Consider the following 57,671-nt stretch of genomic DNA (forward strand, 5'->3'; position numbering starts at 1 on the left):
TTTGCTGGCATCATCATTAAATGATGTCCAAATTGTTTTGCTATCAGATTAATCAAGTTAATCTTTCAAGCTATATTTCTTAACGTTTTGCATGTGCAGTTTTCAATGTTCATGTTGTTTAAGTTGTCGTCTTGTTTCAGCGACCTTTGTATCTTAACACCCTTTTGACAACTTCGTCAACACCTTTTCATAAAAAATGTATGTAAAACATGATAACACTTTATTCTGACAAATGCAACAATTAAACAGAATTGATTCAACCCCCTTAAAACACTGGATTTCCAACAATGTAATGTACCTATCTCTTAACTTAAATCCATCTAAATTTCTTAATTTCATTTTATTTTATGAATCTAATTTTAACCACTATATAACTTACACTATACATTTCTCTCTCAATTTTCGAATTAGAACTCTGGATAAATTTCATAATTACTTTTTAAAGAATCGATTGGAGTCGAGATCAATGTTGTTTCGAATTACTTTTAAGAGGTTTGAAGAAATACTTCTATATAGAAGAAATAAAAAAGAGAGGCAAGATGCCCCTCTCTAGTGATAATTTTTATAGGAATATAAAGTAGCAAAGGAATACTACCCATAGACCGTACATGATCGGGTGAATTTCTTTTATTCTACCAGCTACGATCATTGTAATTGGGTAGAACAGGAATCCGATTGCGATACCTGTTGCAATTGAATACGTCAGTGGCATTGCTAGAATAACAAAGAACGCTGGAACAGCAACTTCGAATCTCTTCCAATCAATTTGCCCTAACGCAGATACCATCAACACCCCTACAATAATTAATGCTGGTGCTGTTACATAAGAAGTAATGACACTTAATACAGGATAGAAGAATAATGATAGTAGGAAAAGTACACCGGTAACGATTGCTGCAAATCCTGTGCGAGCACCTGCTGCAACACCTGCAGTAGACTCTACATAGGAAGTAGTAGTTGAAGTCCCGGATACTGCGCCTGCTACAGTTGCAATGGAATCTGCCAATAACGCTTTACCAGCGCGTGGTAATTTATCGTCTTTCATTAATCCTGCTTGGTTTGCGACAGAAATTAATGTTCCTGCTGTATCAAAGAAATCTACAAATAAGAAAGTTAATACGATTACTAAAAACTGAGTTGTAAGTAACGCTGTTGGATTATCGAAGAATACATCAAATGCAGCACCGAATGTTGGTCCCATGCTTGGAACACTTCCAACAACTGCATCAGGTAGCGCTACTAAGCTGAAGATCATTCCGACAATAGCAGTAATCAGCATACCGTAGAAAATTCCGCCTTTAATACCTTTTACCATCATAATAACTGTAATAACAAGTCCAAAGATAGTTAACAAAATATTAGGATCCGATAAATCACCTAATGCAACTACTGTTGCCGGATTAGAAACAATGATTTTAGAGTTTTGTAGACCAACAAACGTAATAAACAATCCGATCCCTGCTCCAACTGCATATTTTAACTCAGCTGGGATTGCGTTAATAATTGTTTCACGAATTCCGGACAATGAAAGAATAATAAAGATAATACCTGAGAAAAGTACGCCCGTTAAAGCGATTTGCCATGGAATTTCATAAGTTAATACTACTGTGTACGCAAAGAATGCATTAAGTCCCATACCTGGTGCTAGGGCAATTGGATATCTGGCGATTGCTCCCATAAGAATTGAACCGATTGCTGCTGCGATTGCTGTAGCTGTAAATATAGAACCTTTGTCCATATACATAAATTCCGGTAAGCCCTCTACCGTTTCTAGAGATAAGGTCATTGGATTAACGACTAAAATATACGCCATTGCCAAGAAAGTAGTTAAACCACCGATAATCTCGTTGCGATAATTTGTACCTAGCTCTTCAAATTGAAAATACTTTTTCATAATTTCCTCCAGTTATTGCCTGTATAACAGAAAAAAGCATACGACAGAATCAGTCGTATGCTTAAGTATCTCAAGTAAGAGAAGAATTATACTTCTTCCTCTTAATCGTAGTCGAATCATTTACGGTGATTCGGTAGAGACTTTTGGGCCTTATTCCCAACGTTATACGACAACATAATTAAATTATGTATGTAATATAACATCATTATTTTAGAAAATCAATACCAAATCCGAACAATTTTTAGTTATTTTAGATAATAGTTCGTTTTTTAAATTTTCATACTATATAATCCTTGCAATGGATTATATCCTCTTCCAACTCTATAGTAGCTGGTGGTTTACTCGTAATGTCATACAGTACGCGGTTAACCATTGATATATAATGGTTTAAGATTTTTATAAAAACAGAAAAATCCGTTCATATCTTGTAGTTATTGTCCTCAATTGTATCTAGTGAACCCCTGTTTCCAACGTTTTCAATTTGAATAATGGCTATTTCCTTTCAATGTCAAAATCAATTAGCGAGGAATGGATATATGATGACGAGTTTTTTGTCACCGAATCTGAAATTTAGGAGAGTAATAAACTCTATCAATTGAAAAAGAGAACTTCGAACTAGAAAAACATAGGCAGATCTTATTCTTCCTATGTTTTCATTCATGTTATTTATCTGTTTGTTTTTGCTTTTTTTTCAAATACTCCGCACGTATTTTTTCAAGTTGCTGCTTTTTATCAAATTGGGCAGGCTTGTGTATTTCATGATACTTTGCCACAGCCGCCTTACCTTTGGTATCTAATTGATATTTCCCCATTTTGTTCACCTACTTTTCTTGTCTTTAATGAGAATCTGACCACCAACTATAATATACTTTGGTGATTCGTGACAGACTAGGACACGAAGATATACAAACCACATTAGGAACTTACGGACACTTATACCCTAATATGAATTGAGAAGTTGCTAATAGATTGAAAAACATTATAAATGTACCAGTTAACTCCTCAGTTCGTCATAAACTTACTTCTAATCATTATATTAACCGAAAAAATTAACTTTTATAAAGTGTACAATTCACTTGTTTTGTGCACTTTATTATAAATTTACAATTATTGTATAATAAAGTAGAATCATTAATAACGTGTGGCTAGATTTTTGGCTTGTGTTTCGCAAGCATTACAATAATATTTGGGGCTTTCGCTTCTTATCTGTATAGATAAATTCAACTATTTCTTATGCCTTCGAAAGAGAAAAAAGTATACTTACGAACGCTCAAACACATCGAAATAAACGCTTTGTTTTAAATATTGATTTAGAAAACTTCTTTGAAAGTTTTCATTTCGGGAGAGTTAAAGGCTTTTTCGAGAAAAACAAATATTCCAGCTATCTCCCGTAGTTGCTCGTTTGCAATCGTAAGAAAAAAGAGCTTAGAACCCTTTTAATTCAAGGATTCTAAGCTTCTTTTAATTATTCCCACTCAATAGTTGCTGGTGGTTTACTCGTAATGTCGTACACTACGCGGTTAATGTGAGGTACTTCATTGACTAAGCGAACACTTACTTTTTCTAGAACATCCCATGGGATACGTGCCCAGTCAGAAGTCATCCCGTCGATAGAGGTTACTGCACGGATACCGATTGCGTAATCGTACGTGCGTGCATCGCCCATTACTCCTACGCTACGGATGTCTGGTAGCACGGTGAAGTACTGCCAAATATCACGGTCAAGTCCAGCTTTTGCAATTTCTTCACGAAGGATGAAATCAGATTCACGAACGATTTCTAATTTTTCTTCTGTAATTTCACCTAATACACGAATTCCTAGACCAGGACCTGGGAAAGGTTGACGCCAAACGATTTTTTCATCAAGACCAAGTTCTAATCCTAAAGCGCGCACTTCATCTTTGAACAAAGTTTTTAGCGGCTCAATTAGTTTAAACTGCATATCTTCAGGAAGTCCACCAACGTTATGGTGAGATTTAATCGTTTGAGCTGTGGCAGTTCCAGACTCAATGATATCTGTATAAAGAGTTCCTTGTGCCAGGAAATCCATTCCGTCTAACTTAGAAGCTTCTTCATCGAATACATAAATAAATTCATTCCCGATAATTTTACGTTTTTTCTCTGGATCTGAAACACCAGCTAATTTGTTCATGAAGCGTTCACGAGCATCGATTTTGATAACATTCATGTTAAAACCTTCTGTGAAAGTCTTCATAACTTGTTCCACTTCACCTTTACGGTTTAAGTTATGATCTACAAACATACAAGTTAGTTGGTCACCAATTGCTTTATGGATTAAAACCGCAACAACAGAAGAATCCACTCCACCACTTAATGCGCAAAGAACCTTTTTATCTCCGACTTCTTGGCGAATGTTTTGCAGCTGCATTTCTACAAAGCTTTCCATTGACCAGTCGCCTTTCGCATGGCAAACATCAAATACGAACTGACGGATTAACTCAATTCCGTAAATTGAATGTCTTACTTCAGGGTGGAATTGTACAGCATAGAAGTTTTTCGCTTCATTTGCCATTGCAGCCACTTCACAAGATGGACTCGTAGCTATTACTTCAAAGCCTTCAGGTGCCACTGTTACATGGTCTCCATGACTCATCCAAACAACTTGCTTTTCCGGAAGCTGCCCAAATAACGGCGTTGAATTTTTCACATTAATCTCCGCTTTACCATATTCTCTATGAGAAGCTTTTTCTACTTTCCCACCGAAATGTTGAGACATCAGTTGCATACCATAGCATATTCCTAATATTGGCACACCTAAGTCATAAATAGCAGAGTCTATATGAAATGCATTTTCATCATAAACGGAATTGGGTCCACCTGAGAAAATGATTCCTGTTGCATTCACTTTTTTCAATTCTTCAGCAGTTACTGTATGTGGAAGCAATTCGCTATATACGCCAAACTCACGAATACGACGGGTGATTAGTTGGTTGTATTGACTTCCGAAATCTAGAACGACAATTTTTTCTTGTTCTTTTAACAATGGTGTTAAAGACATTAGCTCCACCTCTTCTTTAAAGTAATCCAACTTGTATCCTCTATAACCTTAAAATGATAAAAAAAACGCGTCAGAAAGCATACCTCTTTCTACGCGTTTATGTTCTCTACATCAAAAAGGTGAATGCATATGTCTGAAAAAGACATGACTGCATCCACCTTCATAGTCAAGTTGTTAATGGCAACTTGGTAGAAACATCCGAACCATATCATCGGACATATACGAGGGCAACATTGGTCATTTTATTTGACTTTAGTTTACAGGTAGTTGCCCTCAAAATCAACCGCTAAGCTGATTGATTAAATTTTCCCAACTTTCTCTCATTGATACATAATTTATACCTTCTTTACTATTACCATATAAACCTTTTTCGTAGGCAGCCGTTAACTTGCTCATATGGGTTTCTCCAAAACCTGCATCTACATATTTTGCATATGCAGATAACGTCTGTCCCGGCTCTCTTGTTATTCCATATGCATCCAACTGTTTTAATAACTGAAGATACATTTTTTCAAACGTATCCCAATCATTTTTACGCATGCGGTTAATCGGTATTAATACTTTAACTAACCACTTTCTCCGATAATGATAAGCAAGCATAGAAATTAATGCCAAACCGACTATCGTCCAAAAAATAAGAGCTTTATGATCAGATAACCATTTAGCCATGTTGCTCATGATTTCTGTAAATCCTTTAGAAATTTCCTTCTCTTCTTTGTCCTCTTGAGGTTTTTCAGGTGTTTTCTCAGGAGTATTTTCAGGTGTTTCCAATTCATCTTTTTTAGTATCTACATCATAATTTAAATTGACAGCATTCGAAAATCCAATAGTTGGCTCAAACGTCATCCAACCGACATTCGGAAAATAGGCTTCTACCCATGAGTGAGCATTATTATTGGTTACCTCATAAACTGGCAGTCCATTTTCACGGTCCACTACTTCTCCTGGTGCAAAGCCCTTCACCCAACGCGCAGGAATTCCTTCTGAACGTAACAGCACAACCATCGATGTCGAGAAGTTATCACAATAACCTATCTTGGTATCAAATAAAAACTGATCCACGTAATCCGTATTACCTTCTGGAATCGCAGCCAGATCCTGATTATAACTGAAACCATTTAACTGGAAATACCGCTCAATTGATTTTGCTTTGTCATATAAGCTGTCACTATTTGAAGTGATAGAAGCTGCCAGCTCTTTTACTCTGGTTGGTAATGTTTCAGGAAGCTGTAAATAGCGATCGAAGTCACTGGATAATCCCTCTAAGTTTTTCGGTACTGCCTCTCTAAGTGCTTTTAAGCTATACACTGGCTCATTGTACGTTACATCATACATGGATATAGGCGTCTCATTGCCCCCATCGATGGTATATAGTTTTTGGGTACTTACGTCCATTGATAACGTAAATGGCACCCCTGAATTCACTTGTTCGATTCCATAGGGTTGCATGATAAAAGGATAAGATTGGGACATGTAAATGCTCGCTACTAATAGTTCACCTTCCATCCCAGGAAGTATGTCAGATTCAATCGGCTCTCCAAGCTCAAAACTCTTCCAAATCGGAGACTCTATTTCTGAATTCACCCACCCTTTGGAAGTGTACGTATCCTTTGTTTCAATCTTCCAATATTGCTTTGTTGGTGTAGCAGCATAAAATACAGGGGTATTATCGTTCGCAAATGCCCCCCCTAAGCGCTCATCATTTTCTCCATAACCTACTTTTTGTGTAGCTCCACCCACACCTCTTCCAGCATCGCCGTTCGATGCATTTGGGCTAGATGACAATAGAAAAGGCACTGGATCTGGCCAACTTGGACCTGCTTTAGGTAATACATAGGCAAGCGCACTGCTAATAACAATTACAGTTAACAAGCTTCCAATACTAACTGCTAAAAATGCACCATGAAGCCTACCCTCTTGCTCATGCATCATTTTTTGAGCATATAACAGTCCTAATATGATAAATCCAGCCGTTAGTACAATAATGATACTTTTCTCTCCACTATATGGACTAAACGTATCCAAAATCGTTATAAATAAAACCGTGAAAAGAAAGAATAGCATTAAGTTTTTACGAACTCGGATCCAATAGTTTAGTAAATAAGTAGTCATCCATAACAAAATAAAAAACAAAAATGTTCGGAAGGGGTCCGTTACATCAGACCAGTTTCTTCCTAACATAGAAGTAATATTATCTATGAACATCTCCACTAGTAATCTAAAACTCTCTAACGATAAGAAAGAAAAATCTGTATAGATATGTACGATTACCCAACACATATATACTACCTTAATAGGAAATACGTATAGCCATTTCAATTTCAAAAGATAAAACACAAAGGAGATAACTAAAAACCAACCAAATAAACTTAAATAATCGGTATCAGTGAGTACAATGACTGGCTTTAACCACTCCAACATTAGGATAAAAACGAACAAATAAATAAATCCAGATAGGAAGTATTCCTTTGTTTTTTTACTCATGTGCGTTTCACCTCCAGAAAGGCTTGGGCAAAACGATCCTTCGTAATGGTTTGTACCTGAAATCCTCTACTTGCCGCATACTTGTACATAGCATTTTGCTCTTTTGTCGCTTTTTCCGTTTTGGTTTTGACAACAAAACAAGTACATGCACGGAGGTTTGTTGCACTTTTTTGTACACTATCCATCCATTCATACGTTAGGTTACTAGTAACATATAAAAGTGTTGTTGCATTAGACAGAGATTGGTCATGCAAAAAGACCTGATCCAGTGGTTTTGTTAAGTCATCTCGAACTTTTGTTAAATGGTATAGCACCCTCTGCAGATGCTGGTCCGTCTGAACCTCTGGTAAAAACATTCGCTCTGAACCGACTGAGAGAAATGCAGAGGATGCTTGGTGTCTGACAATCGCTTGCATAATTGATGCCGTTAAATCGACCACTTCTTCAAACAATGGGGAAGGAGTTCGGTCAATCACAACGAACATATCCTGTGATTGGCGATCTTCAAATTCCTTTGTTTTTAATGTTTGTGTTCTCGCAAAGGACTTCCAGTGAATCCATGATACTCGGTCGCCTGGCTGGTAGGATCTAACGCCAGTCGCCATCGATGTATCTTTCATCGCTTGAATTCTAGAAGCAGCTGCTCCTTGGTCATATCTCGTCTCAATAGGAATATAAACCATCTCCGTTAAATTAGGAAACACCAGAATTGTTTTAGGATTGGTAATGAATACTTCCTTTTTCACCCATCCAAACATATCACTTACTTGCATGCTCGTCCCTACTAAAACATGCTCCCCTCGTGGAATATGTTCTATTTCATAGGTCCATGAAAACTCTTTTCTCATACCCCAAAAAATAAGCTGTTTCCAAGACGCTTGTGAGGCAAGGGAAGGACTCACCTTCTCCTCCAGCTGAACGTACATTAACGGAAAACGACTTTTTCTAGTTACCTGAATAGTCGCAGAGAATCTTCCACCGCTTTGCACTTTACGTGTTTCAATTATTCGCTCAACAGAAATATCGGTTAAAGAATTCATATATAATAGCAGCGAATACAAAGAAATTGGGATGATTAAATAAAACAAAAACCAGCTAACAAATCCTCCTTGAAACATGGCGTATATAAATGCTACTACTAGCAGAAATAGTACGCCTACTACTCCTCGAATCCTCCTCCACCGACTAAACAATAGCTTCATTGACTTACAGCCCTCTTAATCGGGACCGGTGTACGTTTCACAATTCGAGCAAGCACCTCTTCCGATGAAATCCCATCGTATCGTGCTTCTGGGCGTAAAATGACCCGGTGTCCAAATACATAAGGCATCAAATACTGTATATCATCTGGAGTAACATAATCTCTGCCGTGAAGCATGGCAAGTCCCTGTGATGCACGCATCAATGCAATAGATGCACGTGGGCTAACCCCTAGATAAATATAAGTATCCTGTCTTGTACGATTGGCCAAATCTACAATATAGCCCTTCATCGTTCCATCTACTTTTACTTGCTTCACTTGTTTTTGTAGCTCAATTAATTCCTTGAGGGAGATGACTGGCAATAATGTATCAATCGGTGATGCGTGCTCTAATCTATTTAACACTTCAATTTCTTCGCTCGGATGCGGATAACCCATCTTTAATTTCAATAAAAAACGGTCTAGCTGTGCTTCTGGTAGCGGATAGGTTCCTTCATGTTCAATCGGATTTTGCGTTGCCATAACGAAAAATGGCTTCGGAATTGGGATCGTGACTCCATCAATTGTAACGGATGCCTCTTCCATCCCTTCTAGCAGCGCTGATTGCGTTTTAGGAGATGTTCGATTGATTTCGTCCGCTAGTACAATATTTCCTAATATAGGTCCAGGTCTAAACTCAAATTCCATTTCCTTTGGGTTGTAAATAGATACACCCAATACATCAGAAGGCAACAAATCCGGTGTGAACTGAATTCTTTTGAAATCAGCTCCAATTGATTTCGCAAGCGCACGCACCATCATCGTTTTCCCTACCCCTGGTACATCCTCTAACAACACATGCCCCTGTGCCAATAATGCAACAACGGCAAGCTGTGCTATATCCTTTTTACCAATCATTACCTTTTCTATATTTTCAATGATTGATTCTATCTGTTCTCTTTCTCTCATCCATTTTCCCCCTCAGATCCCCTATAAATAGATTTGTGTGAAAATTTATACAATACAATATAAGCATACCCAAAATTTGCCTTAAGTACAAATAGAAAACAAAAAATCGAGCTGTCTTTTTAATCGACAGCTCGACTTATCGTTAGTATGATGTTATTTCCAAAAGTCATCAAAAACTGTGACTGGTAAATGACGCTTATGCATAGATCTATTATAAAAACCTTCAATTTTTTCTTGTGCTTCCGTCGAGACCGTTTTTCCCTCTAGATAATCATCAATAACTTCATATGTTACTCCTAGCGCTACTTCATCTGGTAAAGCAGGTCTATTTTCTTCTAAATCCGCTGTAGGAATTTTCGTATACAGATGCTCAGGACAGCCTAATTCCTTTAATAACTGCTTGCCTTGGCGCTTGTTTAAGCGAAAGATTGGGGCGATATCTACCCCTCCATCTCCGTATTTTGTATAAAAACCAGTGACAGCCTCTGCTGCGTGATCCGTACCAAGAACAATCCCATTAAACATTGCAGCGACAGAGTATTGAGCTTTCATCCGCTCACGAGCCTTTTCATTGCCTTTAGCAAAATCAGATAGTGTTATTCCTGCTTCATCTAAAGCTTTTTTACTTGCGTCCACCGCACCTTTAATATTAATCGTCAAACGTTTACTCGGCTTTATAAAAGCTAGTGCATCCTGCCGATCCTTTTCATCAAATTGAACACCATATGGCAAACTTACTGCTATAAAGGAATATTTATCCTCACCTAACTCTTTGTTTAATTCGTCAACGGAAAGCTGTGCAAGCTTCCCCACTAATGTAGAATCCTGCCCACCGGAAATGCCTAAAACCATACTTCTCAAAAAAGGATGTTTTTTTAAATACTCCTTCATAAAATCAATACTAATACGTATTTCTTGTTGAATATCAATGGTCGGCTTCACTTTTAAAGCGGCTATTATTTCTTGTTGTTTAGCTGACATTAATACCTACCTCCATTTTGTTCGATAAATTTATATTCCATCTCCTTAACCTCTTGAATATTACGCATTTTGTTATCCCAGCATTTTTGGCTTAAATCTACTGGATATTCCTCAGGGTTTAGAGAGCGTTTGTACTCATCCCATAACAAATCAAGATTTTCATGCGCATATTCACGAACCTTCGATAGCTCCGGAATTTCATAAATTACTTGACCATTTTCAATCACTTTTCGGTGTAAATCCTTTGCCTCAAAATTCGTCACAAATTTAGAGACAAATGTATGCACTGGGTGGAACATCTTCAAGCGTTCCTCATGCGTTGGATCTTCATCATGCATCGTAATATAGTCTCCTTCTGCCTTACCATTTTCTTTATCGATAATTCGATAAAGTTTTTTCTGGCCAGGAGTTGTAACTTTTTCAGTAGTAGAAGAAATCTTAATCGTATCCTCCATTACTCCAGCTTCATTTTCAATGGAAACAATTTTATAAACAGCTCCAAGTGCCGGTTGGTCATACGCTGTGATTAGCTTTGTTCCAATACCCCAGCTATCCACCTTCGCTCCCTGTGCTTTTAAGTTAAGAATCGTATATTCATCCAAGTCATTGGAAACAACTATTTTTGCATTAGGGAAACCAGCTTGATCCAACATTTTTCTTGCTTCCTTAGAAAGGAACGAAATATCACCTGAGTCTAGACGGATTCCGATAAAGTTAATCTTATCGCCAAGCTCTTTTGCTACTTTTATAGCAGTCGGCACTCCCGTTTTCAGCGTATTATATGTATCCACTAAAAATACGCAATCTTTATGACGCTTCGCATAGGAATGGAAAGCCTCATATTCATCTTTGTATGCTTGTACTAATGAGTGAGCATGTGTGCCAGAAACAGGAATACCGAACTTTTTCCCTGCTCTCACATTACTCGTTCCGTCAATACCGCCTATGTATGCAGCTCGCGTTCCCCATATTGCCGCATCCATCTCTTGTGCACGCCTAGAACCAAACTCCATCGCAATTTCATCTTTAATCACTTGTTTTATACGAGAACCTTTAGTTGCGATTAGCGTTTGATAATTGACTATATTAAGCAATGCTGTTTCTACTAGCTGCGCTTCTGCAAGTGTAGATTCAATCCGAATAATTGGTTCATTCGGAAACACTAGCTCCCCTTCAACCATCGAATATACATTTCCAGTAAAACGAACAGTACGCAAATACGCAATAAAGTCTTCTCTGTATCCAAGGTCTTCCTGCAAATATTCTAAATCACTATCGCTAAAGTGAAAATTTCGCAAATAATCTAGACATCTCTCGAGCCCTGCAAAAATTCCGTATCCATTACCAAATGGTAGCTTGCGGAAAAACAATTCAAACACAGCTTTGCGTTCATGCATATTATCGGCCCAATAGGCCTCTACCATATTTATTTGATACAAGTCTGTATGTAAGGCTAAACCGTCATCTGGATAATTTTTTTTCATAAAAATCCCCTTCTCCATAACTATTGAACTAAGTATACACTATTTACCCTTTTTCTTGGCAAGTAATCCTTTCCGTGAAGTTGTCGTAAATTCAGAAAAACAGTTACTTAAAAGAGCAATAAACTATCCTAAAGAAATTCGTGATTTAGATAAAAAAAAACCACTCACTAAGTTTGAATAACAACTTAATGAGTAGCTAGTAATCTTTTCCTGCTCTATTCTCCCTGTGGAGAAATTACATCCACCACATAGGCTGCAACAGCCTCTATCTCTTCTTTTGTCAATGTATCCTTAAAGGAAGGCATAGAAGAGCCACCTTCTGTTATGCGAGCCACTACTTGCTCTTTACTTTCAGAAACTTTACTATTTTGTAGGTTTGGACCATTATGACCATTTGCGCCTTGATTGCCATGACAAGCTAAACAGTTAGAGTCATAAACAGAGATACCTTTATCAGGTTTTGCACTCACTGTATCCCCTTCAGTTGATTCTTCTACTGGTTTTGTACTTTTAGATGGAAATTTAATTACTTGACCTACCGGTAAATTTCCACCAAGTTTAAATGTGTACACTTTATCTCCATGTTTGGTACCTGCAAGAGCATTCCCCGCAACATAAATACTGATGTATTGCTCTCCGTCAATTTCATATGTGATAGTCGGAGCATTTGCGCCAGCATCCATCATATATTCCCAAACTTGGTCACCTGTTTTCGCATCGAATGCGATTAAACGTCCATCATTATGTCCTACAAAAACAAGATTTCCTTTAGTAGTTAGAACTCCACTATACGGCTGAGAATCCCAGTTTTTCTGCCATGCAATTTTGTTTGTTTTGACATCTATTGCAGTAAGAGTCCCACGAACAGGAGCATCTTGAATTGGTCCAAAAATACTTCCAAAATATTGATCGCCTTCTTTAAATTCCTCTAATTCACTTCTTTCAAACGACATATATGTGTCATTACCTAATACATAAAAATATTCTGTTTCAGGATTGAAAGCTGAAGGCGGCCAATTCGCTCCTCCAGATGGTCCTGGCTTAAGTGTGACTGGGACATCCCAAAATGGTGTGAAAATACTTCCAATCTCCCCTGAGAAATCAGAGGATAAATCTTTCTTAATATCTTCCTCTGTTACAGCTTGAGGAACAAAAGAATCTCCAACAGGGAACGGTTGTGTTGCTGCTGTTTTTTGTCGCTCATCCTGTGGTACAGGTTTTTCTTCAATCCCAACCAGTGGTGTTCCATCCGTACGATCTAATAGATATACCCAACCAGTTTTACCAGCCTGACCAAGTCCTTTACGCATTTTTCCATCCATTTCTACATCATAAAGGATGACAGGGTTTGCAGGGTCCATATCCCATATATCGTGATGTACTTGTTGGAAATGCCATACATACTCTCCGTTTTCAGCATTTACAGCAACTACAGAGTTTGCGTATAAGTTATCTCCTTCACGGTTACTTCCATCTAAATCCGGAGCAGTATTACCAGTTGCAAAGTATATGTAGCCAAGCTCTGGATCTACTGATGGTGTATTCCATACTGGACCTCCACCCGTCAACCAAGCATCATTATCTGATGGCCATGTATCCCCGTTAATATCACCTGGACCAGGAATTGTATAGAAACGCCAAACTTCAAAACCTAAATCTGCATCATATGCCATTACGCGACCACGAATACCATATTCTCCTCCAGCTACCCCAGTATATACTTTTCCATTATAAAAAAGTGGTGCACTAGTTATCGTGTAGCCTTCTTCCCACTCACCTACTTTAGTTTCCCATAAAACTTCTCCTGTTTTTTGATCAAGAGCGATTAAGCGTGCATCGAGTAATCCGACAAACACTTTACCATCTCCGACTGCAACTCCACGAGTTGTCCATCCACAGCAGACCGTATCCATGTCTTGCGGAATATCAGGATTGTATGCCCAAATTTGTTCTCCGGTTTTTGCATCAATTGCAAAAACATCATTTGCTCCTGTAGCGATATACATAATACCATCTACTACAATTGGTGTAGCTTCTCCCGAATGTTTACCTTCCGCTCCCGATCCCAAACTTGAAACCCAAGTTGGTTTTAAATCACCAATATTTTCAGTCGTAATTTGGTTTAACATCGAGTATCTTCGATTGTAATAGTCTCCACCATGTGTAGCCCATTCAGTAGAAGCATACTCTACTTTTATATCGGACTGAGATGGATTTGGAGCTTCCTTCTCATCAGATTTTAAATCCTCTTTTTTATCCTCTACGACTTCTTCTACATTTGAAACGCCTTGGTCCGCTACTTCCTGTTCATCTTCATGAGCTAAAAAATATAAACCGAAGATTATTACAAGAGTAATAATAGAACCAATAAAAATTTGTTTCCAGACCGAACTTTCTCTCTTCATACTTTCTTCCCCCTTTTCTCACACTTTAGACACATTTTACATAACTATTATACCCCTACTAAATTCTCAATATCAAGATAAATAATACTAGTTTAAAAATCTGACGAATATATTTCTGAAGGGAAATAAAAGAGATTGGACAGAAGTAGCTTCAATCGATGAGTTATAAAACCAAAACAAAGCCCCGGAAATTTTACTGTCGTAAAATTTCCGGGGCTTTTCATTTTCTAGATAGGTTTTATGCCATTCTCTTTTGTTTTATTATTTAGCGCCCAAAGGGGATATGACAGTTGCTACGTATTCTGCTATTGCATCTATTTCTTCTGCTGAAAGTGTATCTTTGAATGATGGCATTGCACCTTTACCATTTGTAATGCGGTCAATTACTTCTTCTTTATTTTCTGCTATGGTGCTATTTTGTAAATTTGGACCGTTATGACCATTTGCACCTTGATCTCCATGACATGCTATACAGCTATTTTTATATTCAGTAAGCCCAGCATCGGAACTTACTGTTTCTCCTTTTTCTTCTTCAGGCGCTTTATCTTTAACTGAAGCATCAATAACTTGACCTTCAGGCAAATTTCCACCTAATTTAAACGTATATATTTTATCTCCGTGTTTACTACCTGCAAGTGCATTCCCTGCGGCATAAATAGAAATATACTGTTCACCATCGATTTCATAAGTGACCGATGGAGCATTTGCACCTGCATCCATCATATATTCCCACACTTGATCACCAGTTTTAGCATCGAATGCGATTAAGCGGCCGTCATTATGACCAACAAATACTAGATTTCCAGCGGTAGTTAATACACCACTATAAGCTAGAGTATCCCATTTTTGCTGCCAAGCAATTTTATTCGTTTTCACATCAATTGCAGTAACCGTTCCTCTTGTTGGCGCATTTTGAACCGGTCCAAAAACGCTCCCAAAATAAGCGTCACCTTCCTTAAATTCACTTAATTCATTTCTTTCAAATGACATATAGTGATCATTACCTAATACATAAAAATACTCCGTATCAGGGTTGTATGCGGAAGGTGGCCAGTTTGCCCCTCCAAATGGTCCAGGTTTAATTGTTATTGGTACATCCCAAAACGGTGTAAAAATACTCCCTATTTCACCTGTAAATGATGATTCTAAATCTCTTTTCACATCTTCTTCCGTTATACCTTGCGGAACAAATGCATCGCCGGCTGGAAACGGTTGAGTAGCTGCTGTTTTTTGACGGTCATCTTGTGGCACTGGTTTTTCTTCTATCCCAACTAATGGTGTTCCATCTCTGCGATCTAAAAGATAAACCCAACCAGTTTTACCCGCTTGCCCAAGACCTTTACGCATATCTCCGTCTATTTTTACATCAAATAAAATAACTGGGTTAGTAGGATCCATATCCCATATATCATGATGCACTTCCTGGAAATGCCATACATAATCCCCATTTTCCGCATTCACTGCAACGACCGAGTTGGCGTATAAGTTATCCCCTTCACGGCTGCTACCATCTAAGTCGGGTCCTGTATTTCCAGTGGCAAAATAAATATAGCCCAGCTCTGGATCTACTGCGGGTGTATTCCATACTGGTCCACCACCAGTTAACCAAGCATCATTATCAGATGGCCAAGTATCCCCATCAATATCTCCTGGACCTGGTATTGTATAAAAACGCCACACCTCAAATCCTAAATCAGAATCATATGCCATCACACGGCCACGAATTCCATACTCTCCTCCAGAAACCCCTGTGTAGACTTTACCATTATAATAAAGTGGGGCACTGGTAATGGTATAACCCTCTTCCCACTCCGCTACTTTAGTTTCCCATAAGACTTCTCCAGTTTTTTGATCAAGTGCTATTAAGCGAGCATCGAGTAATCCCACAAACACTTTACCATCACCGACTGCAACTCCACGAGTTGTCCACCCGCAGCATACTGTATCCATCTCTTGTGGAATATCTGGTTTATATTCCCAGATCTGTTCTCCCGTTTTTGCGTCTATTGCAAATACGTCATTTGCCCCAGTTGCAATATACATAACACCATTCACTACTAATGGAGTTGCTTCACCAGAGTATTTCGCCTCAGCCCCGGACCCTCCTAAGCTACTAACCCAAGTTGGTTTTAAATCCCCAATATTTTCTGTAGTAATTTGGTTTAGCATAGAATAACGTCTGTTAAAGTAATCTCCACCATGTGTTGTCCATTCAGTAGAAGCATACTCTACTTTTTCATCTAGATTTGATGGACTAGGTGCAACTTTTGTTTCTTTCACTGGTCCTTCTTCCTCTGATTTTTCTTTCTCTTCTTCTTTCTCTGGCTCTTCTTTTACTGTTATGCTGGCATAAGGAACTTCTTCGTTTCCTTTATCCGAGTTTTCAAAACTTACTACGAGATATATCATAAATAAAGCAACTAAAGTAATTAATGAACCTATAAAGATTAGTGCGGATACCGATAATCCTCTACTTCGCATCTGACTCCCCCTTCAAACTATTGAAATGCCCTTATTAAATAGTTTATGTTTTGAATTTGAAAGAAATGCCGTCACTTTCAAATTCGAAACAAATAAAAAAACTGTCCAAGAGTTTATACTCTTGAACAGTTTCTCCTACTATAATCTTATTTTGTTAAGTCTTTGCATCCTTCATAGATTAAATCGAATAGCTCTTGAATATCGTTTTCTTCTACACAGGAGAAAGCCACGCGGATGTCTGTTTTATTGCTTGCGATTACGCCTACTCCGTATTGATCGAGTAAATGTAGTCGTAATGTTTCAGCATCCACTGAATTTAACTTCAAGCACATGAAGTAACCAGAGTTAAATGGATAGTATGTCCAGTAAGGTGCATATTTTTCATCCGCTAGGACCTGCTTCGTTTTAATAGCTCGGCCTTGCATGATTTGGAACTTTTCTTCTTTTTCTTGTAAATACTCTTCCGATTGAAGGGATTCTAAAAGAATTGTCTGCGAAATATGAGATCCGCTTGAAACAGTTCCACGAATAATACCCTTAGTTTTTTGTTCTAAAGCATCCAGTGTATCTGGAGCAGCTGCATAGGTGATAAATCCAACGCGCAATCCCCACACATAGTTTTCTTTCGTCGCACCATCGATTTTCACAGGTAAAATATTATCATGGCTATCAGCTAATAAACCAAATAATGATTCTTTAATAGAGTCCTCATAGAATAAGCCGAAATATGCATCGTCTAATAGAACAACTAATTTCAACCCACTCTCAGCAGTGTCCTTCAACACCTGGACAATTGCTGCTGCTTCTTCTACTGAAGGAGTATAACCAGTAGGGTTATTAGGGAAGTTTAACAACACAATCGCTTTTTCCGTTTGCTTCGCAAGTGTTTCACGGAAAGCTTCCACATGGAAACTACCAGCTTCATTGAATAGAGGGAATGTTTCCACACGTCCGCCTCTTCTTACTTGGAATACAGTATTGTAATTACCCCAATATTGCACTGGTGTTATTAACACATCACCTTCGTCCATGAACAAATCAGCTGCGATGCTCAAACCATGTGTTAGGGCACTAGTTACAATCGGTGTACCAATCGATTTTCCTTTCATCGATGGGTTATCAACTAATAGCTTCTCTTTCCATACAGAACGTAAAGCTTCTTTACCTTGAGGAGCTGCATATGGATATATATCACTTGGTTTATAATCTAATTTTTCTTGAATATGACGGAAATGCATCGGCTCACCATTCTCCGTTGCTATTCCAATAGTAGCATTAAAACGATGTGCTTTTTTCCCTGCTTCTGCGCTTTGACTTAAAATTCCTTTTGGATAGTACAAGTTTTTACCTAAATCTGATAGCATATCGTAAATTGCTGGATTTTCTTTTTGAATTTTCTCGTTTAATTGCGTTGCTAAAGCATTCATCTATTGGTACCTCCATAATATAATTGATTTAAAAATATTGTACTCCATTTGACTAAAGTATTATACCCTTTCGTTAAATTAAGTCGTAACAACAATCCTTACTTTAACTCTAAAATAACAGGGCAATGATCACTTCCAAGTATATGAGAATCAATCGATGCATTCTTTAATAGTGGTACAAGTCTTTCAGAGGCGATAAAATAATCAATTCGCCAACCAATATTGCGCTCTCTTACCTTACTCATGTAGGACCACCAGCTATAGGCACCTTCCGTATCCGGATAAAAATAACGAAATGTATCGACAAATCCCTCTGCCAGTAAATCCGTCATTTTGCTGCGTTCTACATCTGTAAATCCAGAGTTTCCTCTATTAGACTTAGCATTTTTCAAGTCTATTTCCGCATGAGCAACATTTAAATCTCCGCACATAATGACGGGCTTAATAGCATCAAGTGCTTTTAAATAAGCACGCATTTCATCTTCCCATTCAAGTCGATAAGAAAGTCTCGTTAAATCGCGTTTTGCATTGGGCGTATAGACGTTTACCAAATAAAATTCTTCAAATTCAAGCGTAATTATTCTACCTTCATCCTCTGAATCCTGATCTCCAACACCATATTTTATGGTCAGTGGCTTTACCTTCGTAAATACCGCTGTTCCAGAATAACCTTTTTTCAAAGCATAATTCCAATATTGTTCATATCCTTCTAAAGCTAGCTCTATTTGACCTTCCTGTAACTTAGTTTCCTGCAAACAAAATATATCCGCGTTTACTTCCTTAAAATATTCTATAAATCCTTTTTTCGCGCAGGCTCTTATGCCATTCACATTCCATGAAACCAACTTCATTTTATTTCCTCCAAAATAGAAATCTATGTAACTTGTTTTATGTTAATCATATCAAATCCTTTGTTCAAATGAAAAGTTGTGGATAGAGCATTAAAAAAGTGCAGAATGAAGGGAGCAAATAGTGAGACATACTACTGTCTGTCAATCTAACAAATATTGGTTGACGCATAATGGTTTCTTTTGAATGAGATTGGGGAAGTTGAATTATAAGAGACTAGTAGAGGAAGTGTCGATATATGAATTCACCGTCAATCTCATCCGATGCAAAGAACAAAATGAAGGAAGCGAAACCCTGGGTTCGTCGCTTTGCTCGTTTTGGTTATATGACTAAAGGTATTGTGTATGGAATGATTGGCGTTCTCGCAGCTTTAGCGGCATTCGGACCTGGAGGCGAAATGACTGGAACATCTGGTGCTCTACAATCAATTGCCGAAATGCCATTCGGGGAAATTGCCTTATGGATAATAGGAATCGGACTATTTGGATATATCATATGGGATTTCATTAAAGCAATTAAAGATCCTGATAATGTAGGAACTGATGCGAAAGGTCTTATTAAAAGAACAGGTTATTTCATTAGTGGGGTCATTTATGCAAATTTAGCATATGTTGCTTTAAAACTAGCGAGCCATGCGGGAAGTGCTGGCGGTGGTAATTCGGAAAAAACAATTTCTGCTAAGTTAATGGAACAACCATTTGGCATTTGGGTAGTAGGATTAGTAGGCGTAATAATTATGGGTTATGGTGCTTACGAACTTTATAGTGGCATGAAAGAGAAATTCATGTCAGAATTCAAAACCTTTGAAATGAATGATACGGAACGAAAGGTAGCGAGAATAGCTGGGAAAATCGGTCTGATTTCTAGAGGGATTGTTCTAGGTATGATCGGATTTTTCTTTATCCGCACAGCATACACAAACAACCCCGATGAATCAAAAGGACTTGGCGGCGCTCTAACAGAGTTAGCAAGCCAGCCCTTCGGAAAGTTTTTACTAGCTATAGTAGCAATTGGACTAATTTTATATGGTGTCTACCAAATTATCCGCGGACGCTACCAACGTATGAATTTCGGTTAGAACGGATCTTATAAATGAAAATAGAACCTCAAAAAGGACTATCAAAAGCCCAGCGTTTGATAGTCCTTTTAGTTTTGTTATTTTTTAGTCATCTTCAACAATACGAATATGGCAATAGCTAATGCAAATAATCCAAACAAAATAACTAGTGAAATAGCTCCAAATGCAAGTAAGCTCATATGTATACCCCCTAAGTTACTACTATTCCTTTATTATATTTCTTTATAGGAATTACACAAGGAGGCCACAGCTTAAAGTACATAACGCAATAGCTACTAAGACAGTTTGTTGAACGCTCGATAGCTTGTTCTATCTGCCCATTCCTCTTCTTTATCCGCCAATCATCCTATGCTACACTTCCGCTCTTTCCTTTTATCAGCCCGACAACCATTACGAAATCCGCAATCATCCTTTAAATAAATCATTCAAAGATTCACTCATAGTTGGATGGGTAAATATCGTATCACGTAAAAATGTGTATGGTAATTTTGCCTCCATTGCCACTCTTACTACATTAATCATTTCACTGGATTCCGCACAAAAAAGTGTGCATCCTAATATTTCATTCGTTTTTGGGTCAATTAATGCCTTTAACAGTCCATCTGTTTTCTCCAATATTCGAGCTCGTGGAATTCCAGCTGCTGGCATTGATAATACCTTATATTCAATTTCTTTTTCCTTTGCCATTCTTTCATTAAGTCCCACATGAGACAATATAGGGTCGATGAAAACAGAATATGGTATGTTAGTCCGTTCTTTTTTAGTATAGGAGCCATCTCCAAAAACCTGATCTTTTACAATACGGAAGTCATCTAATGAAATGTATGTAAACTGTGGACCTCCATTGACGTCCCCTAACGCCCAAATATTTTTGGCTTTCGTTTTTAATGTATCATCCACTACTATTGCTCCGCGATCATTTACTTCTACAGAAGTATTTTCTAATCCGAGGTTCTCTGTATTTGGTTTTCTCCCAGTAGCAAGAAGTATTGCATTCCCATACAACTCACTTAGAGTATCGCCTTCTTTGTATGAGACTGTTACTCCTTCTTCTTGATTTCTCACTGATTCCACTTTGCTATTTTGTACAATCTTAATATTTTTAGCTTCTAGTACTTTTTTTACTTCATTGGCCATGTCCCTATCTTCATTCGGCAGAAACTCTTCATTGCTATCAATAACCGTAACCTCTGCTCCAAAATTTGCATACATGGAAGCAAACTCTAATCCGATATATCCTCCACCAATAATAGTTAGTTTATCCGGAAGCTGCTCTAACGCTTGTAAGGACGTGGAATTGTAGATGAGATCAGCAACCTCCAAGCCTTCGATTGGCGGCACAACTGGAGTGGCACCAGTGTTAATGAAAAACTGTTCCGCAGTAACTTCCAATTGTTCCTCGGCAGTTTTCACCTTTATTTTTTCATCACTCAAGAAAGTTGCTTCTCCAGTAATGACTGTAATGTGCTCTTGATCAGCTAACATATGAAAGTTTTTATCTCGCAATACAGAAGTCAATTCATCTTTTCGATGAATTGCATTTGTATAAAATTCCTCTTTAGATGTATTGGAATACTTTCTGTTGTCGGCAGAATGAACAAGCGATTTGGTGGGAATGCATGCAATATTTATACATGTTCCTCCGTACATTTCTGAGGACTTCTCAATCACCGCAACCTTCTTACCATTTTTTGCAAGCTCGGAAGCTAAAGTTTTCCCACCTTTACCAAAGCCAATAATAACTGCATCGAATTTTTTCATTGTAAAACCTCCCAACTAATCTATTTCCTTCTTCTGTTTTATATAAACTCCGTTAATAAAAAAAGGACTGCCTCCTTGGTCCATAAACCAACCAAAAAGACGATCCTTACTGTTAAACGCTTACTTTAGATTTTTCTAAAGCAGCCCCTAAAAACTTAGCAAGCTCTAGCATGCCGTATTTCTCTGCTTTAGCTTCTGCATCCGCATTGTAATTTGTATTTGTGTTCACATCATACGTATATACTTCACCATTTGTATCACGAATAAATTCAATGCCTGCCACATCAATTTTACTAGCTTTCAGAAAAGCTTCGTAACGCTCGATCCAATCTGCGCTTATATCTTCTTTGATTTCAAATTTCATAGCAGGTTCTTCTCCCACTGGGCAGAACGCATCTCCAATTTGACAAGAGTCAGCAGGACATAACTCGAACCCTTCCGAAGTATCGACTCTCACTGCATATAAATATTTTCCACCAATAAACTCCGCTCTCGTAATATAAGAATTTGGTGATTGAATATATTCTTGTATAAGCGTAATTCCATCAACCGGTTCTTCGAATAATGGTCCATTCACATAAGCTTCTAATGCTTCTACTGTTTGAAATAATTGTACACCAAGTCCTTTACCTGCACGATTATGTTTCGTGATAAATGGTGTCTTCCCTAGTTTTTGAGCAGCTAATATGATTTGTTCACTGCCCACAGCCGCAATCGTTTTTGGCGTTTTGATCCCACTTGCTTCTAATGCCGTGTATTGATTGATTTTACTTAGCTCTAAACTTAACGCTTTTGTTCCATTAAATACAGTTCTCCCATGAAACTCAAGCCAAGAAATTACTCCTCCAGCCAGTTCAGGTGCGTATCTATGACCACGTGTATGTGAAGAAGCACTCATTCTGTTATAAAAAACACCTTCTGGAGGGGCTGCTGTTAAATCTACAATTCCTTGATCTAGGTGCCACGATCCATAGGGAAGATTCAATTCTTCTAATCGTTTTGTTAAGTGTACCGTCCATTCATCGTTTTCATGGATTATATATATTTTTGACATACTATTCGCTCCTCCTCTTACTATTCCTATTAAACTAATTTGTATTATTATATACCAGTTAAGTTGGAGTCACCAATAGAAAACCCTGCTCCAAGTAGAGCAGGGCGATTATTATTAATAGGGATCGGATTCATGACTTTTATTGACTGCTTGTTCTGGTGCTTTGTTTCCGTCTTTATTTCCTAACGGTTTTTGAGAGGAACCATTACTTTTGGCGTGAGCAAGTCCTTCTCTTAACTGTCGACCATAGTCTTCATCTGCTTCTTCCGCGAGAGCAATCATCTTTTCTTGAATTCGTGGATCACAGGCAGAGAGGTCATTGACAAGATTTGCGATGAGCTCTGTTTTTTCCCATTGTTCAAATTGTCGGTACGTTTCTCCTGCTTGTTTTGTGTTGCTTTGGCGATCGATGGATTCGCGAACTAAGTTTCCTTTTATCATCGGCGTGTACTCTTTACCTACCTGAGTCGCTTCCTTTAAGCCATCTAAAATAGAAGGTTCATAATTGATATGCGGATTTTGAAAAGGTCCTCGGTCTAATCGGTAGGACATTTGACCGCCGCTTTGATTAGTTGCGACACGTTTTTTCGGTGCATTGATCGGAAGCTGCAAATAGTTCGCTCCTACACGATGGCGCTGTGTATCGGAATAGGAAAAGGTACGACCTTGTAGCATTTTATCGTCTGAAAAGTCCAAACCATCCACAAGCACTCCCGTACCAAATGCTGCCTGCTCCACTTCCGTAAAATAATCCTCCGGGTTTCGATCTAACACCATTTTCCCAACAGCCTTCCATGGGAATAAATCTTCTGGCCAGAGCTTCGTATCATCTAACGGATCGAAATCTAGCTCTGGATGATCATCATCACTCATTGTTTGGACTAGTAACTCCCATTCAGGGAAATCGCCTTTTTCAATCGCGTCATATAAATCCTGCGTAGCATGATTAAAGTTTTTCGCCTGGATTTCCTCTGCTTCCTTTTGGGTTAAATTACGAATACCTTGCTTCGGCTCCCAGTGATATTTGACGAGTACTGCTTTTCCTTCATCGTTTACCCATTTATACGTATTCACCCCAGACCCCTGCATCATTCGATAATTTGCAGGAATCCCCCACGGCGAATAAACGAAAGTGACCATATGGAATGACTCAGGAGAGCTCGCACAAAAATCAAAGAAGCGCTCGGAATCCTGAATATTCGTTACAGGATCCGGCTTAAACGCATGAATCATATCCGGAAACTTTATCGCATCACGAATAAAGAATATTTTCAAATTGTTCCCTACTAAATCCCAGTTGCCATCCTCAGTATAAAACTTTACAGCAAATCCACGTGGATCACGTAATGTTTCGGGAGAATGTCCTCCATGAATAACAGAAGAAAATCTAACAAAAACAGGAGTTTTCTTCCCCTTTTCCTGAAACAATTTAGCCCTAGTATATCTAGAAACTTTCTCGTCCCCAACAGCACCATACGCTTCGAAATAACCATGCGCACCAGCACCTCTTGCATGTACGACCCGCTCCGGCACTCGTTCTCTGTCAAAGTGACTAATCTTTTCAATGAAATCATAGTTTTCTAAAGTGGCTGGTCCTCTGTTTCCGACCGTCCTCATATGCTGATTATTCGTAACAGGATGCCCCTGTCTATTCGTAAGCGTATCCTCATTTTCTACTTCTGTCTCATAATTTGGCTGTTCTTCTGTCACTCTTCATCCTCCTAGACATTATGATAGAATTTACATTCACATCTATACTGTCCAGTACAATGAGTAAATATTCCAAAATTACATATAGTTAGCTATCGAAAATGCATACTTCCTCCAACTAGACACATGAAATGGTTGCTCTACTTTCCTTTTACTGCTTACATATGTTTGTAAATTTCCTTTAAATTTTAAAGTTAATGATGATTGCTGTTCAAAGTGATGTGGCTGTGCCAATGGAGGTGCAATCTGTAGCTGCGAAGATGGACATTCTTTCATAATCGTTGCGACAAATTGAGAACAAAAGAATGCATTTTCACGTTCTATTTCAATATTTATCGCAATGAATAATAACCCTATTAAATTATATTTATATAGTTGTTTTTGCTGTTCCATTTGATGAATTTTACGTTTCATCCGTATATATACCGAATCAGTAACCTCGCACTCATAAATAGCACAGGTAGCTCTTTGGAATAATCCTTCCACTGGATTTTCTTTCACGAATCCACCGTTGAATGGATTATGACTACTTTTCCTCCCGAAGCTATACATTTCCATTAACTCTTCATCGAAAGCTATGGATGCATGATTTAACTCTTTTTTTGTATACATGCCAATAGCCTTTGAAAATAATGTACCAGTATTGCTAAGAATAATATAAATCTTCTTCCCCATTTTTCCACCCCGTTCTCAAAGGACATTTTCGCCTCATTTCTATTAGGTTAATCATCCTCTATTCAGTAATTAATCCATACGTACTTAAGGTGGAAAATGACTAAGACCTAAGACGTAGACCTCTCTTTTTTTCTCCAAATGTGGTATATTAAGAACGATTCTACATATAGAAGGAGGAGATTCTATGCCAAACATAGGAATACCCGGTTTAATTCTTGTATTAATTATTGCTTTGATAATCTTTGGTCCATCTAAGTTACCTCAGCTAGGCAAAGCAGTTGGACAAACGTTAAAAGAATTCAAAACCTCGACTCGAGATATTATAAATGATGATGAAAAAGATGATAAGAAAGTCGAAGCATCTGAAGTAAATTTAGACAAAAAATAATTTTGGTTGGTCCTGACATCCGTCAAGACCAGCTTTTTTTATGTTCAGATAACAACTTAATGTTATAAGATTGAACCATTATCCTTTACTTTCGTCCATAATCGTATATCTATTTAAAAGGAGTACTCCTATGCGTAACCTTCTACTATTTGCGTATTTACAGGCGCTTTGTTGTGTATTTCCTGTAATTATATTCACCGCCCTAGCCCTTTCTAAATTTGTCAGTATTCCATATCTACCTAGGTATGATTTTATTTTGCTTATTTGTATGCTAGGGCAAGTTTATATGCTTGTTTCCAAATTAGAAACATGGGATGAATTCAAGGTTATTTGTTTATTCCACGTTATTGGGCTCGGTTTAGAATTATATAAGGTGCATATGGGCTCATGGGCTTACCCAGAGGAGGCATTTAGCAAGATCGGTGGAGTGCCTCTATATAGTGGGTTTATGTATGCGAGTGTTGCGAGCTATATTTGTCAGAGCTGGCGAAAGATGAATTTGAATATGTATAATTGGCCAAAGCCAATTTGGGCCGTTGGAATTAGCGTTTTAATTTATTTCAATTTTTTCACGCATCATTTCACCTACGATATTCGCTGGATTCTTAAATGCTTACTTTTAATTATTTTTTGGCGTACTATAGTGACTTTTGAGTTGAGGGAAAAAATATATAAAATGCCAATGATTGTTGCTTTTGTATTGATTGGATTTTTTATCTGGATTGCGGAGAATATCGTAACTTTTTTAGGCGCGTGGCAATATCCGAACCAAGCAGTGACCTGGTCGCTCGTCCATATTGGGAAAATTAGCTCGTGGTTTTTGCTTGTGATTATTAGTGTGATTATCGTTGCTTCATTAAAACGTGTAAAGCATGGTACATCTTTGGTCGAGTGATCGACTGGTTGATCGATTATCGTGTGCCATCGATCGATGTTATTGCTTGATCGATCGATTATTAGTCGCGATCGATCGATTATTAGTCGCGATCGATCGATTTTAATGCTGCATTGATCGATTATCCCTAACTATCGATCGATGCACCAATATCTACGCGAAAAAGCACTGCCAAGGTGATGGCAGTGCTTTCTTATTAGTCTACGACAAAATATCGTGCGTCTGGATGTGCAAATACAATGGCAGAAACAGATGCTTCTGGTTCCATCATGAATTCCTCTGTGAGCTGTACTCCAATATCTTCGGGTTTGATCAGACTAAACAGTTTTGCTTGATCATCTAAGTTAGGGCAGGCTGGATAACCGAAGGAGAAACGCTGCCCTTGGTATTTTGCGGCAAAGCGGTCTCGCATTGTGAAATCCGTTGCGTCTGGGAATCCCCATTGGTCTCGAATTTCTTGATGTATACGTTCGGCAAAACCTTCTGCCAATTCAAGCGCAGTTGCCTGCAACGCATGGCTTTCCAAAAATTTACCTTGTTCCTTCAGTTCTGCCGCTGCCGCACGAACTCCATGTCCTGCGGTTACTAGCATAAATGCTACGTAGTCCATTTCTCCACTATCCACCGATTTTAAATAATCGGCTAAACAAAGGAATGGCTCGACGGATTGGCGAGGGAATGTGAATCGTTCGATTTCTGTTTTTGCATCGACTGGGTCATAAATTATTACATCGTCGCCATCTGATTGGGCAGGGAAAAATTGATACATGCCCTGTGGCTTCAGAATGTCGGATTTTAAGTACGCTGTGACTAATTCATGCAATCCAGTTGCACGCTCATCACCCTCTACTAATAATTTATCGTTATACCCCTTTAACCCTAAATGATGACCAATTAGTGTCCGCATATTCACATATGGATGTAGGTGGGAAACCGAATAATCTTTTAATAGATGACGTCGAACATCCTTTGGTACATATACCTGAACATCTTCTCGAACAGTTTTCACTGGTTTTTCTAAAACAGCTACCGCCTGTTTGTTCGCTCGATTGGCTTCCGCTATTTTTCGTTTCTCTTGCTGAACTTCTAGCTCACCCAACAAAGTCACTTTATCCTCTTCATTTTGCAATCGATTGGCAAGGTCTAGTCCCTGCATGGCATCTTTCGCATATAGGACTGGACCATCGTATTCAGCCGATATCTTCGTTTCTGTAAAACGACGGGAAAGTGCCGCTCCCCCTACAAGTATAGGTACGTCAATACCTGCTTCTTTAAAATCCTGCGCAGTGATGACCATTTGCTGGGCAGATTTTACAAGTAGTCCAGAAAGTCCGATCATATCAGGCTTTTCCTTCCGTATAACCTCTATCAAAGTTGCAGGAGTTACTTTGATACCTACATCAATTACTTTATATCCATTATTACTCAATATAATATCAACAAGGTTTTTTCCGATGTCATGCACATCGCCTTTAACGGTCGCAAGAACGATTTTGCCCTTACCAGAATCATCCTCTTTTTTCTCCATAAACTGCTCCAAATAGGCTACAGATGCCTTCATCACACCAGCACTTTGCAGAACCTCAGCAACTATTAGCTGATTGTCATTAAATAGACGACCTACCTCGGCCATCCCCTTCATCAATGGACCATTAATGACATCTAGCGGTGCGTCATACATTTGAAGTGCAGCCTCTAAGTCTGGGATCAGCCCTTCTTTCGTTCCTTCAATAACATAATAAGCAAGACGTTCTGGCACTGTTTTTGGAATATCAGCCTCGGTCTTCTCTTTCTTTTTATCACGATAAAAATCAGTGAAATCAGCAAGAGTTTGATCGGTCGTTGTAAATAATAGCTCATTGGCCATATCGATTTCCTGTTTAGGAATAGAAGCATATCTTTCAAGCTTCTCCGTATTTACAATGGCATAGTCTAAACCCGCTTGCGTACAGTTGTATAAGTAAACAGCATTCAATACTTCGCGACCAACTGGTGGAAGACCAAAGGATACATTACTAACTCCTAAAACAGTCAATGCTCGTGGCATTTTTTCTTTTATTAGACGAATGCCCTCAATCGTTTCTACTGCTGATCCGATGTATTGCTGATCCCCTGTTCCGACTGGGAAAACAAGTGGATCAAATATGATATCCTCTGGTGCAAGTCCCCATTTATTTACTAATAAATCATAAGAACGCTCTGCAATTTCTAACTTCCGCTCTCGTGTTACCGCCATTCCAGTTTCATCAATGGTACCAACTACTACTGCTGCACCGTATTTTTTCACTAAAGGCATTACCGCTTCAAAGCGTTCTTCACCATCCTCCAAGTTAATAGAGTTGATGATTGTTTTTCCTTGCGAATACTTAAGTGCTGCTTCTATCACTTTCTCATCCGTCGAATCAATAACAAGAGGAACTTTCACTTTTTTCACTACTTCTTTCATGAAGTTAGTCATGTCCTCCAGTTCATCTCGGTCAGGATTCGCTAGGCAAATATCGATAACGTGAGCTCCACCTTTAACCTGTGCTCGTGCAATTTCAGAGGCTTCTTCAAACTTTTCATCAACGATTAAACGTTTGAATTTACGAGAGCCTATTACATTTGTTCGTTCTCCTATGAACAACGGACGCATGGATTCGTCATATTGAAGAGGTTCGATGCCAGATACGACATGTCCTTGGCGACCTGTCTCTGCAGGCTTACGTGGTGCTAAATCCTTTACTGCCTCACGCACTGCTTGTATATGAGCTGGTGTCGTTCCACAGCATCCACCAACCACATTTAACCAGCCTTTTTCTGCAAAACCACGGAGTTTTTTAGATAGTGATTCCGGTGATTCATGATAATGTCCTTCCTCATCTGGCAACCCAGCATTTGGGTAACAGCTTATGTAGCCATCTGATAGTTCCGATAGCGAACGAATGTGATCCGTCATAAATTCAGGACCCGTCGCACAATTCAAGCCGACAGAAAGTGGCTTAATATGCTCGATGGAAATATAAAATGCTTCAATACTTTGTCCCGCAAGTGTCGTTCCCATTGGCTCTATAGTTCCAGAAATCATAATTGGCAGCTCTTTTTCCAGTTCCTCAAATGCCTGATTAATACCAATTGTTGCAGCTTTTACGTTCAGCATATCCTGGCTAGTTTCCAATAAAATAACATCTACTCCACCTTCTACTAAAGCCTTTGCCTGCACATAAAAGTCGGTTGTAAGTTCATCAAATGTAATACCACCAGTGACTGACAACGTTTTGGTCGTTGGTCCCACCGCCCCTGCTACAAACCGCGGCCAATCAGACGTAGAATATTCCTCTGCACAGACCTTTGCAAGCTTGGCAGCACGAAAGTTAATATCATGCGCCTGATCACCAAGATCATATTCATTTAACACTACTGGAGTGCCACCAAAAGTATTCGTACAAATGATATCTGCTCCAGCCTCTAAATATGCACGGTGGACATGTTCAATCACATCCGGTTTGATGATATTTAAATACTCATTACAGCCGTCGTATTCTTCTCCTCCGAAATCCTCAGGACTAAGATCCGCATTTTGAATCATCGTTCCCATTGCACCATCAATTATTAATATTCTCTCTTGGAGTTGTTGCTCAATTAGATGTTTGGACATAGCTGAATTCTCTCTCTTTCTTACGATCAATTTCTTGAATATAATGAATTAACTCAAGGGACATGTCATATCGGAAAAATGGTGTAATAATATAAATTCCGTTAAATAGTTCCGCTGCAGTATCGATTAGTTCCTTCGAAATCTGAATACCTTCTGCAGTAGCACGCTCTCTATCCTCCCCACATAAACGCATCCGCTCCAGTACTTCCTCGGACAACTTGATTCCGGGCACTTCATTATGAAGGAATTCAGAATTCCGACTATTAGTTAGTGGCATAATTCCGATAAAAATTGGCGTCGATAAATGTTTTGTGGCTTCATATATTTCATGCATTTTTTCTTTTGAATAAACAGGCTGAGTGATAAAATAATCTGCTCCACATTCAATTTTCTTCTCAAGTCGCTTAACTGCACGATCAAGCACACGAACATTTGGATTAAATGCAGCGGCTACAGAGAAGTTCGCTTTTTTACGAAGTGACTTTCCTGAGAAAGAAATTCCTTCGTTTAATTGTTTGATCAGCTGAAGTAGCTCTAAACTAGATACATCATAAACACTCGTGGCACCTGGGAAATCACCGATTTTGGTTGGATCTCCAGTTACCGCAAGAATATCATGAATGCCAAGTGCATCCAGTCCCATAAGATGAGATTGGAGACCGATTAAATTACGGTCACGGCATGTAATATGTGCAAGTGGACGGATATTATTTTCATACTTTAACATCGAACCCATTGCCATATTGCTAATTCGTGGAGAAGCCAGTGAATTATCTGCCATCGTCACTGCATCAATTCCAGCCGCATATAGCTTTTCCGCCCCTTCCATAAAGGTAGTTGTATCAAGGTGACGAGGGGTATCTAATTCTACGATAATCGTTCGTTCTGTCTTCGCCTTTTCATGTAACGGTTTTGTGTTAGTCGGCTTGGCATCTTGAATAATGATCGGCTTTTTCTTCGTTACTACTTTATTTGTAATAGGCGCTAAATGACCAATATGTTTTTTCACTGCTTCAATATGCTTTGGTGTCGTCCCACAGCAACCTCCTATTAATCGGACCCCTGCATCCCTCAAATATAACGCAGCCTTCCCAAAATAATCTGCATCAGACTCATAGACAATTCTTCCTTCATCTATATCAAGCAGACTGGCATTGGGATAAGCTGATAGGAATGCTTTTTCCGGAAGCTTTACTCCCTCAAACGCTTGAATGGTATGATGGGGACCGAGTCGACAGTTGACTCCCACAATGTTCGCTCCAATTGCTTCTAGCTGATGTAGTGCATCATTCAGCGATAAGCCATTTTGCAAAATACCAGGATCATGCATAGATACTTGGGCAATGATTGGGATATCCGTTAGTGTACGAAGATGAGTCACAGTAGTCTTTAATTCTTCCAAATCATAATAGGTTTCGAGTAATAGACCATCTGGATCACCGGCTAATAAGTTGAGTGCCTGCTGGTCAAGTGAATGGATAATTTCTTGGAGTGTGGCATCACTTTTTCGTATCCCACGAATACCTCCAATCGTCCCGAGGACAAATTGATTGCCCGGTGCTGCAGCTCTTTTCGCAATTTGGATGGCCGCTTCATTTATTTCTTTTACTTGATTTTCTAATCCGTAGCGCGCCAGTTTAATGGCATTCGCCCCATATGTATTCGTTTGAATAATATCTGCTCCAGCCACAATATAGTCCTGATGAATCTTCTCAATAATTTCCGGCTTCTGAATATTTAGTTCCTCATTGCAATAGTCAATACCGTACGAATAAAGTAGTGTTCCCATCGCTCCATCGGCCGTCAATATTGACGTCTCCAATTTTTCTAATAAACCCATCCTGTATCCATCCTTTCCCATATAAAAAAGCCTTCTATAAAAAGAAGGCTTTACGTGTATGCAAGATACTACCTTCTCATCTACCAAACTTTTGCAAAGTCTGCTGGATTTAGCACCTGACCAATATGGCTGGTTGCTGAAGCGTCGTAGGGCCAGTCCCTCGGCTTCTCTTGATAAGAATTTCATTATTCAATTTTCTAATTAGACATATCGTACCTTTATTCAACTAAAGCGTCAAGAGTGTTTTGAATTTTCTATTGATTTTTTGGGGATGGCGGGGGCGATTCCGGTGATTTTTTGGTTCTTTCGGGTGATTCTATTGGACATTCCGGCGATTCTTGAGTACATTCTGGTGATTCTCTTCTACATTCAGGTGATTCTAACAAACTTTCAGGTGTTTCTTTCACCAAACCCACTTATACTTTCTATTTCTTGAAGTTCCTGTCTGGATTAGATTCATTGATTGCAAAAGTCTATGTGCGATCTCGCTTGATTCTAAATGGAGAAATGTTCTACATTGTTTGTTCGTTATAGTATCACTAATTAGCATAAACCAATCTCTAATAGCTTTTTCATGTGCAAACTTATCGAAATGACCACAGCTAGGGCAAATCCAACCACTTTTTCTTTTTATCATTCCATGAAAATTGCAGTTTTCACAGCAGACTCCACTCCGCAGGTCTTCAGGATTAATTCCCCAGCGTACACACATTGGAAAGGGAATATAGGCTTGTTGACCGACTTTTATTTGACTGCAAAATTTCTCCATATCACCCGAATCAAAATATACATTTTCACGAGGAAGATTTCGTAAGTAGACTGGGATAGTTTGTGGAAGAATAGCACTATGTTTTTTCGGGGGTTCTATTACTCTCACTTTCGGATTGCTCAGAACAATCACTCCGTGTATTGGGATAGTCATTACTTGTTTACCAAGCCATTCTTGAAGTAAATAAATATTTCTTGATAATTGAATTTCTGGACTTTCAAAAACATCGATTTTTCCTTCGGCTGTTTCCCTCTCTAACATTGCAGGATTTTGTTTGAAAAATAACTTTCCGTTTATATTTTTACTTTCTAGAATCACCAAAAAATAGGGAGTAAGAAAAATTGCATCCATTTGAAAGTAACCATTTGAATTCAATCCAATGTTTTCTACCAGAAGGTATTCAAAAGGAAATGTATATTTTTCAAACACTTCACTTATTTTACGTTCTCCATGCAAACCAGCTTTTGCGGCCTTTGCTTTTGCAATAATTATTTCCTTTTGCGGATGTGTTTCATTTAAACGTTTCCCTAACATTTGGAGACCAATTAAATTGTATTCTCGTGAATCCATATCTCTCAGCACAAATCACCTCCACCCGCATCGTATCACAACTAAAGAAAATGTAAATTTTACTAAATAACCGACTATTCCATTTTCCCCATAAAAAAAAGGCCAAAATTGAATTTTGGCCCGGAAACTTACTCAACTATTGAATTGATTATATTTTCTGCTGTTTCTTTACCGTTCTTGATACAAGCGACAATTCCAACTCCATAATAAGAACAGCCTGCAAGCAATACGTTTGGCATTGAATTTGCCATTTTAGCTGTTAATGATTGAATCGCCCCTCCATGTGCGAGATGATAATTCGGCATTTGATCGTTCCATTTTGTTACTTCTATTACATGAGGCTTGCCCGTTAATTTCATGCTCATTTCAATATCTTGGAGGGCAACTTCTACCAGCTCTTCTTCAGTCATATTTTTCATACTTTCAAAGGCTGGACTTGCGCTCTTATAGAACATTCGAACAAGCAATTGATTGTCCTTAGAGGTGTGTGTCCATTTACGACTTGTCCAAGTGCAAGCATTACATTTCACATCGCTATTTTCAGAGACGATAAAACCGGTGCCTTCTGCTGGAAGCTGTTCATCTGGAATATCAAAGCCGAGGTAGATGCTAATAAGGGATGAATTTTTAAGCTTGTCGAAATCAGTATCCAACTGGTCATCCTGAAGAATTTCCTGCGCCACTTGATGAGGTGCAGCGAGCACTACACTATCTGCTTCAATCATTTCTCCATTAGCCAATAAAACCATATATCGGCCATCCTTCTTTTCCACTTTTTGCGTTGCCACACCTTTTATAATCGTAGATTCGCTCAGCACTTCCTCTAAGCGATCGATAAGAGTGGAAAGCCCATTTTGGAAAGAAATAAACTTTTTGTTTGCGGCAGCTTGAAATTTCGCTTTGTTTTCCTCTAACCCTTTAATAATACTGCCGTACTTATTTTTATAATCAATTAAGTAAGGCAGAGTTGTAGCAATAGTGAGCTTGTCCAAATCTCCGGAGTATACACCTGATAGCACAGGGACAATTTGCTTTTCCACTAATTCTTTCCCTAAGAAATATTCTAAAAATGAACCAACAGAGCTTTCCTTCGTGAAGGTTTCATTTTGTAATTCCAAATCCTTTAATGCTTCTTTTTTCCCAGCATCCGACACTAGCGTACTGCTATTTAACGACTCGATGCTTGTGGGAATACCGAATACAGTGTCTGCTGGAATCGCATGTAGCTCATTGTTTGTGAAAATGTAGGAAATGCCTGTTGAGTTGTACACTTTTTCGCCTTCAAGCTGCAACTCTTCTATTAATTGTGTGATTGCTTCGTCCCTCGCAACAATTGAATCCGCACCAACCTCCATGATGAAGTTGTCTTGCTGCTTCGTATGTATCTTACCACCTAAAAACTCATTTGCTTCAACTAGTACTAGTTCTAAATCTAAAGACTTTACCTTTTTAAGCTTTTGCAAATAATGCATCGTAGAAAGTCCTGTTATTCCTCCACCTATGACAACTACTTTTTTCACCCGTTACCACTCCTCATTTCAATTCATACCACTAGTATAAGTGTTTTTAAAAATATCGGATATGATTTACCTCACTGTCTGAAAGTAAATTATGAACAAATAGAGAAGTTAGTTCAAAAGGCATTGTTTAGTAGTAAATATGAATAGGAGGAGATAATAAGCATGCAGAGGGTAAAATTCATGTGGAAACTATTTTTAAATCAACCTGTCTGGTTTAAAGCTGTTATTACCATTACTTTCCTAACTTCAATCATTTTTAGTAGTTCCTACTTTTCTGAAAATGACTATTATGAGGGCATTTCCAAACTGGCTGCCGCACTATTCTTTGGAGTTTGTGGATATAAAACTCGAAGAAATAGGCAAACATTTATTATCTTTTTTATCCTATCGGCATTCTGTTTGCTGATAGCAATTTGGGCATTTTTATAAAGTTAAAAATAAAAAGGCCCTACAAGGTCCTTTTTATTATGTCCTCTTTTGTTACTTCATATTTAAATTTATTGCTTGCATCTCCCTCAAACTTTTACATATACTAAAATATAGTTTAGTAAAAAATATTTTAGTAAAGGGAGGATACTTAAAATGGGTCTTTTAGATATTTATCTACAACAAAACGGGAAGAAACGATACGATGTATTCAAAGAAACTGGATTGAGTCAACAAATGCTTGCAACTGTAAACAAAAAAAATATAAGCAGTTATTCCGTTAAAACGATACAGGCAATTGCTAAAACAGTAGAGAAGAGTGAAGGTACTGTTTTAGAAGAGTTAGTACGGCTAGAACAAGAAAATTCATACTTTGAAGCATTTAATGTTGAAGATCTACTATTAGCTTTTAAAAATAAAGAAACTCATATTGTGATTAAAGGTGAATATAAAAAGGAAATAGATAAATTTGCTGAAGCACAGCTTTCAGAAACAGAAACACTAGGAATGGAACTGGGTTCTGCTGGAACAGTAACTATTCTAGCGGAAGCAATTTTTCAATTAGCAAACCTGTTCAGTAGGAAAGATGCCGAGCAAAAGAAAATTGAAAACCAAATCCGTAAGTATAAGATTAAAAAAATTAATGAAAATGAACTACTTTTGTATTTGCGTCAAATGGATTATTAACTTTTGGGATACGGTGCTTTTTTCTAAAGCACCTTGCTTGTCGAGGTTTCATTACTTTTCAAGCTATCTAACAAAACATAACCAAATATTACACCAGCTATTCCTGTGAATGATAAGTCACCTAACAGCAGAAACGTTTTTGAAATTAACAAATTCGTTCCGATAACAAATGCTAGAAGATGAATGATTGCTATATAAAGAGATGGAATTCCAATTACGAGGACCTTCATCCAGTCAAACGTCCATTTCTTTTTATCTTTAATTTCAATAATCAATTTTGGCAATCGCAACAGTAATCCAATGAATATCGGAAAAATACTTGCAAATGTTATATAAGGTTTCATATCAAATATGATGGCCGCTTGTTCTCTCAATGCCGCTTGATAACCTATCCCAAAATAAAAGATCATGCCAATTACTATTGTGGAAATGAATAGGAATAAAAATCTTTTCATTCTTATTCCTCCTTCCTATTTTTACTTATATCTGTTATTCCACTTTTCTCAACACAGCACGGATCGGACTTCCATCTGCTCCCTCTATTTTCAAGGGCAGAGCGATTAAATCATAATCACCGGGCTCCACATTTTCCAGCAAGAGATTTTCTATAATATATACATTATGTTTAAACAGTGAATGGTGAGCCAACAGCTCTTTACTTTCTATACTATCCACAGACGGTTGGTCCGTACCTATTAGAAAAATACCTTTTCCCTTTAAAAACGGGCCAATATTTTCTCGCAATGTATTAATCCTGTCAGGAAATTTTTCAGGGGTTGAAGTGTTCGTTGTTTTTAAAAGCAAGCGCTCAACACCCGTCAAATCAAAGGCTTCTAATTCCTCTCTACCTATTTCAGAAGCTCCAACGACACTCACCACTTTTGCACGACCAATATACAGATTTACGTCAAGCATATCTACTGTTTCGCCTTCATTTACATAATGAAATGGTGCATCTGCATGAGTTCCAGTATGCAAGCTTGCTTTAATCGTCCCGACATTTGCAGCACCCCCTTCTTCCTTCGTAGCGATTAGTTCATATTCAAAAGGAGTATCCCCTGGCCAAGTTGCTATTCGAGTGGAGATTGTTTGTGTAATATCAATCCATTTATTTCCCATGTCTATAACCCCCTATAAAGTTGTACGTAAATCCCAGAGCTCTGGGAAGAAACGATGGTCCAATACATGCCGTAAATAATTCACACCAGATGAACCTCCAGTGCCTTTTTTAAAACCTATTATTCGTTCCACCGTTTTCATATGGCGAAAGCGCCACTGCTGAAGCCAATCCTCGACGTCTACTAGCTTTTCTGCTAATTGATACAAATTCCAGTATTGATCGACGTTCCGATAAACTTCCTTCCATGCCTTCGCAACCGATTCATCGCCCAGATATGTAATAGAATAATCTCGATTCAACAACTGAGAATTTATCGCAAATCCTGCTCGAGACAATGCCTGAATCGAAACATCATAAATACTCGGTGCATGAAAGGCACCTTTCAAATCCTCATACAATTCTTTCTCCTGCTCGTAAATCTTCAGTACGTGCTTTGTCTTATACCCGAGTGCAAATTCTATTTTTCGGTATTGAAAAGATTGAAAACCAGACGACTTCCCAAGCTTATCCCGAAACTCTAAATACTCGGCAGGTGTTAGTGTCGAAAGAACATCCCAAGCCTGAATAATTTGTGTTTGAATTTTAGTCACTCGTGCTAGCATTTTAAACGCAGCTTGCATTTGATCCGCTTGAATGGATTGAATAGCACTAGTTAGTTCATGTAGAATCAGCTTCATCCAAAGCTCACTGACCTGGTGGATAATGATGAAAAGCATTTCATCGTGATGCCCTGATAGTCTTTTTTGACTAGCCAATAAATTACCCAGTTGCAAGTATTCACTATATGTCATATCCTCGCTAAAATCTGTATGAATTCCACTTTCCTTCTTGTCATCTGGCATGCAATCCCTCCTTATTTAAGCAATGACGTCACGTTTATTTTCATATTCTTTATAAAGCTCTTCCGTCATAATCTTTTTTAATATTTGTACAGTCCTCCACACATCCTCAAAGGAGTTATACAAAGCAACTGGTGCCAGACGAATGCCGTTTGGCGAGCGAAAATCAGGAATAACTTGCTGTACTTTTAATGCTTTGCATACACGGGCTGCTTCTTCATGAACTAAAAAGATATGACCACCTCGCTTCACCGACTCACGAGGATTGGCTATGACAAAATTATAATCCGCTAACTCTCGCTCAACTAGCATCATCATATAATCGGTCAGCTTTAATGACTTCTCACGAATAGCATCAATTCCAACTTCATTAAACATTTCCAACGAACCAAGTAAAGGTGCACTGCTTAAAATATGCGGAGTTCCAATTTGATAGGCACCCGCATCAGCTGCTGGAATCATCTGATTGGATAAATCGAACTGCTTCTCTTTATCGGATCCGAACCAACCTGCAAGTCCAGGCTTTCCACCAAAATGCTTGCGATTGACATAAATGCCACCAGTTGCTCCTGGACCGCCATTCACATGCTTGTAGTTACACCAAAAAGCAAAATCCACTCCCCACTTATCTAGCTCATGTGGGATAGATCCAATTGAATGACATAAATCGAAACCAATCATAATATTTCGCTTATGTGCCGCTTCAGTAAGCTTTTGGATATCTACTATTTGACCACTTCGATATAGCACACTAGGTAGTATCATTAATGCAACTTCCTCGTTCATTGCGTTTATAATATCTTCTTCGTGTAACGTATGACCATCCCTACTTTTCACTATTATCATATGTTCCTTCGAGTCAAAACCATGCAAGGACAGCTGACTACTAATTGCATATAAATCGGAAGGGAAGTTTAGTTCGTCCGCTACTATTTTCGTTCGCTTTCCATCTGGTCGATAAAAGCTAGCAATTAATTGATGTAAGTTTGCTGTTGTAGAGCCAGTAATAATAACCTCTTCCTTTATAGCGCCCACTAACGGGGCACACATCTCACTTAATGTTTCAGGGAAATAAAACCATGGATGCTCCCCTTGTGTCCATCCGTCTATTCCAAATTGTTTCCATGAATCTAGTAACGACAATACTGACTTTTCTGCTCGCTTAGATAGTAATCCGAGGGAATTCCCATCCATATAAATGACATCTGGTTGCACATAAAATTCATCTCTATACATTCCCAAAGCATCTTGTTCATCTAATTTTTTGGCATATTCCAACATAGTACTCTGCATCTAAAACGTCACCAACCTCTTAAAAATCTAAATTTTCTTTCTATTTACCTAAATCATATGTTTTAAGAGAACGAGTGTCAATGAATGAAAGAAAGAGCATTGTAACTAACGTTGAATAAATGCTATGAAACCAGCTTTAATCCTACTGCTGCCCCTAACACCATTGCTATAAAAATAATACGCTTCCAGTCTTTAGATTCATTGTAAAAAAGCATCCCTAGTATAGCTCCGCCAGAAGCACCAATTCCCGTCCAAATCGCATAAGCAGTCCCCATAGGTAGCGTCTTCATCGCATAGGTGAGAAAGCAAAAGCTTGCTCCAAAACCAATGAATAGTAAAACGAAGGATTGCCAGTTCCGATTCTTATGCAACTTGTTTATCATTGCAACTCCAAACATTTCAAATAACCCTGCAATAATTAAAGAAATCCACGCCATCTAAGATCCCCCTCCTATTTCCTGCTTATCATCTGTCACTAATTTCAAACCTATTACTCCTGCCAATAAAATTAAAATCATCAAGACCTTAGATACTTGAAAGGATTCCCCAAAAAAGATAATTTCTGATAAAACTGTCCCGCCTGTACCCATTCCCACAAAGACAGCATAAACAGTACCTACAGGTAGTTTCCGTCCAGCCATAATCATGAGGTAAAAACTAATAATTATTGCAAGAATCGTTCCTGCCCAACCCCAACCGTCATCGGCATGCTTTAAGCCAATCACCCAAAAAACTTCAAAAAATGCTGCCACATATACCTTCAACCACTCGATTTTCATCGTAATAATGCCTCCTATTTGAATATATATAAAAAAGCCTGGAAGAAAACTGTTAAACAGTTTCTCCCAGGCTTTTATCCTTCCGTGACACAGCAGAGCTGCGAGTTTTCTCTCGGACCAGACCAACACTAATGGTTGCGGAACCCTAGAAAACATTTTTGATATGCAGTTACCTGAAATTATACACATACTTTAAATAATTTCAAATAAAAACATTCAGAGTACGATAAGGATTGTATTAATTAGTTGTATTGAGGGTGTTACACCGAAAAATTGGATGCTGGCACCTACTCCACATCTGATTAAATTAGCACAATTCAACTGGATATTTATGTTAAAATGAGGATAAATTTGTGAAGGAATGTACTTAAACTAACGCAGCAGGTTGGTTGAACAAGAAAACATTATTAAAGCGACTATTTGGATTTCAGTAATCAGTGATTGGGGGTAGTAATATGGGGAAGAAAATATGGCTATTAATTAGTTTTGTTCTGACGGTATTACTAGTATGGTGGATATGTAAACCAAGCAATGACACTACCGTTGTTTATCATTTACCAGAAGGTTTTAAAGGATGTTTTAATATTTATTTTAACCAACCTAAAGAGAAAGAACTGGAAATCATAGATGATATCTTGCTATTGGCAGTACCTGAAAACGGAAGTCTTCTAACTTCATCACCATACAAATTAGTTACAGATTTAGGGTGGCACAAAGAAAAAGCCTTTTATATAGACAAAGATGGAAAACCAGTTAGTGAAATAAATATGATGGATTCTAATATTGGACACACTTTCAATGGCAATCGGTTGTCTGAAAGGATTATGGGAACGTTCGATCCAAATCAAGAACAATGTTATTGACGTGGCTTTCTTATTCAACTAACGGGTGCTTTAGCAGAACAAAAATGGTCATGAAATCGCCTTTATTGTTATTCAACAAAAGACGCAGGTTAGTTCAATAATATTATTGATAAATTTGGAGCTTTTGCCAATATATAACGTCAAACTTACGTATGGAGAATTGTTGTGGAATGTGCAATTTATTTTTGAAAGGGGAATTTAGAAGTGATGAAAAAAGTTATAATTTCAGGAATTGTATTTTGTTCAATCTTGTTAGTTGGATGTAATACAACCGAGGTATTAGAAAGCGAAATAGTAGTTTCTCAGAGAGATGGGGGAAATGACGAAATATCAAATTTAATATCTGAATTAAAAAATGAAATAATAGTATCTATTACAGAGCAAACGGAACTTGAAGGTGATTCACTAGTAATAATGATAGATGGTGGTACTGATGAATTAACAGTTTCAGTAGGTTTCCCGAAGGATGCAAAAATTGATGATACGGTGATTCAACAAATAGTTGAAGATTCTATTAAGAATGTTTCTGAAACAGAAACAGTAACAATTAGCGAAAATAAATTAAAAATAAAAATAAAGATTGAGAAATACTAACAGTGAAGTTCTTAAAGGATACAAACAGCCTTAAAAATAAAGTAGCACTATAAGTATGTGAATTTATGTACTTAAATAACAAGTGCTTTGTCAAGAAGAATATTGCGAAATTATCATTATTTAGATGATTGTTATTGAACTTAAGAAAGGGGGATTATCATTTTAATTTTATTAGATCTCTTAATTTTTTTCTTTACCGTTATTTTATTTTTGATTTTATGTGCTAACATAATAATTTCTTTCATTAAAAAGAAAGCTTTTCCCAAAAAATTACTGATTGCTACGTTGTCAGGGGTTGTCCTGATATCTTCAATTTATATATATGAAATGTACTTTTTTACATTTAGTGAAATTGATAGAAAACTCATCCAAAAGGGACCTGGACCTTTAAAATCACCTACTGAAGAATATACAGCTAATGCTTATTATGAACCATATGGTGGTGCAGCAGGTGGTGTTAATGTATGGGTTGATATCACAAACAAAAATGAGAAGAATAAAGTTCAAACTGTTTATTATAGTGATGCAAAAAGTGATTTTTCTATGGAATGGGTGGATGAGGATACACTGTACATTCTAAATGACGAACCTGAATATCCAAGTTCAAATAGAAGTATCAAATTAGAGATCGGTAAAGAGATTTATCACGAAAATGGTTTGGCATGTAAAAGTTTGTTAATGAAGGACGAATATGAAACTTGCTACCAAAACTAATATCACTTATTGCACTAACTGTTGCTCTAGCAGAATAAGGCTGTCAGTAGAACCCCTTTATTCTTCTTTAATTAAAGCGGCAGTTTAGTTGAAGAAGCCAACATACATGGAACGTATGATGCTATTTCACAAACAATGCCATTATCCGATAACCTTTTCACAGGGCTATTTTTCCCTGTTGGAATTGTCTTTATTATTGTGTCTTTCAAGAAAGAAAGGTAAATAACTAACGAAGTGCTTTAGTAAAAAATGAACGGCTAAGTATATGTTTAGAGATACATTCTCCAGCTCTTTTTTAAGAAACAACATGGACTATCTTACCATTTAGATAAAAGGATGATTTTTTCGAAATCAACCATAACTTTAACATAAACAAAAAGAGTAATCACCATAAAGGCAATTACTCCTATAATTTTTAATTCATCTTCAAATCGGTTAATACAATAACATTTGGATGATCATGAAGTCTTGTAACTGGAATTTCCTCCGTTACATCTCCTTTTAACAACGCTTCTATGGCAGCTCTTTTTCCTTCTCCAACTGCTATTAAAAGAATGAGTTTCGCTCTCATAATAGAAGAAATACCCATCGTTATTGCTTCCTTAGGGACATTATCAATGCTGTCAAAAAATCTTGCGTTTGCGGATCTAGTGGAATCTGTTAATTGGGCAACAGCTGTTTCACTTTCAAAGGACGTACCTGGTTCATTGAATCCTATATGACCATTCACGCCGATACCTAATAATTGCATATCGATCGTTAGTGATTTTAAAAGGTTTTCATATCGTGTCGCCTCGGCATGTACATCTTCTGCTTCTCCATTTGGAACATTGGTAGATTTAAAGGGTTTTGCTTCAAAAAGATGCTTTTGCATAAAGGTGTAATAGCTTTCTGGATGTGATTTCGGCAGACCCACGTATTCGTCCAAGTTCACACTTGTACAATGGGAAAAATCCAACGAACTATTTCGTAGCTTTTCATATAGTGGTATCATCGTTCCACCCGTTGCTAATCCAAATGTTGTTGCACCATTTTTTAATTGGGCAGCAAATATTTTTTCTGCACGATTATATAGTGCATCCTTGTCTTCCCATACTTCTAAATTTATAGTCATTCGTTAACCCACCTTTTTTATACTTTGCTTAAATAGATTATTAGTTGGTGAAATTATCATTATATTCAACTTGGACATTACATGCAATAACGAAACTTGTGGGCACAGTAACGCTATTCAAAATCTACTCTTTTTTTGTATTTTTCCATCATCTCTTCGTTATGGAGATGGCTATCGGATAGGTTGGCGCTTTTAAAAACAGGCAATTCTTCTGTCTCCCAACTTATTTCTTCAATTACTTCGCTCAGGAGTGCATTGAGTAGCGCAGCACCTACCACTGTAGAGGCTGGACCATATTGCAGTCCTTTATTAATTAATAAACCATCACCAACTGGGACATGTGTGTTTAACACAATATCCACTACTTGCTCTAATCGTTTACCACTCGGATGACGCCCTTCTTGGTCCTTGTACAGCAAAGATTGAAGAGAAAGGACTAAGATTCCTGTTTCCTTTCCTAAGAAAGCCACATCAATTGGTGCTGGGTTACGACCAGAAGTAGAAATGACAATTAGAATATCATTCGGTTCGAAGTTTATTTGATCCTTATTTCGATCAATAAATGTCGGATCTTTTTCATTCTGTGAAGATGTCAATGCACCTTTATGTAGCATTAAAGGCTCTAATGTAATAGGAGCAACTGGTACGAGTCCACCTGCACGGTAATATGCTTCCTGAGCCAAAAGGTGAGAATGTCCACAACCGAACAATTGAAGTATTCCACCCTTTTTAATACGTTCTGCAATTAATTTAGAAGCAATTGCTATATTTTCTTTTTCGTGTTCTGCAACTTGCTCCAGCAAAGTATTTATTTCCTTCCAATAGGACTGCATTTGATCACCAGCCTTTTCTTTTAATTTTCAAATACAATTTTTCCCCGACAGATTGTTTTTTGGATATTCAATTCCATATCCAATATAACCAAATCTGCATCGAATCCTTCACCAATATAGCCTTTATGCGGTAACTTCAATTGCTTCGCAGCATTTGTAGAAGACATTGACACAAGTTCTTTCAGAGAACAATTCGTCGACTGCTTCATATTACGCAAAGCCTGGTCCATAGTCAGTATACTTCCCGCTAAAGCGCCGCTAGACAAATGGGCACCTTTTTCCGTCACATGTACAGTTTGTCCACCAAGATCATACTCCCCATACGCTAATCCCTTGGCACGCATCGCATCTGTTATCAATATAATTCCTTCTGCACCTTTTAAACGAAATGCAACATTTACTGCTTTTGTATGACTATGTATATAATCCACGATAATTTCCACTTGCATTCTCTCTTCCATTAAGACAGATCCGACTATACCTGGTTCACGATGATGAAACGGTCTCATTTGGTTATATAAATGAGTCGCCTGTCTAGCTCCTAAATGAACTGCCTTTTCTACCTCTTCTGAAGTGGCATCTGAATGTCCGATAGAAACGACAATCCCTTCCTTACTCATAGCTTGTACAAATTCAAAGCCACCAGCTACTTCCGGAGCAACTGTCACTTGTTTAATACGGTTGCCACTCAGCTTTTGCCACTTTCGAAATTGCTCAATAGACGGCTCTGTTATATGCCCTACTGGCTGTGCTCCAGCCCATTTAGTTGAAATATAAGGACCTTCTACATGGATGCCCAAAATCTCTGCTTCATCTTCATTATTAACAAATTCGCCTACATTTTTGAGTGCCGCTTCAATTGCATCGACTTGTTGCGTAATCGTAGTCGGCAAATAGCTAGTCGTACCCTCTTTAACTAATGAGCGCGCCATTCCTCTAAGCGCTTCTTCCGTAGCATCCATCATGTCAAATCCAGCAGAACCGTGAATATGCATATCAATAAACCCTGGCATAACAATCCAATTCTTTGAAGTTCCATCTAAATAGATATCAGCCTCGACTTGTAAATCTTGTCCAAGTTGTTCAATCTTACCCTCTCGTATAAACAAATCTCCAATAAACTCCTGGTCATAATTCACTATAGTAACATTCGATATAAATATAGTTCTGTTCATTTTCAGCACCTCCGCAGTTTACTTATCTACACATATAATAAAGAAAAGCTGTTTAATATGGAATCCCAGATTAAACAGCTTTTCAATTATTAACTATTTACGAATTTTCTCAATTTCATCTGCAACAAATTGTACGCTTGTTCCAACAATAACTTGAATACTTTTCGGTCCTACTACATTAATACCTGGTACACCAGTGTCTTTTATTTTCTTTTGATCGACTTTATCCATATCTAAAACTTCTACTCTTAAACGAGTTGTACAGTGATCTACAGACGCCACATTCGCATCTCCACCTAGACCATCATAGATTCTAGTCGCCATATTTGAATACTTATCATCAGATGAAACTACAACAGTTTCTTCATTCTCATCTGTGTCGTCTTCTCTACCTGGAGTTTTTAAGTTAAACTTCACGATTAAGAAACGGAATAAGAAATAGTAAATAACTGCAAAAACTAATCCTTGAAGTAATAGCATCAGCGGCATATTTGCAATAGGAATACGTAAACTTAAAACATAATCGACTAACCCTGCGCTAAATCCAAAGCCCGCAGTCCAGTGAAAGGATGCTGCGATGAACAAAGATAAACCTGTTAATGCTGCATGAACTACATAAAGTGCTGGAGCTAGGAACATGAACGAAAATTCAAGCGGCTCTGTAACACCTGTAAAGAATGATGCAAAACCAGCTGCTAGCATAAGAGAAGCTGCTTGTTTTTTCCGTTTCGTTTTAGCTGTGTGATACATCGCAAGAGCTGCTGCCGGTAATCCGAACATCATAATCGGGAAGAATCCAGCCTGGTACATACCAGTTACACCTTTAACACCTTCGCTACTCCAGAACTTATTGATATCACTAATACCAATAGTATCAAACCAAAATACCGCATTTAGAGCATGGTGTAAGCCAGTAGGTATTAATAGTCTATTAAAGAATCCATAAAGACCAGCACCTGCTGCTCCCATACTACTAATTGCTTCACCAAAGTTAACTAGACCACCAAAAACGATTGGCCAAATGAAAAATAATGCTGCTGAAGCAACTAACATAGCAACTGCAGACATAATAGGTACTAGACGTTTTCCACTAAAGAATGCTAAGAAATCCGGTAATTTCACGTGACTGAAGCGGTTATACATTAATGCTGCTACAAGACCAGCAAGAATACCTATAAATGCATTATTAACTTTTCCAAATGCAGGATCTACATTCTCTACATCTACTCCCTGCAATAATGACACTGTCCCACTGGAAAGCATCGTTGTCACAACTAGGAATGCAACTAATCCACTTAATGCAGAAGCTCCATCCTTTTCCTTCGACATCCCGATTGCTACCCCTACTGCAAATAGGATAGGAATATTATCGATAATCGAGGCACCAGCTTTTATTAAAAAGGCTGCAAGTACGTTTCCAGATCCCCATCCACTCGGGTCGATCCAGTATCCAATACCCATAAGTATTGCAGCTGCTGGTAATACAGCTACTGGAAGCATTAAAGAACGTCCCAGTCTTTGTAAAAATTTCATCATCATCATTCATCTCCTTTTTCCTGTCATAATTAAAATATAATAATATAAAATAATGCCAACTTACGAAACTTGCTTTCTTAAACGTTCAATATGCAGTGCGATATAGCCTAACTCTTCTTCTGGAAACTCAATTCCATGCGCTTCCTTCAGTTCTTTTGCTAGTTGGGTTGCGCAGCTATAGCCTACCGGAAATTTTTTTCTAATCATCACAAGCATTTCTTCATCCATCATGTGAAGCTCAGACTGATTTAACCTTGTTAGCGCAAAACGCAAATGGGTTATTAATCGATGATAGGAAATATCATCTTCCTCAATCTCAATGTTCAAATACTGTTTAACCGATAAAACCATGCTCTTGATCAAATTCGTTTGCCTTATCGTTTGATGTAAATCCCCCCCTTGAATTTTCATCGTATGTATGTGAAGCGCTATGTAAGCCGCTTCATCAACAGGCATTTCTACCTGACACGTATTATTTATATGCTGGACTGCCCAAAGACCGATTTCAAACTCCGCTCTATATAGAACGCGAATCTCATGGAGAAGCCTGTTGTTTAGATTAATACTATCCTTAGCTCGTTCAATAGCAAAAGAAATATGATCAGTTAAAGCAATATGAATATGCTCATTTAATCTAGTATTTAAATACGTCTCTGCGTAGGTGATTATTTCCTCTGAGATCGTAAAATGCTCTTCAGGAATGCGACTTAATAGCTGCACTAGCTTGTCATTTTCTTGCATGACAAAAATCTTTTCAATTTTTGAACCAATGATTATATCATTTCGTTTCTTTTGAAAAGCTATGCCCGAGCCAATTGCTATTTTCTCACGTCCATCTTGTAAAACAATCACAGCGTTATTATTAAGTATCTTTGTGATTTTAATGAAAGCCAGCTCCTTTCACATGCTTCACGCCTGTACTTACTTTTGGGAAACCGTCATTACTAACGTTTCACCTGCAGCACTAGTTGTGGCATCCGCGTATTCTACAGCTCTCTCTGTACTATTCGTAATTATGATTGGCGTGATAATACTCGGAACTTTATCTTTAATAAGCTCCCATTCTACTTCCATCAGCTTTTGTCCAACAGAAACCTTATCGCCTTCGTTTACAAACACAGAAAACCCTTCACCCTTAAGTGCGACAGTTTCCAACCCAACGTGAATGAGGACCTCGGTTTCATCCTTTGCACGAATACCAATAGCATGCTTTGTTTTGGAAATTAGCACGACCGTTCCATCGATTGGCGCAACTACATCTCCTCCGACAGGCATGATAGCTACTCCCTCACCCATCATTTTTTGACTGAAGACTGGATCTGGAACTTGTTCTAAAGAAACCACTTGACCATTTAACGGTGCGAATACTTGTACGTTATTTTTTTTCTTAAATTTAGCAAACATTTGTTAAACTCCTTTGAGTAAAATATATTAAATTATCCGATCGATAAGAACATAAAAAGGCATGGGGCAAAGGAAAAGAATAATAATATTCTCTCTCGTTTTACCACCATGCCTGCAAAGTTCAGTAACATGTGACCAATATGTGTATTTATAATCAGATAATACCATTAAAGCCTACAAAATGCAATGCAAATTTATTAGTAAGGAAACGACCTTCCTTTTTCTGAAATTTTGTGTGCAAGTCGAATAGTTGAAACTGCTAACTCTGCATAAGAAACTTCTTTTTTAGGATTGAATGCCCCGTGATCCACCTCTAATAATTCTAATGCGTTAGCTAAAGCAACATACCCTACTAGTTCCTGTTGTACTTTATCCGCGTCTGAAAATGGAAGTTTATAAATAGTAGATTGCTTTGCTGCCTGGTCGAGTCCTAATGCACGTATATACCAAACTGCTAGCTGTTCTTTACTAATTGGTTCATCTATTGCAAAGTTCTTCGTATCAGGTATTATAATACCCATTTCAACTGCCCGCTCTACAGATTGGTATAACGGATGCTTTGGACCGATATTGTCGAATGATTGTTTGTTATTTTCTTGTTCCGGATAATAGTAATCTGCATACATATATGTTAGAGATTTCATTAGAACTTGGAGGGCTTCCCCTTTCGCAATAGCAGCATCACCGTTAAACTTCTTTGGATCCTTTACGTCAAGAATTTTAGCATTTATAAAATAGTTAAGTTCTTCCTCTGCCCAAGGATGTGACACAACAGTTGGATTACTGTTTCCATCTAAAGCCATCCACTCACCAGTTAGAGCGTTTAAAGTATTGTAAGATCTATCGTTATATAAAGGAGAATAGACAAGCTCATAGTGAGTATTATCTGGTTTATAGTTGGCCTTCATATAATTGAGTTTTAAACTTAATGAATTCCCGATAATTTCCTTCGCCTTTTTTTCAGCAATTGCTTTTGTTGGTGATGGCCAATTTGCCACCTCTTGATAATTCACATAAAGATTATTTAACGAGCCATCCTTTGCAACTCCTACACTAATATGATCGCCCGAAACAATTATGCCATTTACCACTCTCGGGAAATTAAACATGTAAGTTCCTTGTATTTCGTCTACATATGCCGCTTCCGTTGGCTTTGCATAGTGATGTAAATAAGATGGAGCCCAATTTTTCATATGTTCAATCGCTTTTTCAAGCGCTTTTTTTTCTGAAATAGGCTTCGCTTCGCTCGGCTTCTTTCCTAGCTGTTCTAGAATTTGATTCTTCATATTATAGTACTGAGTGATTTCGCCTGTTTTTTTATTTATTTCTAGGTTTGCTCCTAAACCACCATTTGGAATGCTATACATATATTGAACACTAATAACTTGCTGCCCATTATAATTTTTTGTTTCACTAATTGAATCGATACTTAATTTAACGTTCTTTATATCGATCTTCAGTAGTTTCTCTACCTTTTTCTTTACCTCTTCTACAGTAGTCCCAGCCACATTCTTTGACGGCAAAGGTTTTGAAGTAAGCATAGTGAGGCTCGTTTTCTTAGGGAAATTCGCAGAGTAACCATTCAAAGTTAAATATTTTCCAGTCGACGCATGAACACCAAGTAAACTTGGTGTCGGCTGATAAATGAGACGTACTAGTCGTTCACCAGTTTGATAGTCCGTTTCGATTTGGTATTGCTTTTCTACATATAGATTTTCTTTCACTTTTTTTAGGATAGCATCCTTCGCTTTTACTTGTTTTACATCATCAAAGGTATATGCTTTGTTAGCTTCTGAATTTTTATAAAAACCAACGATTTCACCGTCCCCTAAAACAGAGACTTCTATGCGTTGATCAGCAATGGGAACTTTGTTTTTCAAACGACTGTAAGAAAATGAATATCGAATTGGCTCCGTTAGTAATTGAGTTGGATAATAGCCATAAGAATCTGTTTCTAATTGGTACTCTCCGCCATCCAAATATTTTTTCATAAAAGCTCCTGCAATTTTCTGTGCATCCGCTTTGGAAACTTTAGCAGGAAAAAGAGCATCCTTTACATTTGCCGGTTGATAATAGAAGTTTTCTATTTGTAAATCCTTCCCTACAAATGAAACATTCCCATATAATTGTTTTCCATTGATTGTTTTTGTGAAGTATAAATCATAACGCATTGTTTCCTCACCAGGATAATAATATCCACCATTCATTTGAAAATCAGCTTTTGCTAAAAAGTCAAATTGCTTCGGAAAAAATTCCCGAAACTTCTTGATTAGGTCATCTTTCGTGAACACATTTTCTGTGGATGCAGCTTGAATTTGCACAGGTGGTTGTTCGTTTAAAGTCGTTGTTGCATTAACGTTCGTTGAAAAGAGTCCAAGTGATAATGCAGAAGCTCCTAGTATTATACCAACATGTTTTAAACCCATAAAATCTCTCCTTCATTTGCAGTCTTTGAATTCTATGATTGCAGATGAAAGAAAATGCCAATTATTTTATAGTAAATCTTACTGAAGTATATAGAAATGAAATCCAATTTTGATTTTCGCTGCGGCCGGACGCTTTCCGTGGGCACGGCTCGAGCCTATAGTCTCTCCCTCGTGCTGTCCCACTGGAGTCGCCGACCTGCGCTACAATCAACATAATCAACCTTTTATATAACTTATAAAAATCGATATTAAGTAATTCGTATTTTAAATTTACTCAGTGATTGTTCTATTGAAAAAGCACAGTACCTTTTGTGTAGGTACCATGCTCCAGTTTAGAAGTTATTATCTTTTTTTCTGTTTAGTAAAGTTATTTTTCTCTAGCTTGATATAGGCTGCAGACACATTCTCAAACTCTTCTTCACTTTCCATCATGACAAAGCTATTGTCATCTGCTACTTTGAAAAAGAAAATACCTATATCTTCTTCTGAGTCTTGCTGTATATCTTCTATAAAACTAACTGCAACATATTCTTTATCCTCAACAAGCAAATAACCTAAAACTTTCATTTCCTGTTCTTGGTCATTTTCATCTAATACCTTGAATGTCCCGCCAACTTCCAGTTTATCATCATTTTGTAACATTCCCTTTTCCTCCTACCTTTAAATTGAAAAAAAGAGGAATCATCCTCTCATTCTCAAATTACCTATTCTGCATCTTCTTCTGCTTCTTCCGCTTCCAGAAATGCTGCTGATACTTTTTCAAATTCTTCATCTGTTTCTATTTCCGCTAAGTCTTCTCCCTCAATAACTTGGAAAAAGAATACGTCCATGTCTTCGTCTGTTTCCTCTTGCGTATCCTCTGCGAATGCAACTGCTGCATACTCTTTATCTTCAATTGTTAAAAGCCCGATTACTTCGATTTCTTGCTCACGATCATCTTCATCTAATACTGTTAGGATTTCTCCCACTTCAATGCTTCCCATTTTTTCTTCCATTCAAAATTCCTCCTTTTATTTAATAGTATTATTCATAGTTCCCTGCTTATTCAAATCATCTCATATTCGTTAGCCTATAGCAAAATCCTACCTATAATATGATTATATTTCTTTTATTACCCTAGCTGGATTTCCACCAACCATTACATTATCTGGGATATCCTTTATAACGATTGCTCCCGAAGCTACCACTACATTGTTCCCTATTTTCACGCCAGGATTAATCACAGCTCGGCCACCTATCCAGACATTGTGCCCGATATGTATAGGCTTACCATACTCTGTACCTGCTATTCTTTCTTGTGCATTTAATGGATGCGTCGCAGTATATAAATGAACACCAGGAGCGATAAAGCAGTTATCCCCAATTCTGATCTCACATACATCTAGAAATACGCAGTCAAAATTAGCATAAAAATTTTCACCTACATGAATGTTGTACCCATAATCACAACGAAAAGTTGGTTCCACATAAAAAGCACCATTTGTGGAGCCAAACAGTTCATGTATCAGATTTGTACGTTTATCGTCTTCTGTTTCGAGTGTTTGATTATACAATCTCGTTAACCGCCTTGCATTCATTCTTCCCTCAAATAATTCAGGATCAGCTGGATTATATAGTTCCCCAATTAACATCTTCTCTTTTTCTGATTTCATACAATTTCCCCCTTATTAGGAATAGCTTAATTATCATATAAACTTGTTTTGGCATCTTTTAATATCCAATCCGCTGCGCTTAATAAATCTGGAAAAACAGCATCCGCTAAAGGATCGCTTTTACCTAAGAAAACTCCCTTAGTACCTGCTCTCTTCCCCGCAATAATATCTGTGTCGGTATCACCTACCATATAGGATTTAGACAAATCAATATTATATTTTTTCCCAAGATCTACGATTAATTTACTGTTTGGCTTACGACAGGCACAGCCGGATTTTGGCTTATGAGGACAGTACACCACTTCATGAATGGTGGCATCTTCCTTTTTTAATGTTGCAATCATATGGTCATGGATTTTTTGCAGTTGGGATTCCTTCATAAATCCCAAACCAACTCCTCCTTGATTAGTAACGACAAAAATATGATCGAAAAATACATTCAACTTCTTTATGGCTTCGGGGACACCTTGTAAAAAGTAAAGTTCCTCAGGCTTGTTCACAAATTTAACTCGTTCAGTTAATACCTCATTAATCACACCATCGCGGTCCAAGAATACAGCAGTCTTCATGTTCAACACACCTTTGTTTAAGATTTATCTACTCTCATTTAGTTGTTCCCCGAACCCGCTTTATTTATTTTCTTCTTCCTCTGATTAACAATCTATTGCTTACTTCTACATATCTCTAATTATCCCTGCAAGTTCTTATTTTATTTCTACAACAAATGTATAAGATACTTCCCCATTTGACCATTCAGCAAGCACTTCGTATACATATTTTCCAGCACTTTCTGGTGCTTCAATTTGATTGTTACTTACTGAAACCTCTTGTTGCCTTCCGTTATCATCCCACAGATAAACAGTTATTGTTGGTTCATCTTCTAAATGTATAAGAATGCTCTCACTCTGACCGATTGGAATTGCATCAAAGTTTTCCGCAATTTGATCAGGTGAAGCTGCATCCGTTTCTACAACTTCTGTCTCCATCCCTTGTTTTCTTTCCCATTTGAAATTCCCCATCGCCAAATCATATTGTTTCCGATTGACTTCAATTGTTCCTTTCATAGTAGGTGGGAATTCATTTTCGTTTTCTTTATTATTCGACTCGGATGAACAAGCTGTCATTACGAGCAATATACCTATCAAAATTACTGCTAAAAGTCTTTTCATAAGATAGCCTCCCTTTATAAAAGTTAGACTACAAATACCAAATAATGTTACATCTTTTTACCCAAAAAATTGAAAACCAACATCCGCTGATTTTCAACTCCATTTTTACTTCATATAATTCTAAACTAATTCATAACATCGTTCCTTTGTCAGCTCTGCTTGTAGACTTACGTATGACAGAGCCTCCATAGTTCCGTCCTTTGTGGATAGGTGTTTTTGCAACACACTAGGTTTCATTTAATGCAGCATTCTATTTTGTTCCGCTATTTTCTTAAGTTCAATCGATCGGGATATTATAAACTCCCTCATATATCTTTCTAAATATAATTTATCTGCTAGTACTCCTAAAACGCCAAAAGGAGACTTATATTCAAATGTATCAATCATTAATGTTCCCTCAGCTACTTCTAAAAAATCATGTGTATGACTAAACGAGTGAAAAGCGCCATTTACCATTATATCTTTGAATTGATTTGGCCTTTCCATCTGTACTATTTTAGCAGTAAGTCTTTGTCGAATACCGAAATGTGTTGCTTCCCAAGTGACTGTATCACCTTCCTCTAGTAAACCTGTCGTCACTCCTCCTACTGCTTTTTCATTTGTTTTAGTTGTTGTTTTTGTATGTACTTCTACGTTTCTGGCGAGATCAAAACAAATTTCTATCGGAGCATTTATGATTTGTTTATACACAATTTTGGGCAACTACTAACCCCCTTGTTTTAAAGTCAGTTATGAACTTATAAGTTTTGTAGACAGCCTCTATATTCAATTTTTCCCTAACGAAAAACCTTCTAGCAATCGCCCTCCAAAAGGCTTCATTACTATCTCGACTAAATGGATTATTTTGTCCTTTTCACCAGTTTTGTAGTAAGTATCAAATGCTTCGACAAATTGAGTGGTGAAGTCTTCATCAAATGCCTTCAACGAGCGGACAACCCATTTAGAAATACCTATCCAACGTTGGTTGGTTCTTAGAACAAATTCACTTAAAAGTTCTGCTAAAGTGTTTGCTATGAATATTTCTTCGGCTCTATTCGAACAACCTACAAAATCATCTAGCATATCCGTAAGAAAATACCGTTTTACTTGTATAGTTTCTTCTGACCATTTTTCTGGTCCTTCCTTTAACAGTTCAGCTGCTTCTTTTTTAATAGCTTCTATTAATCCATCATTCTTTAAAATGATTCCCTCTGACACCATTCTAGGCAGGGAAGGTCTAGCACGTTCTCGATCACTCTCAAAAAAAGCCTTATAGGAACTTCCATTATGTACAAACGCTTCAATTGGCCAGTCGAATTCTAGAAATGACTCCCTATAAGAAGACGGAACTGACTCATCAAAAATCACAATGTCTAAGTCAGAGGTATCCGTTGCTTCTCCTCGAACAACGCTCCCTGCTAACAAAGCACCGTTACAACTCGGAAAATATTTTTTTATAAATTTTTGGGCTGCCTCAATTGGATTATTTTTGTTCATGTATACCATCCCCTTCTTTTAATAATTTCTATATTAATGAAGAAATACCTTTATCATTTTAGGAGAAGAATTTTGAGGCTATAACAAAAGTCCCGATTTTAAAATTAATGGTCAAACCTTTTCTCTTGTTTTTTATACATTTCAAACGAAACTTATAGTTTTGTTTTCATATTTCTTTGGGTACTAATACAATTAGTTAAAATAGGATATTTGGGTAAGTATTAACATCCATCTTAGGGGGATTTTATATGCGAACTAACAATAAAATTTTGGCACTTAGTTTAGGTATTACTGTAATGTTAACGGGATGTAATATGGTACCTAATAATACAAAAAGTACTGAAGCGAAAACTGGAACAGAAGTACACCCGGGCGAAAATCAAGAAATTGCTATGAACACAGAAAACCTAGTTAGTGTTCAAGACTATAACGGAGAAGGCTACGCGTTAAGAGATGGTGAAGAAACCGATAAGATTGCGGAAGCCAACCGAGAGGATATTGAAGTTGCGGTTAAAAAATTCTTTAGTGAAAAATATAAAACTGAAGTAATTGTGCATAATTTAGTTGGTGCTGTGGACGGTGTATCGGTATTTGTAGAATCGTTAGGCGAACCACATTTTCACGCTTTTGCAATAGTTCCTATTGATGTGAAAAGTAAAACAGTGAATACAGATGGTGTATGGTCCCAAGAAGGTCAAGTAGAAAACGCCCTATCAGGTGGCTTGTATGCAATGGCATATGAAAAAGAAATGGCTACCTTAGATAGCTTTGTAAATAACATAGCTAAAGAGTACCCTGTTGTTGGTAAAACCAAAGAGGCAGTAGATAAGACAGATTCTGGTTACTCCACTCCTTTTTATTATTTAAACTTTTTTACAGATGTTTTCGGTCAACTTAACTCTATGTATTTAGAAAACCAAAATTTAAGCAAGGAACAGCTTAGAAGCTTTCTAGATGAAAATAAATTTGAGACTGAAGCTGTAAAAATTACGATAAATCTATTTATGAAAGAATCGAATGTAGATCCAGATAAAGAAATATATTCAAAAATAGTTTCTGAAATCGAAGGCATGGAAGGTTTACCCAGAGGTGCTTATACTCTCCTATTACACGATAATTTAATTAACAGTAAATACGGTAGTGGATCAAAAAACAATAGTATAGAAGAAACTACGATTAATGAAATTATTAAAGAATAGTTTTATTGCTACAGCTTTAATCAATTGAGAATTTGATATTTCACCATACTTTGGTCACTATTATTGTTTAATACAGTTATTTATTCTCGTCCATTATAATTCAAAAGCCCTTAATAATTATCGAAAATTCGTACCCTTTCACCTGTTTTTGAAAAATTCAAACAAAATTCATTAGTTTTGTTTTCATATCTCTATAAGATTTAATACAATTAGTAAAAATAGGATATTTATATTAAAAGGTTTTAACATCCACGTGAGGAGGATCTTCATATGCATAGGAACGAAAAAGTCTTGGCATTTGGTTTAGGCATAACAGTTTTGTTAGGAGGATGTAATATGGGGACGGATAATGTAAAAAATAAAGAAACGGGAACTGAAACAGTAGCACAAGCAGGTGAAGAACAAGAAATTTCTATGAATACAGAAAATCTAGTTAGTGTACAAGATTATAACGGAGAAGGCTATGCATTACGTAATGGCGAAGAAACGGATAAAATCGCTGAGGACAATCGCGAAGAAATAGAAGTTGCCGTAAAAAAATTCTTTAGGGAAAAATATAAAACTGAAGTAATTGTTCATAATTTAGTAGGTGCTGTGGACGGTGTATCGGTATTTGTAGAATCAGTAGGCGAACCACATTTTCACGCTTTTGCAATAGTACCAATTGATGTAGGTAGTAAGACTGTGAAAACGGATGGTGTATGGTCTCAAGAAGGACAAATTGAAGACTCAATTTCAAGTGGCTTATACGCAATGGCCTATGAGAAAGAAATGAAAAACTTAGATGATTTCGTAAATCAAGTAATAAAAGATTACCCAATTGTAGGTAAAAATATAGAAGCAGTAAATAATACTGATTCCAATTACTCTACTCCGTATTATTATATAAGTGTGTTCGATGATGTATTTGACGATCTAAATTCTATGTATTTTGAAAATCAAAAGATCAGCAAAGTAGAACTGCGTAGTATATTGGATGAAAGTAAATTTGAGCCCGAGGGGGTCAACATAACACTAAATTTATTTATGAAAGAAGCCAACACTGAGCCCGACGAAAAAGTTTACGACGAAATTTATGAAAAAATTAAAACTGCGGATGGTCTTCCAAGAGGCTCTTATGCTTTTATGTTAAACGATAACTTGATTAATAAGAAATATGGCACTGGTTCAAAATCGAATACACTAGACAAAAATGTACTAAGTCAGATTTTGAAAGAATAGGAGTTGAATGCATTGGCGACTACTACTAGATTTTCCAATAATACAAACGATAAAGATTTAGTTGAACTTGCTGGATATCAT

Annotated in this window: 52 protein-coding genes, 1 pseudogene and 4 riboswitches (1 of these 57 running past the window's edge); of the genes and pseudogenes, 12 read left to right on the forward strand and 41 right to left on the reverse strand. The window is 37.5% G+C overall.

All coding sequences use genetic code 11. The annotated features are described in order from the left end of the window. Nucleotides 1-562: 562 nt before the first annotated feature. From ACIQX2_RS15190 to ACIQX2_RS15200, 3 genes are all read right to left on the reverse strand, one after another. Nucleotides 563-1,894, reverse strand: a complete 1,332-nt coding sequence (locus ACIQX2_RS15190; RefSeq protein WP_402852166.1) for an NCS2 family permease — start codon at nt 1,892-1,894, stop codon at nt 563-565. Nucleotides 1,895-1,982: 88 nt separating this feature from the next. Next, a riboswitch (purine riboswitch) is annotated at nt 1,983-2,084 on the reverse strand. A gap of 87 nt (nt 2,085-2,171) precedes the next feature. Further along, the gene (locus ACIQX2_RS15195; protein ID WP_402852740.1) at nt 2,172-2,294 is read right to left on the reverse strand and encodes a GMP synthase (glutamine-hydrolyzing); all 123 of its coding nucleotides are present in this window, start codon (nt 2,292-2,294) and stop codon (nt 2,172-2,174) included. A gap of 262 nt (nt 2,295-2,556) precedes the next feature. Further along, nucleotides 2,557-2,706, reverse strand: coding sequence for a hypothetical protein (locus ACIQX2_RS15200; RefSeq protein WP_402852169.1), 150 nt, complete (start codon nt 2,704-2,706; stop codon nt 2,557-2,559). Nucleotides 2,707-2,764: 58 nt separating this feature from the next. Between ACIQX2_RS15200 and ACIQX2_RS15205 the strand changes: the two are divergent. Further along, nucleotides 2,765-2,947: pseudogene (locus tag ACIQX2_RS15205) on the forward strand (site-specific integrase); the annotation flags it as partial. 412 nt (nt 2,948-3,359) lie between these two features. On the opposite strand, the gene guaA reads toward ACIQX2_RS15205, so the two are convergent. The 10 genes from guaA to ACIQX2_RS15255 all read right to left on the reverse strand — a co-directional run bounded on the left by guaA (nt 3,360) and on the right by ACIQX2_RS15255 (nt 19,175). Further along, a complete protein-coding gene (guaA, locus tag ACIQX2_RS15210) occupies nt 3,360-4,913 on the reverse strand; it encodes a glutamine-hydrolyzing GMP synthase (protein ID WP_402852743.1) in 1,554 nt (517 codons plus the stop codon). A gap of 143 nt (nt 4,914-5,056) precedes the next feature. Beyond that, nucleotides 5,057-5,158: riboswitch (purine riboswitch) on the reverse strand. 34 nt (nt 5,159-5,192) lie between these two features. Beyond that, nucleotides 5,193-7,397 (reverse strand): transglutaminaseTgpA domain-containing protein, encoded by a 2,205-nt coding sequence (locus ACIQX2_RS15215; RefSeq protein ID WP_402852172.1) that lies wholly within the window; start codon nt 7,395-7,397, stop codon nt 5,193-5,195. After that, nucleotides 7,394-8,599: a DUF58 domain-containing protein gene (locus tag ACIQX2_RS15220; protein ID WP_402852175.1), complete on the reverse strand. Its 1,206-nt coding sequence runs from the start codon at nt 8,597-8,599 to the stop codon at nt 7,394-7,396. The genes ACIQX2_RS15215 and ACIQX2_RS15220 overlap by 4 nt, the downstream gene beginning before the upstream one ends. Continuing rightward, on the reverse strand, nt 8,596-9,546 hold the full coding sequence (locus ACIQX2_RS15225; protein ID WP_402852178.1) for an AAA family ATPase: 951 nt from the start codon (nt 9,544-9,546) through the stop codon (nt 8,596-8,598). Before ACIQX2_RS15225 ends, ACIQX2_RS15220 begins: the two co-directional genes overlap by 4 nt. 153 nt (nt 9,547-9,699) lie before the next feature. Beyond that, on the reverse strand, nt 9,700-10,527 hold the full coding sequence (gene nadE, locus ACIQX2_RS15230) for an ammonia-dependent NAD(+) synthetase (protein ID WP_402852181.1): 828 nt from the start codon (nt 10,525-10,527) through the stop codon (nt 9,700-9,702). Next, complete coding sequence (locus ACIQX2_RS15235; protein ID WP_402852184.1) at nt 10,527-12,011, reverse strand: nicotinate phosphoribosyltransferase; 1,485 nt, start codon at nt 12,009-12,011, stop codon at nt 10,527-10,529. Before ACIQX2_RS15235 ends, nadE begins: the two co-directional genes overlap by 1 nt. 215 nt (nt 12,012-12,226) lie before the next feature. After that, complete coding sequence (locus tag ACIQX2_RS15240; protein WP_402852187.1) at nt 12,227-14,416, reverse strand: outer membrane protein assembly factor BamB family protein; 2,190 nt, start codon at nt 14,414-14,416, stop codon at nt 12,227-12,229. Nucleotides 14,417-14,677: 261 nt separating this feature from the next. Next, nucleotides 14,678-16,897, reverse strand: coding sequence for an outer membrane protein assembly factor BamB family protein (locus ACIQX2_RS15245; protein ID WP_402852190.1), 2,220 nt, complete (start codon nt 16,895-16,897; stop codon nt 14,678-14,680). Nucleotides 16,898-17,043: 146 nt separating this feature from the next. Further along, complete coding sequence (locus tag ACIQX2_RS15250) at nt 17,044-18,324, reverse strand: aminotransferase class I/II-fold pyridoxal phosphate-dependent enzyme (protein WP_402852193.1); 1,281 nt, start codon at nt 18,322-18,324, stop codon at nt 17,044-17,046. Between the two features lie 98 nt (nt 18,325-18,422). Further along, nucleotides 18,423-19,175 carry an exodeoxyribonuclease III gene (locus ACIQX2_RS15255; RefSeq protein ID WP_402852196.1) on the reverse strand — a complete coding sequence of 251 codons (753 nt, stop codon included), beginning with the start codon at nt 19,173-19,175 and terminating at the stop codon, nt 18,423-18,425. A 236-nt stretch (nt 19,176-19,411) separates the two neighbouring features. Here ACIQX2_RS15255 and ACIQX2_RS15260 point away from each other — a divergent pair, with 236 nt between their 5' ends. Then, nucleotides 19,412-20,251 carry a DUF1206 domain-containing protein gene (locus tag ACIQX2_RS15260; protein WP_402852199.1) on the forward strand — a complete coding sequence of 280 codons (840 nt, stop codon included), beginning with the start codon at nt 19,412-19,414 and terminating at the stop codon, nt 20,249-20,251. A gap of 405 nt (nt 20,252-20,656) precedes the next feature. Here the strand turns inward: ACIQX2_RS15260 and ACIQX2_RS15265 are convergent, their stop codons facing one another. The 4 genes from ACIQX2_RS15265 to ACIQX2_RS15280 all read right to left on the reverse strand — a co-directional run bounded on the left by ACIQX2_RS15265 (nt 20,657) and on the right by ACIQX2_RS15280 (nt 25,451). Next, complete coding sequence (locus ACIQX2_RS15265; protein ID WP_402852201.1) at nt 20,657-22,012, reverse strand: FAD-containing oxidoreductase; 1,356 nt, start codon at nt 22,010-22,012, stop codon at nt 20,657-20,659. Between the two features lie 112 nt (nt 22,013-22,124). Then, nucleotides 22,125-23,066 carry an ATP-grasp domain-containing protein gene (locus ACIQX2_RS15270; RefSeq protein ID WP_402852204.1) on the reverse strand — a complete coding sequence of 314 codons (942 nt, stop codon included), beginning with the start codon at nt 23,064-23,066 and terminating at the stop codon, nt 22,125-22,127. Nucleotides 23,067-23,180: 114 nt separating this feature from the next. Beyond that, nucleotides 23,181-24,776: a catalase gene (locus ACIQX2_RS15275; RefSeq protein WP_402852207.1), complete on the reverse strand. Its 1,596-nt coding sequence runs from the start codon at nt 24,774-24,776 to the stop codon at nt 23,181-23,183. A gap of 78 nt (nt 24,777-24,854) precedes the next feature. Then, complete coding sequence (locus ACIQX2_RS15280; protein ID WP_402852210.1) at nt 24,855-25,451, reverse strand: hypothetical protein; 597 nt, start codon at nt 25,449-25,451, stop codon at nt 24,855-24,857. Between the two features lie 184 nt (nt 25,452-25,635). On the opposite strand from ACIQX2_RS15280, the gene tatA reads away from it, so the two are divergent. After that, nucleotides 25,636-25,839 carry a twin-arginine translocase TatA/TatE family subunit gene (gene tatA, locus ACIQX2_RS15285; protein WP_402852212.1) on the forward strand — a complete coding sequence of 68 codons (204 nt, stop codon included), beginning with the start codon at nt 25,636-25,638 and terminating at the stop codon, nt 25,837-25,839. Between the two features lie 130 nt (nt 25,840-25,969). Further along, a complete protein-coding gene (locus ACIQX2_RS15290) occupies nt 25,970-26,734 on the forward strand; it encodes a DUF817 domain-containing protein (RefSeq protein WP_402852215.1) in 765 nt (254 codons plus the stop codon). Between the two features lie 196 nt (nt 26,735-26,930). Here ACIQX2_RS15290 and metH read toward each other — a convergent pair whose 3' ends face one another. The 4 genes from metH to ACIQX2_RS15310 form a co-directional block, all read right to left on the reverse strand. Further along, entirely contained in the window at nt 26,931-30,371 is a 3,441-nt protein-coding gene (metH, locus tag ACIQX2_RS15295; protein ID WP_402852217.1) for a methionine synthase, read from the reverse strand. Continuing rightward, nucleotides 30,352-32,211, reverse strand: coding sequence for a bifunctional homocysteine S-methyltransferase/methylenetetrahydrofolate reductase (locus ACIQX2_RS15300; RefSeq protein WP_402852220.1), 1,860 nt, complete (start codon nt 32,209-32,211; stop codon nt 30,352-30,354). The genes metH and ACIQX2_RS15300 overlap by 20 nt, the downstream gene beginning before the upstream one ends. 73 nt (nt 32,212-32,284) lie before the next feature. Continuing rightward, nucleotides 32,285-32,391, reverse strand: a riboswitch (SAM riboswitch). Nucleotides 32,392-32,614: 223 nt separating this feature from the next. Further along, the gene (locus ACIQX2_RS15305; protein WP_402852223.1) at nt 32,615-33,562 is read right to left on the reverse strand and encodes a nuclease-related domain-containing protein; all 948 of its coding nucleotides are present in this window, start codon (nt 33,560-33,562) and stop codon (nt 32,615-32,617) included. 116 nt (nt 33,563-33,678) lie between these two features. Then, nucleotides 33,679-35,070 (reverse strand): protoporphyrinogen oxidase, encoded by a 1,392-nt coding sequence (locus ACIQX2_RS15310; RefSeq protein ID WP_402852225.1) that lies wholly within the window; start codon nt 35,068-35,070, stop codon nt 33,679-33,681. A gap of 162 nt (nt 35,071-35,232) precedes the next feature. On the opposite strand from ACIQX2_RS15310, the gene ACIQX2_RS15315 reads away from it, so the two are divergent. Next, nucleotides 35,233-35,499: a hypothetical protein gene (locus ACIQX2_RS15315; protein WP_402852228.1), complete on the forward strand. Its 267-nt coding sequence runs from the start codon at nt 35,233-35,235 to the stop codon at nt 35,497-35,499. 153 nt (nt 35,500-35,652) lie between these two features. Further along, entirely contained in the window at nt 35,653-36,183 is a 531-nt protein-coding gene (locus ACIQX2_RS15320; protein ID WP_402852231.1) for a hypothetical protein, read from the forward strand. A gap of 23 nt (nt 36,184-36,206) precedes the next feature. Here ACIQX2_RS15320 and ACIQX2_RS15325 read toward each other — a convergent pair whose 3' ends face one another. The 6 genes from ACIQX2_RS15325 to ACIQX2_RS15350 form a co-directional block, all read right to left on the reverse strand. Beyond that, entirely contained in the window at nt 36,207-36,638 is a 432-nt protein-coding gene (locus tag ACIQX2_RS15325) for a hypothetical protein (RefSeq protein WP_402852234.1), read from the reverse strand. Between the two features lie 34 nt (nt 36,639-36,672). Next, complete coding sequence (kynB, locus tag ACIQX2_RS15330) at nt 36,673-37,302, reverse strand: arylformamidase (RefSeq protein WP_402852237.1); 630 nt, start codon at nt 37,300-37,302, stop codon at nt 36,673-36,675. 12 nt (nt 37,303-37,314) lie between these two features. After that, nucleotides 37,315-38,145 (reverse strand): tryptophan 2,3-dioxygenase, encoded by an 831-nt coding sequence (kynA, locus tag ACIQX2_RS15335; RefSeq protein ID WP_402852240.1) that lies wholly within the window; start codon nt 38,143-38,145, stop codon nt 37,315-37,317. A 15-nt stretch (nt 38,146-38,160) separates the two neighbouring features. Continuing rightward, nucleotides 38,161-39,435: a kynureninase gene (gene kynU, locus ACIQX2_RS15340; RefSeq protein WP_402852243.1), complete on the reverse strand. Its 1,275-nt coding sequence runs from the start codon at nt 39,433-39,435 to the stop codon at nt 38,161-38,163. A 122-nt stretch (nt 39,436-39,557) separates the two neighbouring features. Continuing rightward, nucleotides 39,558-39,872 (reverse strand): DMT family transporter, encoded by a 315-nt coding sequence (locus ACIQX2_RS15345; protein ID WP_402852246.1) that lies wholly within the window; start codon nt 39,870-39,872, stop codon nt 39,558-39,560. After that, complete coding sequence (locus ACIQX2_RS15350) at nt 39,873-40,214, reverse strand: DMT family transporter (protein WP_402852249.1); 342 nt, start codon at nt 40,212-40,214, stop codon at nt 39,873-39,875. Between the two features lie 61 nt (nt 40,215-40,275). Beyond that, nucleotides 40,276-40,374: riboswitch (guanidine-I (ykkC/yxkD leader) on the reverse strand. Between the two features lie 295 nt (nt 40,375-40,669). Here ACIQX2_RS15350 and ACIQX2_RS15355 point away from each other — a divergent pair. The 3 genes from ACIQX2_RS15355 (at nt 40,670) to ACIQX2_RS15365 (ending at nt 42,385) form a co-directional block, all read left to right on the forward strand. After that, nucleotides 40,670-41,077 carry a DUF6843 domain-containing protein gene (locus tag ACIQX2_RS15355; RefSeq protein ID WP_402852251.1) on the forward strand — a complete coding sequence of 136 codons (408 nt, stop codon included), beginning with the start codon at nt 40,670-40,672 and terminating at the stop codon, nt 41,075-41,077. A gap of 207 nt (nt 41,078-41,284) precedes the next feature. Beyond that, entirely contained in the window at nt 41,285-41,671 is a 387-nt protein-coding gene (locus ACIQX2_RS15360; RefSeq protein WP_402852746.1) for a topoisomerase, read from the forward strand. A gap of 210 nt (nt 41,672-41,881) precedes the next feature. Further along, on the forward strand, nt 41,882-42,385 hold the full coding sequence (locus ACIQX2_RS15365) for a DUF5412 family protein (RefSeq protein ID WP_483880202.1): 504 nt from the start codon (nt 41,882-41,884) through the stop codon (nt 42,383-42,385). A 415-nt stretch (nt 42,386-42,800) separates the two neighbouring features. Here the strand turns inward: ACIQX2_RS15365 and ACIQX2_RS15370 are convergent, their stop codons facing one another. The 14 genes from ACIQX2_RS15370 to ACIQX2_RS15435 all read right to left on the reverse strand — a co-directional run bounded on the left by ACIQX2_RS15370 (nt 42,801) and on the right by ACIQX2_RS15435 (nt 55,170). Beyond that, a complete protein-coding gene (locus ACIQX2_RS15370) occupies nt 42,801-43,499 on the reverse strand; it encodes a glucosamine-6-phosphate deaminase (RefSeq protein ID WP_402852257.1) in 699 nt (232 codons plus the stop codon). A 113-nt stretch (nt 43,500-43,612) separates the two neighbouring features. After that, nucleotides 43,613-44,332, reverse strand: coding sequence for a sugar isomerase domain-containing protein (locus ACIQX2_RS15375; RefSeq protein WP_402852260.1), 720 nt, complete (start codon nt 44,330-44,332; stop codon nt 43,613-43,615). 20 nt (nt 44,333-44,352) lie between these two features. Beyond that, nucleotides 44,353-45,507, reverse strand: coding sequence for an N-acetylglucosamine-6-phosphate deacetylase (nagA, locus tag ACIQX2_RS15380; RefSeq protein ID WP_402852263.1), 1,155 nt, complete (start codon nt 45,505-45,507; stop codon nt 44,353-44,355). Nucleotides 45,508-45,600: 93 nt separating this feature from the next. Continuing rightward, nucleotides 45,601-47,043 carry an N-acetylglucosamine-specific PTS transporter subunit IIBC gene (nagE, locus tag ACIQX2_RS15385; protein WP_402852265.1) on the reverse strand — a complete coding sequence of 481 codons (1,443 nt, stop codon included), beginning with the start codon at nt 47,041-47,043 and terminating at the stop codon, nt 45,601-45,603. Nucleotides 47,044-47,103: 60 nt separating this feature from the next. After that, a complete protein-coding gene (locus tag ACIQX2_RS15390; protein WP_402852749.1) occupies nt 47,104-47,928 on the reverse strand; it encodes a PRD domain-containing protein in 825 nt (274 codons plus the stop codon). A gap of 36 nt (nt 47,929-47,964) precedes the next feature. Then, a complete protein-coding gene (locus ACIQX2_RS15395) occupies nt 47,965-48,447 on the reverse strand; it encodes a PTS sugar transporter subunit IIA (protein ID WP_402852268.1) in 483 nt (160 codons plus the stop codon). A 197-nt stretch (nt 48,448-48,644) separates the two neighbouring features. Continuing rightward, entirely contained in the window at nt 48,645-50,873 is a 2,229-nt protein-coding gene (locus ACIQX2_RS15400) for a YcdB/YcdC domain-containing protein (protein ID WP_402852270.1), read from the reverse strand. Nucleotides 50,874-51,215: 342 nt separating this feature from the next. Next, nucleotides 51,216-51,515, reverse strand: coding sequence for a DUF1292 domain-containing protein (locus ACIQX2_RS15405; protein WP_402852273.1), 300 nt, complete (start codon nt 51,513-51,515; stop codon nt 51,216-51,218). A gap of 62 nt (nt 51,516-51,577) precedes the next feature. Continuing rightward, complete coding sequence (locus tag ACIQX2_RS15410; protein WP_402852752.1) at nt 51,578-51,856, reverse strand: DUF1292 domain-containing protein; 279 nt, start codon at nt 51,854-51,856, stop codon at nt 51,578-51,580. 114 nt (nt 51,857-51,970) lie between these two features. Then, entirely contained in the window at nt 51,971-52,525 is a 555-nt protein-coding gene (locus tag ACIQX2_RS15415) for a maltose acetyltransferase domain-containing protein (protein WP_402852275.1), read from the reverse strand. 26 nt (nt 52,526-52,551) lie between these two features. Continuing rightward, nucleotides 52,552-53,094 carry a D-glycero-alpha-D-manno-heptose-1,7-bisphosphate 7-phosphatase gene (locus ACIQX2_RS15420; RefSeq protein ID WP_402852278.1) on the reverse strand — a complete coding sequence of 181 codons (543 nt, stop codon included), beginning with the start codon at nt 53,092-53,094 and terminating at the stop codon, nt 52,552-52,554. 135 nt (nt 53,095-53,229) lie between these two features. After that, nucleotides 53,230-53,694, reverse strand: a complete 465-nt coding sequence (locus ACIQX2_RS15425) for a hypothetical protein (RefSeq protein WP_402852281.1) — start codon at nt 53,692-53,694, stop codon at nt 53,230-53,232. 237 nt (nt 53,695-53,931) lie between these two features. Further along, a complete protein-coding gene (locus ACIQX2_RS15430) occupies nt 53,932-54,396 on the reverse strand; it encodes an SRPBCC family protein (protein ID WP_402852283.1) in 465 nt (154 codons plus the stop codon). A gap of 63 nt (nt 54,397-54,459) precedes the next feature. Further along, complete coding sequence (locus tag ACIQX2_RS15435) at nt 54,460-55,170, reverse strand: nucleotidyltransferase domain-containing protein (RefSeq protein WP_402852286.1); 711 nt, start codon at nt 55,168-55,170, stop codon at nt 54,460-54,462. Nucleotides 55,171-55,418: 248 nt separating this feature from the next. On the opposite strand from ACIQX2_RS15435, the gene ACIQX2_RS15440 reads away from it, so the two are divergent. From ACIQX2_RS15440 to ACIQX2_RS15450, 3 genes are all read left to right on the forward strand, one after another. Next, on the forward strand, nt 55,419-56,369 hold the full coding sequence (locus ACIQX2_RS15440; RefSeq protein WP_402852288.1) for a DUF1672 family protein: 951 nt from the start codon (nt 55,419-55,421) through the stop codon (nt 56,367-56,369). 270 nt (nt 56,370-56,639) lie between these two features. Continuing rightward, nucleotides 56,640-57,590 (forward strand): DUF1672 family protein, encoded by a 951-nt coding sequence (locus ACIQX2_RS15445; RefSeq protein WP_402852291.1) that lies wholly within the window; start codon nt 56,640-56,642, stop codon nt 57,588-57,590. A 12-nt stretch (nt 57,591-57,602) separates the two neighbouring features. Then, a protein-coding gene (locus ACIQX2_RS15450; RefSeq protein ID WP_402852294.1) for an SA1320 family protein crosses the window boundary here: on the forward strand, nt 57,603-57,671 show its 5' portion. Its footprint extends 2,013 nt past the window's final position; 69 of the gene's 2,082 nt are visible here — the first part of the coding sequence; its start codon is at nt 57,603-57,605; the stop codon falls past the right edge of the window.

Source organism: Psychrobacillus sp. NPDC096623 (genome assembly GCF_044762655.1).
In the GTDB taxonomy this organism is placed as follows: domain Bacteria; phylum Bacillota; class Bacilli; order Bacillales_A; family Planococcaceae; genus Psychrobacillus.

Bases quoted from the DNA above. Each gene is read 5' to 3' on its own strand.
- ACIQX2_RS15190 (WP_402852166.1), bottom strand. From the start codon at position 1,894: ATGAAAAAGTATTTTCAATTTGAAGAGCTAGGTACAAATTATCGCAAC.
- ACIQX2_RS15200 (WP_402852169.1), bottom strand. From the start codon at position 2,706: ATGGGGAAATATCAATTAGATACCAAAGGTAAGGCGGCTGTGGCAAAG.
- guaA (WP_402852743.1), bottom strand. From the start codon at position 4,913: ATGTCTTTAACACCATTGTTAAAAGAACAAGAAAAAATTGTCGTTCTA.
- ACIQX2_RS15215 (WP_402852172.1), bottom strand. From the start codon at position 7,397: ATGAGTAAAAAAACAAAGGAATACTTCCTATCTGGATTTATTTATTTG.
- ACIQX2_RS15220 (WP_402852175.1), bottom strand. From the start codon at position 8,599: ATGAAGCTATTGTTTAGTCGGTGGAGGAGGATTCGAGGAGTAGTAGGC.
- ACIQX2_RS15225 (WP_402852178.1), bottom strand. From the start codon at position 9,546: ATGAGAGAAAGAGAACAGATAGAATCAATCATTGAAAATATAGAAAAG.
- nadE (WP_402852181.1), bottom strand. From the start codon at position 10,527: ATGTCAGCTAAACAACAAGAAATAATAGCCGCTTTAAAAGTGAAGCCG.
- ACIQX2_RS15235 (WP_402852184.1), bottom strand. From the start codon at position 12,011: ATGAAAAAAAATTATCCAGATGACGGTTTAGCCTTACATACAGACTTG.
- ACIQX2_RS15240 (WP_402852187.1), bottom strand. From the start codon at position 14,416: ATGAAGAGAGAAAGTTCGGTCTGGAAACAAATTTTTATTGGTTCTATT.
- ACIQX2_RS15245 (WP_402852190.1), bottom strand. From the start codon at position 16,897: ATGCGAAGTAGAGGATTATCGGTATCCGCACTAATCTTTATAGGTTCA.
- ACIQX2_RS15250 (WP_402852193.1), bottom strand. From the start codon at position 18,324: ATGAATGCTTTAGCAACGCAATTAAACGAGAAAATTCAAAAAGAAAAT.
- ACIQX2_RS15255 (WP_402852196.1), bottom strand. From the start codon at position 19,175: ATGAAGTTGGTTTCATGGAATGTGAATGGCATAAGAGCCTGCGCGAAA.
- ACIQX2_RS15260 (WP_402852199.1), top strand. From the start codon at position 19,412: ATGAATTCACCGTCAATCTCATCCGATGCAAAGAACAAAATGAAGGAA.
- ACIQX2_RS15265 (WP_402852201.1), bottom strand. From the start codon at position 22,012: ATGAAAAAATTCGATGCAGTTATTATTGGCTTTGGTAAAGGTGGGAAA.
- ACIQX2_RS15270 (WP_402852204.1), bottom strand. From the start codon at position 23,066: ATGTCAAAAATATATATAATCCATGAAAACGATGAATGGACGGTACAC.
- ACIQX2_RS15280 (WP_402852210.1), bottom strand. From the start codon at position 25,451: ATGGGGAAGAAGATTTATATTATTCTTAGCAATACTGGTACATTATTT.
- tatA (WP_402852212.1), top strand. From the start codon at position 25,636: ATGCCAAACATAGGAATACCCGGTTTAATTCTTGTATTAATTATTGCT.
- ACIQX2_RS15290 (WP_402852215.1), top strand. From the start codon at position 25,970: ATGCGTAACCTTCTACTATTTGCGTATTTACAGGCGCTTTGTTGTGTA.
- metH (WP_402852217.1), bottom strand. From the start codon at position 30,371: ATGTCCAAACATCTAATTGAGCAACAACTCCAAGAGAGAATATTAATA.
- ACIQX2_RS15300 (WP_402852220.1), bottom strand. From the start codon at position 32,211: ATGGGTTTATTAGAAAAATTGGAGACGTCAATATTGACGGCCGATGGA.
- ACIQX2_RS15315 (WP_402852228.1), top strand. From the start codon at position 35,233: ATGCAGAGGGTAAAATTCATGTGGAAACTATTTTTAAATCAACCTGTC.
- ACIQX2_RS15320 (WP_402852231.1), top strand. From the start codon at position 35,653: ATGGGTCTTTTAGATATTTATCTACAACAAAACGGGAAGAAACGATAC.
- ACIQX2_RS15325 (WP_402852234.1), bottom strand. From the start codon at position 36,638: ATGAAAAGATTTTTATTCCTATTCATTTCCACAATAGTAATTGGCATG.
- kynB (WP_402852237.1), bottom strand. From the start codon at position 37,302: ATGGGAAATAAATGGATTGATATTACACAAACAATCTCCACTCGAATA.
- kynA (WP_402852240.1), bottom strand. From the start codon at position 38,145: ATGCCAGATGACAAGAAGGAAAGTGGAATTCATACAGATTTTAGCGAG.
- kynU (WP_402852243.1), bottom strand. From the start codon at position 39,435: ATGCAGAGTACTATGTTGGAATATGCCAAAAAATTAGATGAACAAGAT.
- ACIQX2_RS15345 (WP_402852246.1), bottom strand. From the start codon at position 39,872: ATGGCGTGGATTTCTTTAATTATTGCAGGGTTATTTGAAATGTTTGGA.
- ACIQX2_RS15350 (WP_402852249.1), bottom strand. From the start codon at position 40,214: ATGAAAATCGAGTGGTTGAAGGTATATGTGGCAGCATTTTTTGAAGTT.
- ACIQX2_RS15355 (WP_402852251.1), top strand. From the start codon at position 40,670: ATGGGGAAGAAAATATGGCTATTAATTAGTTTTGTTCTGACGGTATTA.
- ACIQX2_RS15360 (WP_402852746.1), top strand. From the start codon at position 41,285: ATGAAAAAAGTTATAATTTCAGGAATTGTATTTTGTTCAATCTTGTTA.
- ACIQX2_RS15370 (WP_402852257.1), bottom strand. From the start codon at position 43,499: ATGACTATAAATTTAGAAGTATGGGAAGACAAGGATGCACTATATAAT.
- ACIQX2_RS15375 (WP_402852260.1), bottom strand. From the start codon at position 44,332: ATGCAGTCCTATTGGAAGGAAATAAATACTTTGCTGGAGCAAGTTGCA.
- nagA (WP_402852263.1), bottom strand. From the start codon at position 45,507: ATGAACAGAACTATATTTATATCGAATGTTACTATAGTGAATTATGAC.
- nagE (WP_402852265.1), bottom strand. From the start codon at position 47,043: ATGATGAAATTTTTACAAAGACTGGGACGTTCTTTAATGCTTCCAGTA.
- ACIQX2_RS15395 (WP_402852268.1), bottom strand. From the start codon at position 48,447: ATGTTTGCTAAATTTAAGAAAAAAAATAACGTACAAGTATTCGCACCG.
- ACIQX2_RS15400 (WP_402852270.1), bottom strand. From the start codon at position 50,873: ATGGGTTTAAAACATGTTGGTATAATACTAGGAGCTTCTGCATTATCA.
- ACIQX2_RS15405 (WP_402852273.1), bottom strand. From the start codon at position 51,515: ATGTTACAAAATGATGATAAACTGGAAGTTGGCGGGACATTCAAGGTA.
- ACIQX2_RS15410 (WP_402852752.1), bottom strand. From the start codon at position 51,856: ATGGGAAGCATTGAAGTGGGAGAAATCCTAACAGTATTAGATGAAGAT.
- ACIQX2_RS15415 (WP_402852275.1), bottom strand. From the start codon at position 52,525: ATGAAATCAGAAAAAGAGAAGATGTTAATTGGGGAACTATATAATCCA.
- ACIQX2_RS15420 (WP_402852278.1), bottom strand. From the start codon at position 53,094: ATGAAGACTGCTGTATTCTTGGACCGCGATGGTGTGATTAATGAGGTA.
- ACIQX2_RS15425 (WP_402852281.1), bottom strand. From the start codon at position 53,694: ATGAAAAGACTTTTAGCAGTAATTTTGATAGGTATATTGCTCGTAATG.
- ACIQX2_RS15435 (WP_402852286.1), bottom strand. From the start codon at position 55,170: ATGAACAAAAATAATCCAATTGAGGCAGCCCAAAAATTTATAAAAAAA.
- ACIQX2_RS15440 (WP_402852288.1), top strand. From the start codon at position 55,419: ATGCGAACTAACAATAAAATTTTGGCACTTAGTTTAGGTATTACTGTA.
- ACIQX2_RS15445 (WP_402852291.1), top strand. From the start codon at position 56,640: ATGCATAGGAACGAAAAAGTCTTGGCATTTGGTTTAGGCATAACAGTT.